Source organism: Streptomyces sp. NPDC001068 (assembly GCF_042897315.1).
Lineage (GTDB): Bacteria > Actinomycetota > Actinomycetes > Streptomycetales > Streptomycetaceae > Streptomyces.
Map to the genome: position 1 here is coordinate 226105 of NZ_JBIAYD010000012.1, position 55417 is coordinate 281521.

A 55417-nucleotide genomic window follows, 5' to 3' on the forward strand; every position below is an offset into this window, starting at 1 on the left:
GGTTACTTCACGTCGACGTAGTCACCGGTCGCCGTCGAGGCGCCGGTGGTGGCGTTGGTCGCGAAGGAGAAGCGGTAGTACCCGTCGACCGTGGCCGTGGTCGTGGTCTTGAGCGCGCCGCCGGTGCCGGCGGTGATGCCCTTCACGTTGGTGTAGGTGCTGCTGGTCTTCTTACGGAACTGCAGCACCACCTTCTGGCCGGAGTAGCCGCCGTACGTGCCGGTGTCCCAGTTGGCGCGCGTCAGCTTGCCCGTGACGGTGACGGTCTTGCCCTTCTTCACCGGCTCCGGCGCGGCGTCGACGGTCAGCTTGGACGCCTTCTTGATCTTGGCGGTGGTCACGCTGTCGTCGAAGCTGGCGTTCGCGGAGAGGTCGTAACCGCCCAGGGCGAACTTCCAGGTGCCGGCGGCGCCGTTGCCCTTCATGTCGGTGGCCGCGCTGATGTGGAAGACGGCCTTGCAGCTGTAGACGCCGGTCTGGGTCGTCGACTCCGTGCAGACGGGGTCGTCGTCGGTGCCCAGGGCGCCGGTGATGGTGTCCACGCTGGAGGGGTCGGTGCCCTGCCAGAGGAAGGCCTCCGTGAGCGCGACACCGTTCGCACTGGTGGCGGTGTAGGTGGCGGTCACGGACTGCCTGGTGGTGGTCCCGAGGACGATGTCCTTGCCGCCGTTGACGACGCCCTTCGAGAAGGTGATGTCACCCACGGCGTCCATCGGGCGGACGGTCCTGGCGGTGCCCGCCGCGTTCGCGGACTTCGCGGGGCCGGCGGAGTGCGCGGAGAGCGCGCTGAGCTGCGCCCGCGCATCCGGGCCCTCCGCCGCCTGGGCGGCCACCGGAACGACGAGCGCGGACAGCACCGCCGCGCCGGAGATGACGGTGGCCGCGACGCGTATACGCATGTGAATCCCCCTGGGATCGCGAGAGGCCCGCCGGAACGACTCCCGGCCGGGCCCGTTGGCGTACGCAGCGTACGGATCAAGTGGAGAATTCTTGAAGATCCTCTGCGCAATAGCCGTGTAACAGAATCGAACTGACGGCCGTTCACACACCGGGACGCGTCACCGACGGGCCATGTACAGCTCGAACGCCTTGTGGAGCAGCTTGTTGAGCGGGAAGTCCCACTCTCCGAGGTACTCGACGGCCTCTCCGCCCGCGCCGACCTTGAAGCGGAGCAGGCCGAGCAGGTGGTCGGACTCCTCCAGGGTGTCGGTGATGCCCCTGAAGTCGTAGACGGCGGCGCCGAGTTCGTGGGCGTCGCACATCATCCGCCACTGGACGGCGTTGCTCGGCTGGACCTCGCGCCTGCGGCTGGTGGAGGCCCCGTAGGAGTACCAGACGTGGTCGCCGACGGTGAGCATGGTGGCGGCGGCGAGGATCTCGCCCTCGTGGTGGGCGAGGTAGAGGCGCATGCGGTCGGGGTGTTCGGCGGTGAGGGCGGTCCACATGCGCTGGAAGTAGGGAAGGGGACGCGGGATGAAGCGGTCCCGTTCGGCGGTCTCGGCGTACAGCTCGTAGAAGTCGGGCAGGTCCTCGTAGCCGCCGCGGACGACCTTGACCCCGGCCTTGTCGGCCTTCTTCACGTTGCGCCGCCACTGCTGGTTGAGCCCGCCCCGGACGTCGTCCAGCGAACGTCCGGAAAAGGGGACCTGGCACACGAACCGGGGCTGACCGGCCGCGAACCCGTCCTCGGCGCCGGCCGCCGCCTGCCGCCATCCCGACCGGCGCAGCCGTTCGGCGAGTTCGAGGGCGCGGGGTTCCTCCGAGGTCGCGGCCGCGTCCCGCAGCTTCCGGGCGGCGGGGTCGGCGATCGCCTGCTTCACGGCCTCCGGGCTCCACCGTCGTACGACGACGGGCGGCCCCATCTTCACCGTGAACGCCCCGCGTTCCCTCAGGTACGCCAGCAGCGGGTCGAGCCAGCGTTCCAGCGCCGGGTCCTGCCAGTCGATGACCGGCCCCTCCGGCAGATAGGCGAGACACCGCTTCAGCCTGGGCAGCGCCCGCAGCAGCACCAGCGCGGCGCCGACCATCCGTCCCTCCCCGTCGAACCAGCCCAGGCTCTCCGCCCGCCAGTCGGGCTTCACGTCGCCCCAGGACGGCACCTGCATATGGCTCGGGGAGGGGCGGCGGGAGTCGACGAAGGCGAGGTGTTCGGCGCGGGAGACGGGCTGGATTCGGAGGACTGCGGAGGCTGACGTCATGGGCGGAGGCTCCTCGGGTTCTTCCTGGACGGACGGACGCCCGGCGGACCGGCCGGCTTCGGTGCCGCCGGCCAACGGCCACCGGCCGCCGCGTATCAAGCAGAACAGACGCGGACCTGGTCGGAAACGTTTCCGCGCGGGTCGGTGAGGGTGTGTCGGGGACTCGCGGCGGACACGGTCCCGCCCCGGACGCCCACCCCGACACCGTCCCGCCGCGGACGCCCACCCCGACGGCCTACGATGACCTGCCGTCGCCGGGTCCGAACGCCGTCAGGGCCTCCGTGTCGGTCACCCTGGCGGTGAGGTAGCAGTCCGCCCACTCCGCGATGTCCGGGTACGCGCACTCGGCGCGGAGCCGGGCGATCGCCGCCGGGACGTCGTACGAGGTCACCCGCAGGTCGGTGCCGGGACCCAGCAGGCACCAGTGGGCACCCGGCCTGCCGTAGGGCATCCCCACGCTGCCGGGGTTGACGACCAGACGGCCGTGGACCAGCCGGATGTACGGCATGTGGGTGTGGCCGCAGACGACGGTCCGCACGGCGGGGTCGACACCGGCGAGGACCTCCGCCCAGCGCCGTGGCGCGGAGTCCACCAGGACGATCTCCTCGTCGTCGCGGGGTGTCGCGTGACAGAACAGGACCCGGCCCAGGCCGCGCACCGTGAGGGTCGCGGTCCTCGGCAGCGCGGCGAGGAAGTCGACCTGCTCGGCGCTGAGCGCGTTCGCCGCGAACGGGCCGATCGGGTCCGGGATGCCGTCGCGTACGCCCCTGCGGTACTCCACCAGCTCCCGGTCCGCGTTTCCGGACAGCCAAAGCACCCGGTCGCCCAGCCCGCGCAGCGCCTCGACGACCTGGCCCGGCTGCGGGCCCGCCGTGATGTCACCGGTCAGGACGATGCGGTCCGCCGCCACCACGTCAGGTTCCGCTAGGACCGCCTCCAGCGCGGGCAGCACCCCGTGGATGTCGGAGAGGACCGCCACCCGGGCCGATTCGGTCGCGGTCACCGTCATTTCCCGTCCCCCTCCGGTTCCAGCCCCTCGGCGAGCACCTCCGCCAGATGCCTGCCCCGGACCCCCGCCAGCTGTGCCAGCTGGGTCCGGCAGGAGAAGCCGTCCGCCAGGATCACCGTGTCCTCGGGCGCCCCGGCCACCGCCGGCAGCAGGCGCTCCTGTGCGCAGGCCCTCGACACCTCGAAGTGCCCTTTCTCGAAGCCGAAGTTGCCGGCCAGTCCGCAGCAGCCGCCGACCAGCTCGCCGGTGAGGGCGGCGGCCTCGCGCAGACGGCGGTCGGCGGTGTCGCCCAGCACCGCATGCTGGTGGCAGTGGGTCTGCCCGGTGACCCGGCGGTCCAGGCGGGGCGGGGTCCACCCCGGGGCCAGGCGTTCCAGCGCCTCCGCGAAGGTGACCACCGCCCCCGCCAGCCGGGCCGCGCGCGGGTCGTCCGGGAGGAGTTCCGGCAGGTCGGCGCGGAGTGCCGCCGCGCAGCTGGGTTCGAGGACCACGAACACGGGCGCTCCCCGCGCGTCGGCCGGTCCCGGTGGCAGAAGGGGGTCCAGGAGATCCAGCGTGCGGCGCAACACGGCGCGGGCCTCGTCCAGTTGGCCCGTCGAGACGTACGTCAGCCCGCAGCACGCGCGGGAGTCCCGGAACGGCCGCGGCCGCGTCGGCAGCTCCGCCACCACGATCCCCGCCGCCTCCAGTACCCGTACCGCCGCCCGGCCCACGGACGGTGACAGGTACTCCGTGAACGTGTCCGGCCAGAGGTGGACCGCCGGTGCCTGCGGCTCCGGCCGACGGCCCGCTCCCGCACGCTCCGCTCCCCCGGCCTCCATCCGGGCCCGTCGCCCTGCCCGTACCCGGCCCCGCGGGCGCGCGCGTCGCCGCAGCCACCGGCTGAACGGCTCGCGCGCCAGGCGCGGGAACTCCCGCTCGGGCGCGATCCCGCCGAGGCGTCCGGCCAGCGCGGCCAGCGGGCGCACCGCGGCGAGCGCGTTGACCAGCCACGCCGTGCGCGTGCCGGCCACCAGGCGCAGCCAGCGCGGCAGCCGTCCCATGCTGTAGTGCGACAGGGGACGCCGCCGTCCCGCGTAGTGGTGGTGCAGGAACTCCGCCTTGTAGGTGGCCATGTCCACCCCCACCGGGCAGTCCGACCGGCAGCCCTTGCAGGACAGGCACAGGTCCAGGGCGTCCCGGACCTCCGTCGACCGCCAGCCGTCCGTCACCAGCTCGCCCGCCAGCATCTCGTGCAGCAGCCGGGCCCGGCCGCGGGTCGAGTGCTCCTCCTCGCCCGTGGCCCGGAAGGACGGGCACATCACGGACGGGCCGGACGCCTCGGTCGTACGGCACTTCGCCACCCCCACGCAGCGGCGGACGGCCGCCGAGAAGTCACCGTGGTCGGCGGGGTAGGCGAAGGCCACCGGGAGCGGCTCGCGGGGCAAAACGGCGAAGCGCAGGTTCGTGTCCAGCGGGGCGGGGCGCACCAGCATGCCGGGGTTGAGCAGGTCGTCGGGGTCCCAGATGCCCTTCGCGCGCTCGAACAGGGCCACCGTCCGCGCGCCGTACATCCGCGGCAGCAGCTCCGCCCGTGCCTGGCCGTCCCCGTGCTCCCCGGACAGCGAGCCGCCGTGGGCGACGACGAGGTCCGCCAGTTCCTCCGAGAAGCGCCGGAAGCGGGCCACCCCGGCAGCCCCGAGCAGGTCGAAGTCGATGCGGACGTGGATGCAGCCGTCCCCGAAGTGGCCGTAGGGGGTGCCGCGCAGGCCGTGGGCGGCCAGCAGGCGCCGGAAGTCCCGCAGGTACGCGCCCAGTCGGGCGGGCGGTACCGCGCAGTCCTCCCAGCCGGGCCAGGCCTCGCTGCCGTCCGGCATGCGGGTCGCCGTACCGGAGGCGTCCTCGCGGATGCGCCACAGGGCGCGCTGCGCGGCCGGGTCGGTGACGACGAGCGCGTCGAGGGCGTCGGCCGCGCGGACGACGGACCCGGCACGCGCGCGTGCCTGCCCGGGCGCGTCGCCGCCGGTCTCCACGAACAGCCAGGCGCCGCCGCGCGGCAGCCCGGCCGGGGTCCGCACCAGGTCGGCGGCCATGCCCTCCACGGTCAGCGGGGCGGCGGCGAGCAGTCCGGCCGCCGCTTCCGCGGCGGCGCTCTCGTCGGCGTACCCGAGCACCGCGAGGGCACGCGCGCGAGGGGACTCGACGAGGCGGACGGTCGCCTCGGTGAGGATGCCCAGCGTGCCCTCGCTGCCGCAGAAGGAGCGGGCCACGTCGGCGCCCCGCTCGGGGAGGAGGGCGTCCAGCGCGTACCCGGAGATGCGGCGGGGCAGGTCGGGGAAGCCGGTGCGCAGCGGGGCAAGTTCCCCTGCGACCAGCTCGCGCAGGCCCCGCGGTGCCCCGGCCCAGTCCTGTCCCAGCCGCAGCCGGCCGCCCCGCGCGGTGAGCACGTCCAGTTCGAGGACGCTGTCGGCGGTGGTGCCCCAGGCCACGCTGTGCGAGCCGCACGAGTTGTTGCCGATCATGCCGCCGAGGGTGCAGCGGCCGTGTGTGGAGGGGTCCGGGCCGAAGCGCAGGCCGTGCGGGGCGGCCGCCTCCTGCAGTCGGTCCAGGACCAGACCCGGTTGGACGACGGCCGTACGGGTGGCCGCGTCCAGGGACACCAGCCGGTTCATGTGCCGGGTGAAGTCCAGCACCACGCCGGTTCCGGTGGCCTGTCCCGCGATCGAGGTGCCCCCGCCGCGGGCGACCACCGGCACACCGTGCGCCCGGCACACCTCCAGGGCCGCCGCCACGTCGTCCGCGTCCCGGGGGGCCACCACGCCCACCGGGACCCGCCGGTAGTTGGACGCGTCCATGGTGACCAGCGCCCGGGAGGTGACGTCGAATCCGACCTCGCCCCGGACGGCCGCGCGCAGCTCAGCCTCCAGCTCCACCATGCCTCCCAGTCTGCCCGCCGGCACCGGCGGTGACGCGGGACGCGGACCCGCGCCGGACGGCGCACACCCGCCCGTCTCACCCGACGGACTACATTTCGACCGGGTTTCCTCCAGCCACTACGCTCGGCCCCGTGGCTGACATCCAGATCCCCGCTGACATCAAGCCCGCCGACGGACGCTTCGGCGCTGGCCCCTCCAAGGTGCGGACGGAGGCGTTGGAAGCGCTCGCCGCCACCGGCACCTCCCTCATGGGCACCTCCCACCGCCAGGCCCCGGTGAAGAACCTGGTCGGCCGGGTCCGCGAGGGGATCAGCGCCCTGTTCTCCCTCCCCGACGGCTACGAGGTGGTCCTCGGCAACGGCGGCTCCACCGCCTTCTGGGACGTCGCCACCCACGGGCTGATCGACGCCAAGTCGCAGCACCTGAACTTCGGTGAGTTCTCGTCCAAGTTCGCGAAGGCCGCCCAGCTCGCCCCGTGGCTGGCCGACCCCACCGTCATCGCCTCCGACCCGGGCACCCACCCGCGGCCGCGGGCCGAGGCCGGGGTGGACGTGTACGCGTTCACCCACAACGAGACCTCGACCGGTGTCGCCATGCCGATCGAGCGGGTGGCCGGGGCCGACCCGGGCGCGCTGGTCCTCGTGGACGCCACCTCCGGCGCGGGCGGCCTCCCCGTGGACGTCAGCGAGACCGACGTCTACTACTTCGCCCCGCAGAAGTCGTTCGCCTCCGACGGCGGCCTGTGGATCGGCGTGTTCTCCCCGACCGCGATCGAGCGGGCCGAGCGCGTGCACGCGTCCGGCCGCCATGTGCCGGAGTTCTTCAGCCTTCCCACGGCGATCGACAACTCCCGCAAGAACCAGACGTACAACACCCCGGCGCTGGCCACCCTCTTCCTGCTGGACCAGCAGCTGGAGTGGCTGAACGGCCAGGGCGGCCTGGCCTGGTCGACGGCCCGCACGAAGGACTCCTCGACCCGTCTGTACAACTGGGCCGAGGAGAGCAAGTACGCCACCCCGTTCGTCGCCGACCCGGCCCAGCGCTCCCAGGTCATCGGCACGATCGACTTCGCCGACGAGATCGACGCGGCGGCCGTCGCCAAGGTGCTGCGCGCCAACGGTGTCGTCGACACCGAGCCCTACCGCAAGCTCGGCCGCAACCAGTTGCGCGTGGCGATGTTCCCGGCGATCGACCCGGCCGACGTCGAGGCGCTGACGAAGTGCGTCGACTACGTGATCGAGAAGCTCTGAAGCGTTGAACCGAGGCTGTTCTGACGGTTGTTCCGACCGCAGATCCGGCCGCAGTTCCGACCGCCGGCCCGCGGGTCAGTGCCGGCGGTTGGGCGAGCGCCGCAGCAGGCGCAGTCCGAAGAAGGCGAGCGCGGCCACGCCGATGACGGCGGCACCGACCCCGACCTTGCCGTCGGCGGGGCCGCCGTCCTTCCCCGATCCGGCCGAACTCCCGCTGCCGGACGGCGATCCACCGCCCGGGCCACCCGGCACGTCCTCGGCCTGCACCGGGCTCTCGGAGCCCTCGCTGCCGTACATCAGCTTGGTCCCGTCGGTGGAGTAGCTGACCGACTCGCCCTGTTTCTGCAGCGGCACGTCGAGCCGGCCCTCACGCTTGATCTTCCCGCCGTTCCAGTCGTAGTAGATGCCGCCGAAGTAGCCGCGTACGACGAGCTGCTTCCCGTCGGGCGAGAGGGCGGCGTCGGTGGCCCAGAGGTCGACGGTGGCGACGGGCCTGAACACGTTGGTGCCCGAGGAGGACAGGGTCGCCGGGCCCTCGTAGAGGTGCCCGCCGTCCTCCTTCTTGTCGATGATGTACACCCGTCCGGTCTTGGGGTGGACTATCAGCGACTCCGCGTTGCGGGCGCCGTTCGCGTACTTGACGACGTACTGGGTGGCCCTGATCGTCTGGTTCTCCAGGACCTTGGGCTCGGGCAGCCGGTAGATCCAGACGTACGGCCAGCTGCCGTCGAGGTTGTCGCCGATGTCACCGACGTAGATCTGGTTGTCCGGGCCGATGGAGATGGCCTCCACGTCACGGGGCCTGCCGATGCCGCTGAGGGTGACGGTCGCCACCGTCTTTCCGGTCGCGCTGTCGACGGCGTAGATGTAGGGGCCGTCGTCGCTGTCGTTGTGCGTCCAGTAGATGCCGGGGTGCAGGTGGGAGGCGGCGAGACCGCTGGACTCGGTGATACGCGGGTCCGTGATCGTGAACCCCTTGTCCCCGGTGCCGTCGGCGGCGGAGGCGGGTGCGGCGGCGAGGGCTCCGGTGAGCAGGATCCCGGCGAGGAGAGCGAGCGATCGTGGGCGCATGGGCCAAGCCTGCCACCCCGTGCTGTGTCCGGCCGCGGCGGACGTGTCGGTCCTCACACCCCACCGCTCCCGCTGATCGTCCATCATGAGCGGATGCTCAGGTTCATGCCCGTCGGGGACTCGATGACCATCGGCAGCACGGGCGAACACACATGGCGGTACCGCATGTGGCAGCACCTGTGCGCGACCTACGGCGGCCCCTTCAAGCTGGTCGGCCCGCGCGAGACGCTGTACGACAAGCTCGCCGACGCGCCCGTGTCGTACTCCTACGCCGACCCGGACTTCCCCCGCGCCCACCTGGCCGGCTGGGGCGAGGGCTGGCTGCACATGGCCCCGCTGATCGGGGAGGCGGTACGGACCTGCCGCGCCGACGTCCTCCTCGTCTCCCTCGGCCTAATCGACCTGGGTTTCTACACGAACGCCGAGCAGACGGCGGCGAACGCGCGGTCCTTCGTCGCCGCCGCCCGGGAGGCCAACCCGCGCGTCCGCATGGTGGTGCTGCCGGTGATCCCGAACATCCGGGCCGCGTCGGACCCGCAGTTCGCGGAGCAGGTGAGCCTCTTCAACGACCTGCTGGCGAAGACCGTCGCCGACCTGGACGAGCCCCGCTCCCCGCTGCTGCTGGCCGCGCCCCCGCCGTCGTACGACATCGACACGGACACCTACGACGGCACCCACCCCAACGCCAACGGCGAGCACCGCATCGCCGAGGCGTTCGCGGAGGCGATGTGGCAGGGGTGGGACCTGGGCGCGGAGTACGAGGCCGCGGCGGTCTGACCGGATCCCGCCGCAGCCCGGTCACCGTGCGTATCGTTGAACCGCGCGGCCGTACTCGTGCGGAGGGCGGCCGGGGAGGAGCGCCAGGATGACCGTCCTCGAAGACAGGATCGCGATGGCCCAGAGCGACGACGAGATCACGCTCGACGAGCTGTTCGAGCGGATCGAGAAGATGCCCGCCCCCGAGGGATACAAGGTCGAGATCGTCGAGGGGACCGTCTTCACGGCACCGCAGCGGGACACCCACTGGGAGATCATCCTGGACATCGTCGAGCAGTTGCGGACCAAGTACCCCCGCAAGCGGGTCAAGTCCGACGTCCGTGTCGACTACCCGGGGCACCTGAACGGGTTCGCGTCCGACGTGACCGTGACGGCCGAGGAGGCGGTCAGGAACGGGAAGGGGCTATGGCGTCACCAGGACGTCGTGTTCGTCGCCGAGGTCATCTCCCGGGGTACCGCGGCCAACGACTACGGCCTGAAGAAGACCGCCTACGCCCAGGCCGAGGTCCCCGTCTACCTGATCGCCGACCCCTACCAGCGCCGCTGCCACATCTACACCAACCCCAAGGGCGACGACTACGCGACCGAGACGAAGGTCGGCTTCGGCGACGACGTGGACCTCACCGCCACCGTCGTCGGACTCACCCTGAAGACCGCCGAGTTCCCGACCGACTGACCCTCCACGCACCGGAGTTGAGCCGTTGCCGCGGGTCCCTTCGGGCAGGCTCGAGCACGTCGGCCGTGTGCTGCCCGATCTGCCGGCCGAAGGCGACGAGCTCGGCGCCCCGGTGCCGGCGCGCCCCGACCGGACCGGGCACACACCGGCCGCCGGGTGGCCGGTCACCCACCAGATCGCTCGTCTCGGCCCGGACGCCCGGTCGTGGCCGGAGACCGGCCGGGTCCTCCTCCGCCGGACCGGCGGAGTCTCTTTCCCGCGGGTCCTTGCCTAGAGCGCACTCCACGCCGTTGGCTGGGTGACCATGAAGTACACGCAGCTCGGACGTACGGGACTCAAGGTCAGCCGGCTCGTCCTCGGCACCATGAACTTCGGCCCGCAGACCGACGAGGCCGACAGCCACGCGATCATGGACGCGGCGCTGGCTGCCGGCATCAACTTCTTCGACACCGCCAATGTGTACGGGTGGGGTGAGAACAAGGGGCGGACCGAGGAGATCATCGGCAGCTGGTTCGCCAAGAGCCCCGCACACCGCGACAAGGTCGTGCTGGCCACCAAGGTGTACGGCAACATGGCCGCCGACGGCGACGCCTGGCCCAACCACGACAAGCTCTCCGCCGTCAACATCCGGCGGGCCGTCGACGCCAGCCTGAAGCGGCTGCGCACCGACTACATCGACGTCTACCAGTTCCACCACATCGACCGCCGGACGCCCTTCGAGGAGATCTGGCAGGCGATCGACACCCTCATCGCGCAGGGCAAGATCCTTTACGTCGGGTCCTCCAACTTCCCCGGCTACAAGATCGCCCAGGCCAACGAGATCGCCTCCCGCCGTGGCGGCACGATCGGCCTGGTCAGCGAGCAGTGCCTGTACAACCTCGCCGAGCGGCGGGCCGAGATGGAGGTCATCCCGGCCGCGCAGGACTACGGCCTCGGGGTGATCCCCTGGTCGCCGCTGCACGGCGGGCTGCTCGGCGGTGTGATCAAGAAGGAGGTGGCCGGCGGGCGCCGGGCCGGCGGCCGGGCCGTCGACTCCCTCGCCAACACCACGATCCGTGCCCAGATCCAGGCCTACGAGGACCTGCTCGACAAGCACGGGGTGGAGCCCGGCGAGGCCGCGCTGGCCTGGCTGCTCACGCGTCCGGGCGTGACCGGACCGATCGTCGGCCCGCGCACCGGCGAGCAGCTGGAGTCGGCGCTGCGCGCCGTCGAGCTGGAACTGAGCGAGGAGCTGCTGGCCGGCCTGGACGAGGTCTTCCCGGGTCCGGGTCCCTCGCCGGAGGCATTCGCCTGGTAGCCGGTGCCGGGGACGGCGCCCCGTAGGGGGCGCGGGCCCCACCGGCGTGCGGCCCCGCCGCGTGGGCGCGACCGGCCCCGCGCGGCGGAGCGCACCGGGACGGCCCACGGCTCCTCGGCTCTCCCGCTCACCTCGTGCCGGAAGCACTCACCTCATGGCGCGGGCGCTCACCTCATGGCGGAAGCCGCCGCGACCACGACGAACAACAGCACGAGCGCACCGGCCATGATCCGGTTCCTGGTCTTCGGGTCCACGGCATCGAGCCTAACCGCCCGCCCCTAGCTCCCAGGAGGCGACCGCCTCGTACCGGGGCTGCTCCCCCGGCACCCCCGAGGCCGGCAGGTTGCTGCGCACGAGCACCAGATCCCGCACCGTCCAGGTCCGGCTCTCGAAATCGGCGAGGGGCGCCAGGTAGGGGGCCGTGTCCACGGCCTCGCGGCTGCGCGCCACCGTCAGGTGGGGCTGGTAGCGGCGGTGCTCCCCCATCGGCACGCCCGCCTTCCGTGCCGCCGCCTCCGCCCGGTCGGCGAGCAGCCGGAGCGTCTCCAGGTCCCCGCGGGCGCCCGCCCACAGGGCCCGGCCGTGACCGAACTGGCCGCCGCCCGCGACGGCCAGCGGGAAGGGCTGGGTGCGGTGCGCGGTCCGGGCCAGCCGGTCCGACAGGCCGGGTACGAGCCCGTCGTCGACCTCGCCGTAGAACGCGAGGGTGAAGTGCCAGCCGGGGCGGCCGGTCCAGCGCAGCGCCTGAGCGCCCGGCAGGCGCCTCAGCCGGTCCACCTCGCCGGCGAGCACGGCGGCCACCTCGGGCGGGGGCAGTACGGCGGCGAAGAGTCTCATGCGGACCACCCTGCCATCAGGAGGAGACGCGGATCACCCCCGATGGTCCGGCCGCACGGGCGAGGGCGGTACCGGCCCGCAGGCTCCCGCCTCCGGGCCGGTACCGCGGGTGGCCGTCTCAGGCCGCCGGTGCCAGCTGTTCCCGCTGCTCTCTCGGCACGAACCGCACCCGCGGGTGGCCGCGGTGCCAGCCGACCGACAGGCGCAGGTTGCCGACCCGGGCCAGGACCAGTCCGATGACGACCGCCGCCGCGGCGGCGATCGCACCGCCGACCGCGAGGCCCGCCCGGACGCCGTAGGAGTCCGTGATCCAGCCCGCGATGGGTGCGCCGATGGGGGAGCCGCCCATGAACACCATCATGTAGAGGGCCATCACCCGGCCCCGCATGGCCGGGTCGGTGCCCATCTGGACGGTGGTGTTGGCGGTCACGTTGACCGTCATGCCGAACATGCCGATCGGGACCATCAGCAGGGAGAACAGCCACAGGGACGGCGCGGTGGCCGCCACCAGTTCCAGGCCGCCGAAGGCCACCGCGGCCGCGAGCATCACCCGCAGCTTGGCCGTGCCGCGTCTGGCCGCGAGCAGGGCGCCGGCCAGGGAGCCGACCGCCATCAGGGTGTTGAAGAGGCTGTAGGAGCCCGCGCCCGCGTGGAAGACGTCGTCCGCGAAGGCCGAGAGGTACACGGGGAAGTTGAATCCGAAGGTGCCGATGAAGCCGACCAGGATGATCGTCCACATCAGGTCCGGGCGCCCTGCCACGTAGCGCAGCCCCTCCCGCAGCTGGCCCTTGCCTCTGGGCGCCCGCCGGACGGCGTGCAGGTCCCGTCCGCGCATCATCAGCAGTCCGACGATGGGGGCGACGAAGGACAGGCCGTTGAAGAGGAACGCCCAGCCGGTGCCGACGCCGGTGATCATCAGACCGGCGACGGCGGGACCGACCAGGCGGGCCGACTGGAAGTTCGCGGAGTTCAGACTGACCGCGTTCTGCAGTTGGTCCGGGCCGACCATCTCGGAGACGAAGGACTGACGGGCCGGGTTGTCCACGACCGTGGCCAGGCCGACGAAGAAGGCGGCGAGGTAGACGTGCCAGACGTGCACGTGGCCGGAGAGGGTGAGCAGCGCGAGCGCGACGCCGGTGAGGGCCATGGCCGACTGGGTGACGAGGAGGGCGCGCCGCTTGTTCAGCCGGTCGACCAGGACGCCGCCGTAGAGGCCGAAGAGCAGCATCGGCAGGAACTGCAGGGCTGTGGTGACGCCGACGGCGGTCGCGGAGCCCGTGAGGCTGAGAACCAGCCAGTCCTGGGCGATGCGCTGCATCCAGGTGCCTATGTTGGAGACGACCTGGCCGGCGAAGAACAGCCGGTAGTTCCTGACCTTCAGCGAGCCGAACATCGAGGACCTATGGGATGCGGGGGTAGTAGGGGCGGTCGGTGCGGGGGCGGAAGGTGCTCCGGATCCCGTACTCAAAGTGGGTTCGCCTCCTCGTTGCAGGGCTTACAGATGTGCGAGCTTCTCCAGGACGGGGGCGGCGGCGCGGAGCTTGGCCCACTCGTCCTCGTCGAGGCCGTCGACCAGGCCGGCCAGGAACGCGTTGCGCTTGCGACGGCTCTCCTCGAGCATCGCCTCGGCCTGCTCGGTCCTGGTGACGACCTTCTGGCGCCGGTCCTCGGGGTGCGGCTCCAGACGGACCAGGCCCTTGGCCTCCAGCAGCGCCACGATGCGGGTCATCGACGGCGGCTGCACGTGCTCCTTGCGGGCCAGCTCACCGGGGGTGGCCTGGCCGCAGTTGGAGAGGGTGCCCAGCACCGACATCTCGGTGGGGCTCAGTGACTCGTCGACCCGCTGGTGCTTCAACCGTCGCGAGAGTCGCATCACGGCGGAGCGGAGGGCGTTCACGGCGGCAGCGTCGTCGCCATGGGTAAGGTCCGGCATGTCTTTAGAGTAACTCATTACCCATGCTAAGGACCACTCGGGACACGCCAGCATGCCCGTAACCTCGGTCACGGAATCCCACTGTCACCCGTACGAGTGAGCCGAATCCGGAAAGTAACGCATCGGGCGCGCGGATGTGGCGCCCTCGTATGCATGGGGACCAGTGTGCTCAGCCTGCGGATAGACGAGGAGCTGCTCGACCGGCTCCGGATCCACGCGGCGAAAAGGGGAATGAGCGTCCAGGACTATGTGGTCCGGACGCTCATTCGGGACGACTTCGACGAGCGGTTCTCGGCCGCCGTCGAGGAGACGGAGAGGTTCTACGGCGATCAGGTCAAGGTCACGTGAGAACCCGGACCGGCCGGAGCCGGATCAGGTGAGACCCAGCGCCGGCATCAGGTAGTAGAAGGCGAAGACCGCCGCGACCGCGTACATGGCCGCCGGGATCTCCTTGGCCCGGCCGGCGGTCAGCCGCAGCACCACGAAGGTGATGAAGCCCATGCCGATGCCGTTCGTGATCGAGTAGGTGAACGGCATCATCACCATGGTGACGAAGGCCGGGATCGCCACGGTGTAGTCGGCCCAGTCGATCTCCTTGACCGAGCCGGCCAGGATCAGGAAGCCCACCGCGAGCAGCGCCGGGGTGGCGGCCTGGGAGGGGACCATCGTGGCGATCGGCGTGAGGAACAGCGCGACGGCGAACAGCGCGCCGGTGACGACGTTGGCGAAGCCGGTCCGGGCGCCCTCGCCGACACCGGCCGTCGACTCCACGAAGCAGGTGGTGGCCGAGGAGGAGCTGGCACCGCCGGCCGCGACGGCGACACCGTCGATGAAGAGGACCTTGTTGATGCCCGGCATGTAGCCCTGGGCGTCGGTCAGCTTCGCCTCGTCGCTGACGCCCATGATCGTGCCCATGGCGTCGAAGAAGCAGGACAGCAGGACGGTGAAGACGAAGAGGATGCCGGTCAGCACGCCGACCTTGCCGAAACCGCCGAAGAGGCTGACCTTGCCGAGCAGGCCGAAGTCGGGGGTGGAGACGGGGTTGCCGGGCCACTTCGGGACGGTCAGGCCCCAGTTCGTCACGTGCGCGACGGAGTTGATGATCAGCGCCAGCACGGTCATCGCGACGATGGAGATCAGGATCGCCCCGGCGACCTTGCGGACGATCAGCGCGAGGGTCAGCAGCACGCCGAGCACGAAGACCAGGACCGGCCAGCCGTTGAGGTGGCCGTCCATGCCGAGCTGGAGCGGGACGGTGGTCTGCGCGGCGTCCGGGATCCGGGTGACGAAGCCGGAGTCCACCAGGCCGATCAGCATGATGAACAGGCCGATTCCGATCGAGATCGCCTTGCGCAGGCTGTAGGGCACGGCGTTCATCACGCGCTCGCGCAGACCGCTGGCGACCAGCAGCATCACGACGATGCCGGCCAGCACCACCATGCCCATCGCGTCCGGCCAGGACATCCGGGGCGCGAGCTGGAGGGCGACGACGGAGTTCACGCCGAGACCGGCCGCGAGCGCGATCGGGACGTTGCCGATGACGCCCATGAGCAGCGTGGTGAACGCGGCGGTGACGACGGTGGCGGTGACCAGCTGACCGTTGTCGAGGTGGTGGCCGTACATGTCCTTCGCGCTGCCGAGGATGATCGGGTTCAGCACGATGATGTACGCCATCGCGAAGAACGTGGCGAAGCCGCCGCGCACCTCACGGGCGAGAGTGCTGCCCCGCTCGGAGATCTTGAAGTACCGGTCGAGCGCGCCGTACGCGGGGGTCGCACCCGGCTGTTCGGGGGCGGGGGCCTGGGTGGAAGCCGGGGTTGACATTGGATGTTCCTACGATCATAAGTAGCCAGACACAAACGGTTTCAGTATGAACATATGAGTCCTGGATCGCCATCTCCGCGCGTAGACCCCAGGGATGCGTAAGCTGAGCACCATGGCGAAGTGGACCCCCCAGCACGAGGCACCGGAACCCCTGGAGGGTCCCGTCGTACCGACGATCATCGGCGGCACGATCATCTGGTTCGTCCTCTTCCTGGCCCAGCTCCCCTTCTACGGCTGGTACTCCGACCACGGCCACGCCTGGTGGGTGTGGACCTGCCTGGCCGGCGGCGGCCTCGGACTGATCGGCGTCTGGTACGTGAAGAAGCGGGACACGGCCATCAAACGGGCCGAGGCCGCGCGCTCCCTGTAGGGGAGACCCCGAGGCCGCCCTCCACCCAGGGCAGGACCCCCCTCCTCCCCTGGTCGGATCTTCCGGGCACTCGGCAGGTGAACGCGCAAATCCGCACGTACCGTCGAACGTATGACGCACATCGACGCGGGCGCGGAACTCGACCCCGTGCACCCGGTTCCGCTGCCGGCCCCGGCCCGGCCCGGCGGACTGACCGCCGCCGAGGTCGCGCGGCGGATCGCGCGCGGCGAGGTGAACGACGTACCGGTGCGCAGCAGCCGCTCGATCGGCGAGATCGTGCGCGCCAACGTCTTCACCCGGTTCAACGCGATCATCGGTGTGCTCTGGGTGGTCATGCTGGTGGTCGCGCCCATCCAGGACAGCCTGTTCGGCTTCGTCATCCTGGCCAACACCGGCATCGGCATCGTCCAGGAGTGGCGGGCCAAGAAGACCCTGGACTCGCTCGCGGTGATCGGCGAGTCACGGCCCACCGTGCGCCGTGACGGAGCCGCGGTGGAAGTGGCCACCAGCGCGATCGTGCTCGACGACCTCATAGAGATCGGCCCCGGCGACAAGGTCGTGGTCGACGGGGTGTGCGCCGAGGCGGACGGCCTGGAGATCGACGAGTCACTGCTCACCGGTGAGGCCGACCCGGTCGTCAAACGCCGCGGCGACCAGGTGATGTCCGGCAGCTTCGTGGTGGCCGGCGGTGGCGCGTTCTCGGCCACGCGGGTCGGCCGGGAGGCCTACGCGGCCCAGCTCGCCGAGGAGGCCTCGCGCTTCACACTGGTCCACTCCGAGCTGCGCACCGGCATCTCCACCATCCTCAAGTACGTGACCTGGATGATGGTCCCGGCCGCCGTGGGCCTGGTCGCCACCCAGCTCGTGGTCAAGAACAACGGCCTCAAGGACGCCGTCGCCCGCACGGTCGGCGGCATCGTGCCGATGGTCCCCGAGGGGCTGGTGCTGCTCACCTCCGTCGCCTTCGCGATCGGCGTGATCCGGCTGGGCCGCCGGCAGTGCCTGGTCCAGGAGCTCCCCGCGATCGAGGGCCTCGCCCGCGTCGACACCGTCTGCCTGGACAAGACCGGCACGCTCACCGAGGGCGGCATGGACGTCACCGAACTGCGGGCGCTGGACGGGGTGGACGAGGGGTACGTCCGCAGGGTGCTGGGCTCGCTCGGCGAGTCCGACCCGCGCCCGAACGCCTCCCTCAAGGCGATCATCGACGCCTACCCCGACAGCGAGGACTGGCGGTGCGTGGAGTCGCTGCCGTTCTCCTCCGCCCGCAAGTACAGCGGGGCGACGTTCAGCGAGGGCGACGGGGAACTGAGCACCTGGCTGCTGGGGGCACCGGACGTGCTGCTCGGCGCCGACGACCCCGCGCTGGCCGAGACCGTACGCCTCAACGAGGAGGGGCTGCGGGTGCTGCTGCTGGCCCGCGCCACCCGGGACCTCGACGATCCGGGGGTCGCGCACGGCGCCGCCGCCACCGCCCTGGTGGTCCTGGAGCAGCGGCTGCGGCCGGACGCCGCCGACACCCTGCGCTACTTCGCCGACCAGGAGGTCCGGGCGAAGGTGATCTCCGGTGACAACGCCGTGTCGGTCGGCGCGGTGGCCGCGAAGCTCGGACTGAGCGGTACGACCGTGGACGCGCGCCGGCTGCCCGCCGAGCCCGCCGAGATGGCCGAGGCGCTCGACGAGGGCACCGTCTTCGGGCGGGTCACCCCGCAGCAGAAGCGGGACATGGTGGGGGCGTTGCAGTCCCGTGGGCACACGGTCGCGATGACCGGGGACGGCGTGAACGACGTGCTCGCCCTGAAGGACGCGGACATCGGTGTGGCGATGGGCTCGGGTTCCGAGGCCACCCGGGCGGTCGCGCAGATCGTCCTGCTCGACAACAGCTTCGCCACGCTGCCCTCGGTGGTGGCCGAGGGGCGCCGGGTGATCGGCAACATCACCCGGGTGGCGACCCTGTTCCTGGTCAAGACGGTCTACTCGGTCCTGCTCGCGGTGTTCGTGGTCTGCTGGCAGGTCGAATACCCCTTCCTGCCCCGGCACCTGACCCTGCTGTCCACCCTGACCATCGGCATCCCGGCCTTCTTCCTGGCCCTGGCCCCCAACAAGGAGCGGGCCAGACCGCACTTCGTCCGCCGGGTGATGCGCTACTCGATCCCGGGCGGGGTGCTGGCGGGTGCCGCGACCTTCGTGACGTACCTGATCGCCCGCCACTACTACACGGGCGCGGGCTCCCTGGACGCGGAGACCAGCGCGGCGACCGTGACCCTGTTCCTGATCTCCATGTGGATCCTGGCGATCATCGCCCGCCCGTACAACTGGTGGCGGGTGGCGCTGGTGGCCTCGATGGGTGTCGCCTTCGTCTTCGTCCTCGTGGTGCCGGCCCTGCAGAGCTTCTTCGCACTGAAACTGGTCGGCGCCGTGATGCCGTGGACCGCGGTGGGGGTGGCGGTGGTGGCCTCGGTGGTGCTGGAGTTCCTGTGGAAGTGGGTGGAGCGGAGGTACCCGGTGTGAACGGTGAAGCACGCCCGCCCCACCGGTGCGGCACCGGTGGGGCGGGCGTCGGGTCCGGGTCCGGCTACTGCACGTCGACGAAGTCGCCCGTGGCGCTGACCGCCGGGCTCGTGGAGGAGCCGGCGAAGGAGTAGCGGTAGTAGCCGTCGACCGTCGCCGTGGTCGTCGTCTTCAGGGCGCCCGTGGACGAGGCCTTGATGGTCTTCAGCGTGGTGTAGGTGCTGGAGGTCTTCTTGCGGAACTGGAGCTTCACCGACTGGCTGCCGTAGGCGCCGTACTTGTTGGTCTCCCAGTTCGCGCGGGTCAGGGTGCCGGTGACCGTGACCGTCTTGCCCTTCTTGACCGGCTCGGGGGTGGCGTTGACCGTCAGCTTGGTGGCGCGCAGGACCTTGGTGGTGCCCAGGCCGCCCACCCACTTCACGCCGCCCGTGCCGGCGGCGATGCCGCCGACGTTCCAGGAGCCCGCCTCGGAGTTGATGAGGTCGTCGTCCCCGCCGACCGTGAAGTTCAGCGTGGCCTTGCAGTTGAGAACGGTGGTGGAGGCCGCGGTGCAGGTGCCCGGCTCGTCGGAGGCGAACAGGTCGCTCGGCTGGGTGACCGAGGTGCCGCGGTAGATGGCCGGGCCGGTGGCGAAGTCGGTCGCCTTCAGGCTCGACGGGTGGGTCACGGTGTACGTGACCGCGAAGGACGTCTTGGCCGTGCCGACGACCATGCTGCTGCCCTTGTTGATCTTCATGTTGGAGAAGGTGACGTTCGGCGCGCTGCCTGCGGCGTGCGCGGCCGGAGCGACGAACGCGGTGAGCGCCAGGGCGCCGGAGAGGGCGGCCACAGTGGCACGAATACGCATGGATTCCCCAGGTGGAGAAGGGTGGGCGCGGGGCCCAGGTGATCGAGGGAGTCTCTTGACTCGACTGATCAGATCCACGAGAGCTGAGACTGGTTGTACGGGTGGGACGTAACCCGATCAGATTTTGCTTACTTTGCGATCGGATTACGTCTCCATGAGACCGCCGGGAACCGCCCGGGAGGGACCTCCGCTACCGCACGTCGACGTAGTCGCCCGTCGCGTCGACCGCGGGGGTCGTGGTGGTGCCCACGAAGGAGAAGCGGTAGTAGCCGTCGACCGTCGCCGTGGTCGTCGTCCTCAGCGCACCGGTCGAGGACGACCTGATGCCCTTGACGTTCGTGTAGGTGCTGGAGGTCTTCTTGCGGAACTGCAGTCGCACGGACTGGTCGGCGTAGCCGTGGTAGTGGCCGTCGTCCCAGCCGGCGCGGGACAGCTTGCCGGTGACGGTGACGGTCCTGCCCTTCCTCACGGGCTCCGGGGCGGCGTTCACCGTCAGCTTCGACAGCCGCTGGAGTCGGGTGGTGGCCAGCCCGTCCTGCTCGGCGGCACCGATCTTGCTCCAGTCGTCGCCGGACGGGTCCTGCCCGTTGAGGGCGAGCGCGAAGCCGAACGCCTTCCAGGTGGTGGCGTCGGCGTTGTGGAGCTGCGTGTCCGCGTAGACGTCGATGGTGCCCCTGCAGTCGGCGGTGGTCGCCGAAGTGTCCGTGCAGGTCGGCCAGTCCACGCCGAACAGCTCGTTCGCCGGGTCGTCGATGCCGGCACCGCGGTAGATCTCGACGTCCATCAGGAAGTCGTCCGCGTGGATGTCGACGTCGGCGCCGTGCGTCACCTTGTAGGTGACCGGGAAGGTGCCGTGGGTGGTGGTGCCGGCGACGATCGGCCTGCCCTTGTTGATCCGCACGTCGGAGAAGGACAGGTCCAGCGGGTACGGGTCGCCCGCGTCGGCGGCGGTCGCGCCGGTGTACGCCGACCGGCCGGCGGTGCCCTGGTGGGCCCGGACGAGCTCGGCCAGGCCGGCGGGGCTGCGGGAGGAACCGGCGGCGGCCTGCGCGGCCTGCGCGGCCGGCGCCGAGAGGGCGGAAAGGGCGGAGAGGGCCAGGACGCCGGAGAGGGCGAACGTGGTGGCGCGTATGCGCATGGGGTCCCCTGTGTGGAAGTGACCGGTGAGCCTGTCGACTCGCCCGCTCAGATCCACGGAATCAGCGAAAGGTTGTACGAAAAGCTGTGCGAAAAGCCGGGGGTTCTGTGAGAGATTCCTCCCGTCGGCCGCCCCGACCGTCGGCCGCCTGGACGCATCAGCCCGGAAGGTGCCCCCATGAGATACCTCGTCGCCTGCTACCCCAAGGACGAGGACACCCCCGAATCGGTCACCGACGTCTCGTCCGTGGGCGCGGGCGCGCTGTCGAGACTGCTGGCGATCCCCACGCACCACCTCACCGACGTGCACCCGCTGCGGACCGAACACGCGGACGGTATCCACCGCCTGACCGGCATGACGCTCGACCTGGACCGCTTCGAGTACTTCCTGGAAGTGGAACCGCGCTGACCGCGCGAAGCACGGTCAGCGGCACCTGACCCCGGACCGGACCGGGGGCCTGCCCGGTCCGGTCCGGGGTCTTGCCCCAGCCGGACCCTGGGCCCTGCCTCAGTCGAACCAGCGGTCCCGGGCCAGTTCCTCGGTGCGGGACGGGTCCTCCAGCAGCGCTGCCACCTCGAAGCGGCGCGGCCACTGGTCGGCCGCCCAGGCCAGGCCCGCGGCGACGCCCTCCAGGGTGGCGGCGTGCAGGACGCCGTCCCCGGTCAGCCGCCAGTCGATCTCGACGCCGTCGACCACCAGTTCCTCGTGCTCGACGTAGGTCTGCGGGGTGCGCGGGCCGAGCAGGACGTGCACCGACTCGGGAACGGCGTGCTCGGTGCCGTCCGAGTCGACCGACCCGGTCACCGACTCGCTCAGCCGGCGCACCTGGAACAGGTCGGCCAGTTCGGCGGCGCGGGCGGGCCGTACCGGGAGCAGCGGGACGCCGGCCGTGAACGGCAGCAGGTCCGGGGAGTCCACCACCACCGCGTCCGCCGCGTCCACCACCTCCACCCGGCCGTCGACCACCGCCCGCAGCTCGTCGGGAAGGGTCACCTGCTCGGGGTCCAGGTCCGCCAGCGCGCCGTAGAGCGCGTGCAGTTGACCGGAGGTCACCGTGCGCTCCGGATCGGCCAGGCGGTCCAGGAGTTCGGCGGCGCCGCCCGGCTCGTCGAGGAGGGCGGCGACCGAGGTCCGCACGCCGAGCGCCCGCAGCACCTGCTCGTCCTCGAACCCGGTGGCGTCGGCCTCCTCGTACAGTCCGCGCAGCAGCGGGTCGCCGCCGGCGGCGAGCAGCCCGGCGGGGCGGCGGCCGTCGAGGACCGGGTGGCCGCGCAGCCACCAGGCCGTGTACGGCCGTACGACCTCGTGCGTGCCGTCCGGCAGCAGGACGCGGACCGGCTGGGTGAGCGCGTCCCGCAGCGGCGGCCGGGCGAGCAGGGCGAGCGCCTCGGGCCAGTGGTCCTCGTCGACGAGGTCCAGGTCACGGACGGCGATCAGCTCGGTGGCGACCGGGGGCACGGGCGAGTCGGGGAAGCGGTCGAGGATGTCCTCGCACCAGACGTCGACCGCGTCAAGGAGGCCGGCGTCGTCGGGTTCGGCGAAGTCGCCCTCGCGCGGCTCCAGTTCGTCCGGGTCCAGGACGACGTCGGTGGCGCGGACGAGGGCGAAGTCCGCCAGCACCCCGCAGGCGGCCAGCGGCTGTTCACCCCACTTGTCGGCCAGGTCGGCGTCCACGGCGGCGAGTTCACCCTCCCTGATCACCCGGGCGAACGGGCTGCCGGGGAGCACGAGTTCACCGGCGGGGGCCGGCTCGCCGTCCTCGTCGGGCAGGGCGAGGGCGCCCAGCCAGGGCTCGTCGCCCGGTTCCAGGCCGGCGTCCCGGACGAGGGCGAGGACGGTGTCCGCCAGTTCCTCGGCGTCCAGGGTGTCCTCCTCCCAGTTCAGGCCGCCCTCGTCGTCCATCGAGGCGGCCACGGCGGCCCTCACCTGCGGGGTGGTGAGGATCGCCCGGGGGGTCGCGGGCAGCGCGCCGAGCTTCTCCAGGAGGGGGTGGGCGGCGTCCTGGTGGGCGACCTTGAGGCCGAGCCGGGCCAGCACCTCGGGGTCGATGACCGCGTCCGCGGTGGGGAGCAGCACCTGACGGGGTCCGATGGTGGTCCTGCCTCCGCCGGAGCCGAACCCCCGGGAGGTGCCCCCGGCGAGCGGCACCGGCAGCCCCGACAGCCGTTCCGGGTCCACGCCCGCGAGGCTGTCGTAGAGCCGCCACCACCAGTCCGGGTCCTTCTCCAGCCCGGCCAGGCGGTCGACGGCGTCCGCGAGCGGCAGCCGGGTGACGGCCAACGTCCGCAGCTCGACCCGGCGTTCGAGACCGGCGGGCAGCAGCGTGGGCAGCACCTCGGCGAGGACCCGCACGGTCTCCGCGCCCGCGCCCTCCACGATCTCGGCGTCCCGCGGGCGCAGCGCCTCGGGCAGTTCGCTGTCCTCGCCGGCCTCGATGGCCGGCGGCAGGAACGCGGTGCGCGGCAGCCGCTCCAGGATGGCCTGGCGAAGCGCCCCGTCCAGCTCGCCCTTGCCGAGCGGGCCGGGCACCAGGTGGATGATCTCCTCCCCCACCGGCCGCCAGCCGGCGAGGAGTTCGGCGTACGCGTCGGCGGCGCGCTGCACCAGGAAGTCGGTGAGCGGGCCGGGCGCCGCGTGCCGGCGGGTGGTGTCCAGCGGGAAGGAGGCGATGAGCAGGGCGGGGACGCCGAGGGCCTCGTCGCTGGGGGTGGGGGCGTGCAGCACGGCGGCGGTGCGCGGCCGGTCCGGGGCGCCCGCGGCGTCCGTGGGCACGGCCCAGGTCAGCGACCAGTGCGGGCGCAGCCGCTCCTCGACCGGCCGGCCGGCCAGCAGGTCCGGGGTGAGCGGGCCGTGCGCGGAGACGGTGCGCCAGCGGGTGGTGCCCTGCTGGGAGTCGTCCACGACGGTGAGCGCGCCGTCGGTGCGGCGGCGCAGGGTGCGCACGGTGTCGCCGGTCTCGACCACGACCTCGGTCAGACCGGGCAGGGCGAGCAGGAGGGCGTCGTCGACGGCGGCCAGGAGGCGCTCGGCGAGGTCGGTGGCGGCGGTGTCCCGCAGGGGCAGGATCACCACCGTGTCGTAGGGGTCCGGGGCAGTGCCCTCGGCGGCGAACGGAAGCCGGAGCAGCGGCACATGGCCGTCCCGGCGGCGGATCTCGTCGCCGAGCCCGCCGCTCTGCCGGGCGGTCTCCTCGGCCAGTTCCCGGGCCTCGGCGAGCGACCAGCGCACCCCGCCGTGCCGGCCGACCACCGCGGGCTCGTCGGTCACCGCGAGGACGGCGGCGAAGCCGACGCCGAACCGCCCGACGGCGCTCTCGGTGTCCTCCCGCTTGGCGGAGGCACGCAGGGTGGAGAGGGACTCGACGCCGGCCGCGTCCAGCGGGGCGCCGGTGTTGGCGGCGAACAGGACGCCGTCGCGGAGGGTGAGGCGGAACCGGCCGGGGACACCGGCGCGGGCGGCCGCGTCGGCGGCGTTCTGGGCGAGTTCCACGACGAGCCGGTCCCGGTAGCCGCCGAGGACCAGGTCCTCCTCGGCGTTGGCGTCCTCACGGAACCGGGCGGGGCTGGTGGCCCAGGCGTCGAGGACACCGCGGCGCAGGCGGGCGGTGCCGAACGGGTCGGCGCCCTCGGCGGCGGGCCGCACGAACTTGCTCACGTTCACTCTCCTCGTCGACGTGAGGAGAAGGTACCGCGCGCCGGGGACCCGTCCGGCCGCCCGCCCGGCCCGGTCAGCCGAGCAGCCCACGCGGCCGCGGCGGGCCGGTGCCGGCCGGCCGCCGCTCCGCGCGGCCGCGGGGTCAGGAGTGGCCCAGCTCCGCCGAGGTCTCGTCCGCCACCGCCGGTACCGAGCCGGAGTCGGCGGCCGGGCGGAGCGGGAACGGGTCGACGCGGGTCTCGTCGACCACCGGGGGCGCCACCACCGGAGGCTTCGGCATGACCGCGGCCTCCGAGTGGCCGCCGCAGCCGTAGGACAGGGAGACGACCCGGCCGTCGGCCGGGGAGAACTCGTTGGCGCAGACGCCGAAGGCCTGGCCCAGGGAGCCGCCGATGGGGCTGAGGAAGCCGCAGCTGACGCAGGTGGCGGGGGCCGCCTGGGCCATGGGGGTGGTGGCGCCGAAGGCCTCCTCCCAGCGGTCGGCGGCGATGTGCAGGCCGTAGCGGGACAGCACGCGGGCGCGGCGCATGCCCAGTTCCTCGGCGACCGAGGCGATCGTGCCCCGGGAGGGGACGGTGGGGAGGTTCGCGGGGGTGCCCGCGGTGACGTCGGCGTCCTCCGCCTCGGCCAGCTCCTCCATCTCCTCCGAGACCGGGGAGTTCGGTTCCGGTCCGTCCTCGCCGGTGTAGCCGGGTTCCAGACGGAGGTCCTCGGCCTCGGTGGGGAGCAGGTCCCCGGGGCCCATGTCGCCCGGGCGCAGCCGCTCGCTCCAGGGCACCCACTCGGGGGCGAGGAGGGCGTCGGAGCCGGGGAGCAGGACGACCTCGTCCAGCGTGACGAGCTTGGCGCGGGAGGCGCGGGCCACCGTCACCGCCCAGCGCCAGCCGCGGTACCCGAGCTCCTTGCACTCGAAGTAGTGCGTGACGACGCGGTCGCCCTCCGCCACCGCTCCGGCGTGCTCGCCCACCACTCCGGGTGCGGCGGCCTCCTCGGCGGCGGTCCGGGCGAGGTCGACGGCCTCGGCGCACAGACGGTCGGGGGTGCGGCTTCGCGTTGTCGCTGCGCTCACAGGTATCGCTTCTCTCCTACGCCGTCTCACGAGTGCGGCTGCCTCCGGCGGTGGGGCGGACGGAGCGGACCTGTGGGCCGCATCGACGTCCGCGTCCGATCGCTCTCGGGCGCACCTCTGCCATCCATTGTGCTTTATGGCTGAGATACGCACGCTACCCCGTCGCCGGTCGTGGGCGACAGTCCGGCGCGGAGCCTGCGCGGCGGCGGGGGCCCGCGGCGGGGGTACGACCCGGGGTCGTGGGGCCGTGCGGGCGGGTGGGCCGGGCGTGCGGTTCCTCCCCCGGTCCTCGGCCGGGAGTGCCCCCCGCACCCCTCGCGGCGCCCGGCCGTCGGCGGCGCCGTCTCCGACTCGCTCGGTCACAAAGTGCACTAGGAACTGCCGTCTCAGGGCACTATGAACGACGTGGCAACCGCGAAATCCCCCCAACGCACCGTCGGGGCCGGTAGCGGTGCGGGCCGGATGCGCGGTGCCGTCCGCTCCGTCGGGCGTGCCCTGCACCTCCCGGTGACCGGTACCGCCCGGGGCATCCGCAAGGCCACGCACGCGCACGGCGCCGGTGAGTCCGGTCTGGGCAAACTGATCGAGCTGCACGCGGTCAACGGCGCCGGCGACGTCATGATCACCGTCGCGCTGGCCTCCACCGTCTTCTTCTCCGTGCCGACCGACGAGGCCCGGGGGCGGGTCGCGCTCTATCTCGCCATCACCATGGCGCCCTTCACCGTGCTCGCCCCGGTCATCGGCCCCCTCCTGGACCGGCTCCCGCACGGCCGGCGCGCCGCGATGGCGGGCGCGATGCTCGCCCGGGCACTGCTCGCGCTGATCATCTCGGGGGCGGTGGCGAGCGGCAGCCTGGAGCTGTATCCGGCCGCGCTCGGCGTGCTGGTCGCGTCGAAGGCGTACGGCGTGGTGCGCAGTGCCGTCGTGCCGCGGCTGCTGCCGCCCGGGTTCTCCCTCGTGAAGGCCAATTCCCGGGTCACCCTGGCCGGGTTGCTCGCCACCGGTGTGGCCGCGCCGATCGGGGCCGGGCTGCACGCCGTCGGCGACCCGTGGCCGCTCTACGGCGCCTTCGTGATCTTCGTGGCCGGGACGTTCCTCTCCTTCACCCTGCCCGCGAAGGTCGACTCGGCCAAGGGCGAGGACGTGGCGCTGCTCGCCGCCGACGAGGAGCATCTGCACGGCCCGCTGCGCCGGGAGACGAAGCGGCCGGGGCTGCGGACGGTGGGGCCCGCCGTCACGCACGCGCTCGGCGCCAACGCGGCCCTGCGCTGTCTCTCCGGCTTCCTGATCTTCTTCCTGGCGTTCCTGCTCCGCGAGCATCCGCTGACCGGGGAGAGCGCGGCGGTGTCGCTCGGGATCGTGGGCGTGTCGGCGGGCGCGGGCAACGCGCTCGGTACGGCGGTGGGTGCCTGGCTGCGGTCCCGGACGCCGGAGATCATCATCGTGACGGTGGTCGCCGTGGTGCTGGGGACGGCGATCGTGGCGGCCCTGTTCTTCGGCGCCCTCCTGGTGGCCGTGCTGGCCGCGGTGGCCGGATTCGCCCAGGCGCTGGCCAAGCTGTGCCTGGACGCGCTGATCCAGCGGGACGTGCCCGAGCAGGTGCGCACCTCGGCGTTCGCCCGGTCGGAGACGCTGCTCCAGATGGCCTGGGTGTTCGGCGGCGCGGTGGGCATCGTGATGCCGCTGAACGGCACCCTGGGCCTGGTGGTGGCCGCCGCGATCGTGGCGGCCGGCTGGCTGGCCACCCTGCGCGGCCTGATCGACTCCGCCCGGCACGGCCCCCGCGCCCGGCCGAGGGTGGCGTGAGGGACGCAGCTGGCGTAACGAAGCGGGCACGCCGCACCCCACGTGGGGAGCGGGCCGGAAGGTCCCGATAGCCTTCGGCCATGACCACGCTGCACTCCCGCTCGCGACGCCGCCGCGTCGTCGCCGCCGCCGGCGCCGTTTCCGCCGGACTGCTCGTCCTGTCGGCCTGTGACAAGCCGACACCGATCGCCACGATCACCGTCGGTACCTCGTCGGTCAACTCCGAGGCCAGCTGCTACAACGACGGCAAGGCCCTGGACACGGAATCCCTCGCGAAGTGTCTGAAGGACACCGGGATCAAGTCCATCAAGGTGGACCCGGACGACACGGTGCGCCTCGGCGTCGACCCGAAGATCGCGGACAACGGCTGGACGATCCTGCTGAACGGTCAGCCGCTGACCGACTCCAGCAAGAAGACCTACCGGACCATCCCGGGCAGCGTGTTCTTCAACGCCCAGTACGGCGCCTCCGGCGACTCCAGCCTCGTCTCCATCAAGGAGGGCGACAAGTCGGTGCTGGGCCTGTGGTCCTTCAAGCTCAAGAAGGACGCCTGACCACGTCCGCCGTACGCGTCCTCGTGGCCACCGCGGTCCCGGCCGAACGGGACGCGGTGGCGGCGGCGTTCAGGGACGGGACGGCCGGGGTACGGCTGCCCGGCCCGGTCCTGCTGCACCGCGCGCGCGAGGGACGCACGGAGTACGACCTGCTCGCCGCCGGAGTGGGCCCCGCCCTCGCCGCCGCGGGCACCGCGACCGCCCTGACCGCCGCGGCCCTGGAGGGCCGGCCCTACGCCCTGGTCGTGTCCGCCGGGATCGCCGGCGGCTTCCAGCCGGCCGCCCCGGTGGGCTCCCTGGTCGTCGCCGACGAGATCGTGGCGGCGGATCTGGGCGCCGAGACCGCCGAGGGCTTCGTACCGGTCACCGAACTGGGATTCGGGACCGTCAGCCACCGTCCGCCGGATTCACTCGTACGAGCCATCGCCGAGGTGACCGGAGCCCGCCCCGGAGCGGTACTCACCGTGTCCACCGTGACCGGCTCGGCCGCCCGCGCGGACGAGCTGCGCGCCCGGCACCCACGCGCCCTCGCCGAGGCCATGGAGGGCTTCGGCGTCGCCGAGGCGGCCGCCGCGCACGCCGTGCCCGTGCTGGAGATGCGCGCGGTCTCCAACCCCGTCGGTCCCCGTGACCGAGCCGCCTGGCGCATCGCGGACGCCCTGGCCGCCCTGACCGGGGCCTTCGGGAAGCTCGCGCCCGCTCTGGAGAGTTGGAATCCACATGACCACCGCTGACCCGCTGCGCATCGCCTACTCGCCCTGCCCGAACGACACCTTCGTCTTCGACGCCCTCGCCCACCGGCGGGTCCCGGACGCGCCCGCCCTGGACGTGACCTTCGCGGACATCGACATCACCAACGGCATGGCCGAGCGCGGCGAGTCCGACGCGCTGAAGGTGTCGTACGCCGTGCTGCCGTACGTCCTCGACGAGTACGCGCTGCTGCCCTGCGGCGGCGCGCTGGGGCGGGGCTGCGGGCCGCTGGTGCTGACCAGGGAGGCCGGGGCGGACCTGACGGGCCGAACGGTCGCCGTGCCGAGCGAGCGGTCGACGGCCTACCTGCTGTTCCGGCTGTGGGCGGCCGACACGCTCCCCGGCGGGGTCGGCGAGATCGTGGTCATGCCGTTCCACGAGATCATGCCCGCCGTGCGGGACGGGAAGGTGGACGCGGGACTCGTGATCCACGAGGCGCGGTTCACCTACCAGAACTACGGACTGCACAAGCTCGCCGACATGGGCGAGCACTGGGAGACCACGACGGGCCTGCCCATCCCGCTCGGCGCGATCATCGCCAAGCGGTCCCTGGGCACCGAGACGCTCACGCGCCTCGCCGAGTCGATCCGTGCGTCCGTCCACGCGGCCTGGGACGACCCCGAGGCCTCCCGGCCCTACGTCATGGCGCACGCCCAGGAGATGGACCCGGCCGTCGCCGACCAGCACATCGGGCTCTACGTCAACGAGTTCACCTCGGAACTCGGCGAGGACGGCTACGCGGCGGTACGCGGACTGCTCACCCGGGCGGCGGCCGAGGGACTCGTCCCGCCCCTCGGCCCGGGCGCACTCGATTTCCCGTAAAAGCGCTTACGGGACTTGCCCACTCAGGTGACTTGTCCGTCTGTAACGCGCTTACACGTCGAGCTGGTCCGCGACCGCCCGAAGCAGTCCGGCGATCTTCGCGCCGGCGGCCTTGTCGGGGTAACGGCCGCGCTCCAGCATCGGCGTGATGTTTTCGAGCAGGGTCGTCAGGTCCTGCACGATCGAGGCCAGTTCGTCCGGCTTCTTGCGCTGGGCGGCGGCGACCGACGGGGTGGGGTCGAGCAGGACCACCGACAGTGCCTGGTCACCGCGTTGACCGGCGACAACGCCGAACTCCACGCGCTGTCCGGGCTTGAGTACGTCGACCCCGTCGGGGAGAACCGAGGAATGGACGAAGACGTCACCGCCGTCGTCGCGGGAGAGAAAGCCGAAGCCCTTCTCGCTGTTGAACCACTTGACCTTGCCGGTAGGCACGTCTGTCCTCGTCCTCGTATCTCGTCGGAAACCGCTCGGTAAACTTCTGAATGCAACAGCTCTGGAACGGGCCTTGATAGCACTCGGGCGGGTCGACCATGACCCGCCGGTACCAAGGCTAATGGTCTTCGGGCGCGTGACAAGACGTCGCCCGGTTGTTCCTTCGGGCAGGGAACTACCCTGGTCGAGTGCGTGACAAAACCCAAGCGAATTCCACCGGGCCCGGTGACCGACTGATCCGCGCCGGTGCCGTGCTCTTCTTCATCGGTGCGGTGGCCACTCTCGTCACCGTGATACCGCTGTTCCTCGGTGCGAAGCCTTTTCCGACCTACATGTACCTGTTGAGCATGCTCATGGGCGTCGGCTTCCTGGTCGCGGGCGCCGGAGTGCTCCGATCGGCCGCGGCGGGACGCCGTCAGGCCCGGGAGGCCGCCGCGCGGTAGGCCGCCAGCCAGGCCGGGAGCTCGGTGAGGTCCCCGAGGACCACGTCGGCGCCCGCCGCGAGCAGTTCGTCCGCGTCGCACGGCCCGGTGGCCACCGCGACGGAGAGCGCTCCGGCGGTACGTGCCCCGCGCACGTCGCCGACGTGGTCGCCGACGTACACGCTCGCGCCGTGCTCACGCAGCGCGGCGGCCTTCTGCTCGGCCCAGAGGTCGCCGACCACCGCGTCGGGGACCATGCCGAGATGGCTGAGATGCAGCTTCGCGCTGGGCTCGTACTTGGCGGTGACCACGACGGCCCTGCCCCCCGACTCCCGCACCGCCGCGATCGCCTCCCGGGCGCCGGGCATGGCGGGGGTGGCGGCGATCGCTATCTCCGGGTACATCGACCGGTACAGGTCGACCATCTCCGCGATCCGCTCGGCCGGGAACCAGTTGGCCAGTTCCTCGGCGAGCGGCGGCCCCAGCCGGGTGATGGTCAGGTCGGCGTCGATGTAGGTCCCCGTCCGCTCGGCCAGCGCCGTGTAGCAGGCGTGGATCCCGGGGCGGGAGTCGATGAGGGTCATGTCGAGATCGAAACCGACGGTGAGGGCGCGAGAAGTCATATGGACCATTGTGCCGGGGGCGCCGAAAGCGCCGAAGGCGCCGGGGGCCGAGACTCCGGGTGCGGTCGTCGTCCGGCCGCGGGTGCGTGGGGGCTTGTCGCGCAGTTCCCCGCGCCCCTTCAGGTCGGGCAGGTGGACCCACCTTCGTGGGGGCGCGGGGAACTGCGCGAACGGCCCCCACCGGCCCGCAGCCGTGTCGACAACCGCACCCGGCGTCCCCCTCACCGCTTTCGCTGTGACCGCCACACCAGGTACAGCGCCGACGCCACCGCCGCCGCCCGGACCACCCACGGCCACGTCTCGCCCACCGCGTCGCTCATGTGTCCCTGGGCGATCGGGTCGCCCCAGCGGCCCGCGGTGCGGCCCCACAGCCAGACGACCCCGGCCGTGACGGACAGGCCCGGCACCCACAGCACGGCCAGCTTGGTCTCCGCCGGAGTGAGCCGCCGGGAACCGTAGGCGATGAGCCAGCCGAGGATCAGCGCGAACCAGTTGCCGAGGACCGCGCCCACGACCAGCGCGGCGGCGGCGAGCAGGAGCAGGGGGTTGCTCCAGCCGACCGCCGGCCGGGGGACGCCCCGAAACCGGCGACGGGCGGGCGCCACCACCTCCTCGGCCGCCGCCCGCTCCCCGGCGGCGGCCGGCGCGGCGGTGTCCGGACCGGCGGCCTCCACCGCCGGCTCGTCTTCGCGCGGCCGCGGTTTCCGCAGCAGCTCCGGGATCTCCACGCCTCCCACGAACCCGGGCACGCCGTCGCCGTCGCCGTCCCCGAACGGGCTGCGGTCCACCCGCCACCAGTCACGCGGCGCCGACCCGCCCTCCGGCCCGGCGGAACGCGGACGGGGTACGACGCGCCGCAGGTCCTCGGCCTCGGCGGGCGGCCCGGCCTCCCGCTGGACGGGAACCCCGGCCGACGGCGGAGGCGGTGCGGACGGCGCGGTCCCCGTCGTCCCGCCCGCCGCCTCGACGACCTCGTCGGGCGAGCCCAGCCGGTCCAGGATGCGGCGCACGGCGGCCGGACTGTCCACGGTCGCCTTGGCCCGGTGCCGGTCGATCTCGTTGCGCAGCCCCGAGACCAGCCGCATCCGGTCGGCCGACGACAACTGGCGCTGGTGCGCGATGTCCCCGACCCGGCTCAGATACTCGTAGACGACCTGATCGCTCTCGATACCCACGAAGTCCCCTCCGGGGCGGCTGCGTTGGATGACCCGTCGGAACGACGGTAGCGCAGGTCACGGCTCACGTCGGCCCGCGCATCGGGGGTGACGCGTCCGCGGGTGGGGACGGTTGCCCCGCCCGGTGCCCGCGGCCGCCGTCCACGGCCCGGGGCGCGGAGCGCGTGGCGGCGGCCGCCGGAACCGCAGGGCGATCCCGGTCCCCGCCCCGCACCCGCTACCGTGGGTCGGATGAGCAACCCGGCCACCCCGCCGCGTTCCCTCGCGGAGGCGCTTCGCGCCAGGGACGACGCCTCCCTGGCCGTACTGCTGCGCGCCCGCCCCGACCTCATCACCCCCGTCCCCACGGACCTCACCCAGCTGGCCACCCGGGCCGGCACCCGCGCCTCGGTGCTGCGGGCCCTGGAACGCCTGGACCGCTTCGCCCTGCAGACCGCGGAGGCGCTGGCGGTGGCCGGTGACCCGGCGTCGTATCCGGAACTGCTGGGCCTCATGGCCGGCGACGGCGGGGACCCGCTGGTCGCCGCCGCCCTGCCGCGCGCCCTCGGTACCCTGCGCGACCAGGCGCTGGTGTGGGGCGACGAGGACCGGCTGCGACTGGTGCGGACCGCGCGCGAGGTGCTCGCCCCTTCTCCGCAGTACCCCTCGCCGACCGGCCTCGGCCCCACCGTGCGGGAGGCCACCTCGGGCATGTCACCGGGCCGGATCCAGGAGATCGTCAGCACCGCCGGTCTCCCCTCGACGCACGACCCGGTCTCCGCGGCGGACGCGCTCGGCAAGCTGTTCGGCCACCGCAGGAAGATGACCAGGCTGCTGGCCGCCGCGCCCGCCGAGTCCCTGGACGTCCTGTCCCGGCTGGTCTGGGGGCCGCCGTACGGCCAGGTCACCCCGGAACCGGCGGCCCATCTGCGCTGGCTCCTGGACCGCGGGCTGCTGCTGCCGACCGCGCCGGGCACGGTCGTCCTGCCCCGCGAGGTCGCCCTGCACCTGCGCGACGGCCGCGCCCACCGTGACCCGGAGCCGGTGCCGCCCGCGGTCGAGCCGGCGGCGACGCACCGTCCACAGGTTGTGGACGCGACCGCGGCCGGCCAGGCCTACACCGCGCTCGCCACCGTCGAGGAACTGCTCAAGGACTGGGACGAGGGCGGGCCCGCGGTGCTGCGGGCCGGCGGCCTGAGCGTCCGGGACCTCAAGCGCACCGCCGTCGCCCTGGACCTGCCGGAGCCGGTCGCCGCCTTCTGGGTCGAACTGGCCTACGCGGCCGGTCTGCTGGCCTCCGACGGCGAGGCCGACGAACGCTACGCGGCCACCCCCGGCTACGACGAGTGGCTGGAACGCCCCCCGGCCGAACGCTGGGCCCGGCTCGCCCAGGCCTGGCTCACCGCGACCCGCGCCTCCGGCCTGGTCGGCGGCCGGGACGCCAAGGACCGCGCGCTGTCGGCACTCGGCCCGGGCCTGGACCGCTCCGCCGCGCCCGAGGTACGGCACCGGGTGCTGACCCTGCTGGCCGGGCTCCCGGAGGGCACCGCCCCGGACACCGCCTCGCTCCTGGCCCGACTGCGCTGGGAACGCCCGCTGCGCGGCCCGCAGCAGCAGGGCGAGGACCTGCGCGGCCGGCTGGCCCGCTGGACCGTGTCCGAGGCGGAGCTGCTGGGCGTGACGGGACGCGGGGCGCTGTCGGCGCACGGCAGGGCACTCCTCGGCGCGCCGCCGGCCGCGGCCGAGCAGGAACCGGAGCCGCCGCGGTCCGCCGGGCCGGGCGACAAGCTCCCCGTGCACCACCATCGTCCCGCCGCCACCCTCCTCGACCCCCTCTCCCCGCCCGAGCAGGCCGTCGCCGCCGCGTCCGCGGGTGCCCTGCTCGCCCCGCTGCTGCCAGAGCCCCTCGACCACGTCCTGCTCCAGGCGGACCTGACGGCGGTCGCCCCCGGCCCGCTGCGACGCCCGCTCGCCGACGCGCTGGGCGTCCTGGCCGACGTCGAGTCCAAGGGCGGCGCCACCGTCTACCGCTTCACGCCCGCCTCGGTCCGCCGCGCCCTGGACGCCGGCCGCACCGCCACCGATCTGCAGGCCTTCCTCACCACCCACTCCCGCACACCGGTCCCCCAGCCGCTCGCCTACCTGATCGACGACGTGGCCCGCAGACACGGCCATCTGCGGGTGGGGGCCGCCTCGGCGTACGTCCGCTGCGACGACGACAGCGTCCTGAACGAGATCATGGCCGACAAGCGGGCCGCCGCCCTGCGCCTGCGCCGGCTGGCCCCGACCGTGCTGGCCACGCAGGCCGACCCGGCCGGTCTCCTGGAGGGCCTGCGCGCGATGGGGTACGCGCCCGCCGCCGAGTCCGCCGAGGGCGACGTCCTGATCACCCGCGCGCACGCCCACCGCACCCCGCCGCGCTCGGCCCCCGAGCCGGTCCCGGACGGCCCGCCCCCGCCGGACGGCACGCTCCTGACCGCCGCGATCCGCGCGGTCCGGGCCGGCGACCTGGCCGCCACCACCCCGCGCAAGGCGACCGGCGGCACCGCCGTCCAGGGCGGCGAACTGCCGCGCACCACCGCCGCCGAGACCCTCGCCACCATGCAGGCCGCCGTCCTCACCGGCGGCACCCTGTGGATCGGCTACGTCAACGCCGAGGGCACCGCCAGCCAGCGCGTCATCGCCCCGATCCGCGTCGAGGGCGGCTTCGTCACGGCCTACGACCACACGGCCGACGAGGTACGCACCTATCCCCTGCACCGGGTGACGGGGGTGGCGGAACTCGCGGAGGAGTAGGGCGTGTCACGGCCTGGTGCCACGACCGGAAGGGTTCACCGGCTCGGGGCGTCCGGCACGGCACTAGCGGTACGTCCGGCACGGCACTAGCAGTAGTGGACCGGTGCGTCCGCCGGCAGGACGAAGTGGGTGCGGGCCACGGCCTCCAGGCCGGTGGAGTCCATCTCCTCGTCGACGCGGGACTCGGCGCGACGGCTGAAGTGGTCGGCCGTCCAGGCCGCGTCGTCGTCGGGCGGCTCCTCCGCGGAGACGACGCGGTACCCGCCGTGCGCCGGGTCCCGCTCCAGCCGGACGACCTGCGGTGTCTGGGAGCCGCCGCACTCCACCAGGACACCGGCCCGCTCGCCGTACTCCACGCACAGGGTGTTGACCCCGGCCCGTACCCGGCCCTCGGTCTCCGCCAGGTCCAGGGCGTCCGCCCGGCAGAACCACGTCGAGCGGAGGCCGGGTTCGCTCTCTCCGGCCCCGGTGCCGGCGGCCTGTTCCACGAGCCGGGCCTCTATCGCCGGGCGGACCTCGGCCCACAGGCCGGCGTCCACGTCGCTCGACCCGCGCGCCCACGCACCGGCCGCCACCAGCACCACCACGGCTCCCGCGCCGGGCCCCCAGATACGTACGGACTTCACACCCCACCCCTCCTCCGGGAGCCGCACGCACTGTGGCTCCCCCGGACATGACACTCGAATCGGGCTCAAGGTTGCGCCGCGGGTCGCATCGGGTGGTCCCGCTCCTCGGGAGGGCACACGTTCTGCCCGACGGCTCCGGTGATCGGCCGCCCATGAGGCACACTGGAACTTTGGCCCGTGAGGATGGCCGCCACTGCGATGGCCACAGGGGCCGAAAGGGAAAGGGTGCCGCGCGTGAATGGTCCGTTGATCGTCCAGTCCGACAAGACGCTGCTCCTGGAAGTCGACCACGAGCGGGCCGACGACTGCCGTCGGGCGATCGCTCCCTTCGCGGAGCTGGAGCGGGCCCCGGAGCACATCCACACCTACCGGGTGACCCCGCTGGGCCTGTGGAACGCGCGGGCGGCCGGTCACGACGCCGAGCAGGTCGTGGACGCGCTCGTCGAGTACAGCCGCTACCCGGTGCCGCACGCGCTGCTGGTCGACATCGCCGAGACGATGGACCGCTACGGGCGGCTGACGCTCTCCAAACACCCGGCGCACGGGCTGGTCCTCACCACCACCGACCGGCCGGTCCTGGAGGAGATCCTGCGCTCCAAGCGGATCATCCCGCTGGTCGGCGCCCGGATCGACCCCGACACCGTGGCCGTGCACCCCTCCGAGCGCGGGCAGATCAAGCAGACGCTGCTGAAGCTCGGCTGGCCCGCGGAGGACCTCGCCGGCTACGTGGACGGCGAGGCCCACCCGATCGAGCTCGCCGAGGACGGCTGGGCGCTGCGGCCCTACCAGAAGCAGGCCGTGGAGAACTTCTGGCACGGCGGGAGCGGCGTGGTCGTCCTGCCCTGCGGGGCGGGCAAGACACTGGTCGGCGCCGGGTCCATGGCCCAGGCCAAGTCGACGACCCTGATCCTCGTCACCAACACCGTCTCCGCGCGCCAGTGGAAGCACGAGCTGGTGAAGCGGACGAGCCTCACCGAGGACGAGATCGGGGAGTACAGCGGGACGCGGAAGGAGATCCGGCCCGTCACGATCGCCACCTACCAGGTGCTCACCACCAGGCGGAAGGGCGTCTACCCGCACCTGGAACTCTTCGACTCCCGCGACTGGGGTCTGATCGTCTACGACGAGGTCCACCTGCTGCCGGCTCCTGTCTTCAAGTTCACCGCCGATCTGCAGGCGCGCCGGCGGCTGGGGCTGACGGCCACCCTCGTGCGCGAGGACGGCCGCGAGTCGGACGTGTTCTCCCTGATCGGGCCCAAGCGCTTCGACGCCCCGTGGAAGGAGATCGAGGCGCAGGGCTACATCGCGCCCGCCGACTGCGTCGAGGTGCGGGTCAACCTCACGGACTCCGAGCGGCTCGCCTACGCCACCGCCGAGGCCGAGGAGAAGTACCGCTTCTGTGCGACCACCGCGACCAAGCGGAAGGTCACCGAGGCGATCGTGAAGCGTTTCGCGGGCCAGCAGATCCTGGTCATCGGGCAGTACATCGACCAGCTGGACGAGTTGGGCGAGCACCTGAACGCCCCCGTGATCAAGGGCGAGACCTCCAACGCCCAGCGCGAGAAGCTCTTCGACGCCTTCCGTGAGGGCGAGATCAGCGTGCTGGTGGTGTCCAAGGTCGCCAACTTCTCCATCGACCTGCCGGAGGCGACGGTCGCCATCCAGGTGTCGGGCACCTTCGGCTCCCGCCAGGAGGAGGCCCAGCGCCTCGGCCGGGTGCTGCGCCCCAAGGCCGACGGCCACAAGGCCCACTTCTACTCCGTCGTCGCCCGCGACACGATCGACCAGGACTTCGCCGCCCACCGGCAGCGGTTCCTGGCGGAGCAGGGCTACGCCTACCGCATCGTGGACGCGGACGAGATGCTCGCCGGGGGCGCGGAAGGGGCGGAGGGCGCCGCGGGCACCGAGGGCTGAGTGTCCGGCCGGGTCCGGCCGTGCCGTCGCAGGGTCACGGCCGCGCCCGCCAGCAGCGCCAGCCCCAGGAGCGGGTAGGGCGCCGCGAACGGCTGCTGCCACCACGGGAGATGCAGGTCCCGGTCGCCCTGGTGCGGCAGCAGCCACATCGTGCGGGCGGTGAAGACGAGGGCCGTGCCGGCCGCGACGAGCGTGCGGCCCTCCGCCTGGAGCACCGCCAGCAGCGGGACGCACCACACCCAGTGGTGGGACCAGCTGATCGGGCTGACCAGCAGTGCCGTGAACGCGGTGAGGAGAATGCCCCAGCGGTCGCCCCGGTCCGCGTGGTCGCGCTCGGCACGGTGACCGCCGTGTGCGCGGTGACCGCCGTGTGCGCGGTGGACGCGGGCCGCCAGCCACAGGCCCGCCGCCGCGAGCAGGGCCGCCGGGAGAGCCCAGGCCGGGCCCGGTGCCTCCGAGCCCGTCACCCTGGCGAGCAGGCCCTGGAGCGACTGGTTGTCGACGATCCACGCCTTGCCGACCCTGTCGGTCTCGAACAGGCGCCGCGTCCAGAAGTCCACGGTCGCCGTGGGCAGGACCAGCGCGCCGAGCAGGGCCGTGGCCGCGAAGGACGCCGTCGCGACGCCCGCCTCCTTTCTGCGTGCGGTGAGGAACAGGTAGGCGATGAAGATCGCCGGGGTGAGTTTGACGCCCGCCGCGACACCCAGGGCCAGCCCCTTGGCGCGGGCGCCGGGCGGGCGGGTGAGGTCCCAGAGGACCAGACAGGCGATCGCCAGGTTGACCTGGCCGAAGAGCAGGGTCTGGAAGACGGGCTCCAGCCAGAGGGCGGCGGCGGTGGCCGCGCACAGCACGGGGAGGGGTGCCGTGCGCCCGGCGAGGCGGGCGGAGCGGGTGACGAGGCAGGCGAGCAGGAGCGCGTTGCCGGCGAGGAAGGCCGCCTTCAGGACCGGGACGGTGAGCCAGGTGGTCGGCACGAACAGGGCCGCCGCGAAGGGCGGGTAGGTCGCGGGCAGCCGCCACTCGGTGACCGTGAAGCCGTACAGGTCGCCGCCGTGGACCACGGCCTCGCCCTCGGCCCGGTAGACCAGCAGGTCGGCCATCGGGGCGTGCAGCAGGACGCACAGGGCGACGAGGCAGGAGAGGGAGACCGTCAGAAGCGAGAGGGCCAGGGGGAGGGCGAAGGGATGGACGCGGGTGCGGGTGGGCAGGGGAGACGGCGTCACCGTCCGGTTCGGCACGGAGGTGACACTATGCCGTCACCTGCGGTGTATGCCCGCTTCCTCGCCGTATTCGCCGAGTACGACGACGCTGAACGCCGCGCCGACGAAGACCTTGACGGCGCGCAGGGCGTCGCCCAGACGGTGCTGGGAGTGCGGGACGCCGTCCAGGGCGGTGGCGCCCGGCGGACGGCTGGGGGCTGGGTGGATGGTTGCTGCGCTCATGTCTCCATGGTGGAACTTCGGACCCGAAGACGGCATCGGTCCACGGGTCCAATTTCCGGCCGCCGCCGGTCCACCCGCCGATGGACCCCGCCCCGCACCCCGACCCCACCCCACGAGGGACCCTTCCCCTAGGGGACACCCCCCTCCCCGGCGCCCGGCCCGGCCGCCCGGGCGGGTCGGCGCGCCGGAGGAAAATCCATTGGCCTCCGCGGCCTCCACCTCACTAGAATCTCCGCTCTTGCCCGCCTCCCTCCCCGGAGTGCCGCCGCCCGGACGGAAACCGGTCGGCTGACCGCCACCTGTGCGCCACTCACACCTGGGCGCCACCCACCCGCAGGCTTCCGGAGGCACCCCCTTGTCCACGCCCGCCCACGACCCCCTCACGGGCCCGCCCGCGCAACCCGCCGCCGACCCCCTCTCCCGTGAGCGGTCCCATCTGGCCGGCTCGCGGTCCGCGCTGCGGGCCATGCGGGAGGACGTCGAGTCGCTGGACATCAGCGACGTCACCGCGAACTGGGTCAACGCCGAGGTGCTCGCCCGCCAGATCGACGAACGCATCAAGGCGCTGGCGGACCTCAGTGACACGCCTCTCTTCTTCGGCCGCCTCGACTACCTGCACGCCCCCGGCGCCGACCGGGCGGAGGGCGCGGACGGTGAGCGCTTCTACATCGGGCGCCGGCACGTGCACGACCACGACGGCGACCCGATGGTCATCGACTGGCGGGCGCCGGTCTCGCAGCCGTTCTACCGCGCCTCGAAGAAGGACCCGATGGACGTGGCGCTGCGCCGCCGCTTCGGGTACACCCGCGGCGACATCACGGCGTACGAGGACGAGCACCTGTCCGACCCGGCCGAGGCGGCCCGGACCAGCAAGCTGCTCCAGCGGGAGATCGAGCGCCCGCGCGTCGGCCCGATGCGGGACATCGTCGCGACCATCCAGCCCGAGCAGGACGAGATCGTGCGCAGCGGGCTCGGCGGCACCGTGTGCGTGCAGGGCGGGCCCGGGACCGGCAAGACCGCCGTGGGTCTGCACCGGGTCGCCTATCTGCTCTACGCCCACCGGGAGCGCCTGGCCCGTACCGGCACCCTGGTCATCGGCCCGAACCGCTCCTTCCTCCACTACATCGAGCAGGTGCTCCCGGCCCTCGGCGAGCTGACGGTGCGGCAGGCCACGGTGGACGACCTGGTGGCGAACGGCGTCGAGGTGCGCGGCACCGACCCCGCGCCCGCCGCGGTCGTCAAGGGCGACGCCCGGATGGCGGAGGTGCTGCGCCGGGCGGTGTACGCGCACGTCACGATGCCCGGCGAGCCGGTCGTGGTGGTCCGCGGCTCCCGGCGCTGGCGCGTTCCGGCGTACGAGCTGGAGGAGATCGTCAAGGAGCTGCTGGACCGCGGCATCCGGTACGGCGCCGCGCGCGAGGCCCTGCCGCAGCGCATCGCGCACGCCGTGCTGGTCCAGATGGAACGCTCGGGCGAGGCACCCGACGACCGCGTGCAGGACGCGGTGGCACGCAACGCGGCGGTGAAGGCGGCCGTCAAGCAGGTCTGGCCGCCGGTCGACCCGGCGAAGCTCGTGCTGCGCCTGCTCACGGACGCGGACTTCCTCGCCGTGCACGCGCGGGGGATCCTCACCGAGGACGAGCAGAAGACGATCGTCTGGGCGAAGCCGGTGCGCAGCGTCAAGGCGGCCAGGTGGTCGGCCGCGGACGCCGTGCTGATCGACGAGACGACGGACCTGGTCCAGCGGACGCACTCCCTCGGCCATGTGGTGCTGGACGAGGCGCAGGACCTGTCCCCCATGCAGTACCGCGCGGTCGGCCGCCGCTGCACCACGGGATCGGCGACCGTCCTGGGCGACCTGGCGCAGGGCACCACGCCCTGGGCGACCCGGAGCTGGGACGAGGCCCTGTCCCACCTCGGCAAGTCGGACGGGGTGATCGAGGAGCTGACGGCGGGTTTCCGCGTGCCGACGGACGTCATCGCCTACGCCTCCCGGCTGCTGCCGCACATCGCGCCCGGCCTCACCCCGGTGGCGTCGGTCCGTGAGAATCCCGGCTTCTTCGCGGTGCGCACGGTCTCCGGCACCGCCGAAACCGTGGCGGCGTGCGAGGAGTTGCTGCGCAACGAGGGGTCGACGGGTCTGATCGTGGCGGACGCGCGGGTCGCAGCGCTGGCGGAAGCCCTGGCGGCGGCGGGCGTCGGGTATCTCGCGCCCGGTGAGGAGACGACGGCCGAGACCCGTCTCACGCTGGTCCCGGCGTCCCTGGCGAAGGGCCTGGAGTACGACTACGTGGTCCTGGACGAGCCGCGGGCGGTGGTCGACGGCGAACCCGACGAACGCACGGGCCTGCGCCGCCTCTACGTCGCCCTCACCCGGGCCGTCTCCGGCCTGATCGTGACACACACGGCCGCGCTCCCGGCCCAGCTGACCTGACGCCCGCCCCGGCCGGGCGTCCCCTCAGTCCTCGTCCAGCACCCGTCGCCACTCCCTGACGGACGGTGTCGAGACCGGGCGGTTCCAGCCGCCCGGCCGGGCCGCGCCGCCGATGTGGAAGGCGTCGATCCCCGCCGCGCGCAGCCCCGGCACGTGGTCGAGGCGCAGTCCGCCCCCGACCAGGAGCGTCTGCCCGTACCCCGGCTCGCCGCGGCGCCGGGCCTCGGCCAGCAGGGTGGGCAGACCCTCGTCCACGCCCGTCGCCGCGCCCGCGGTGAGGTACGTGTCCAGGCCCGGCAGGTCGGCGAGCTGTTTGCGCAGCGCGTCGCGGTCGGCGGCGCGGTCGATGGCCCGGTGGAAGGTCCAGCGGCAGCCGGGCAGCTCCGCCACCACGCGTTCGACGGCCGCCAGGTCCACGTCCCCGTCCGCGCCGAGGAACCCGAGCACGAACTGGTCGGCGCCCGCCGCCCGCATGTCACCGGCCACGCCGACCAGGCGGTCGACGTCCCCCGCCGCGAACCCGTCCGTCAGCCTCAGCATCACGCGCAGGTCGATGTCGACGGCGGCCCGGACGGCGGTGAAGGTCCGGGACGGCGGGGTAAGCCCGTCGGCCGCCATGTCGGTGACCAGTTCGAGGCGGTCCGCGCCTCCGGCCTGGGCGGCGACCGCGTCCTCGGCGTCGAGGGCGATCACCTCCAGGACTGCACGCGTGCTCATAGGGCCCCTTCCGTGGTGTTCCCCGTGTACCCGTGGCAAAGCCCGCCGATCAGCCGGCCGACCGGACCGACCTCATGAGGTCTAGTCCAATCCAAGTTTACGTGGGCACCACACGCGGCCGCGAGACCGCCCCCGGCCGGTCATCCGTACAGGTTCAGCTCCCCCGCCTCCGCCCCGGTCAGCTCGTAGGACACCCCGTCGACCGCCCGCCCCGTGTACAGCCGTACGAGCGTCGCCGTGTCCCCGATGAAACGGGCCGGGGTCCGTGTCCCGCTCGGCACGCCCAGGTGCAGCGGGTCGTCCACGTCGTCCAGGTCCGCCTGCAGGCGCGGCCGCCCCCGGTCCCGGGTGACCCGGGACAGCAGCGTGAGCGCGTACGGCCGGCCCTCGCCGGTGTAGGCGCCGGGCTCGCCGAGGCAGTCGCGGACGTCGCCGGCGTGCACCCACTCCCCGAAGGCGATCCCGTCCCAGGCGCCGTCGGCCCGCCCCGCGAGCACCGCGCCGGCCTCGGTCATCCCGTGTTCCAGCTCGTCGAGGATCCGGGCGTTCGTCCACTCGGCGCGCTCCGCGATGTCCCGCTCGTTGGACTCGGGCGAGAACACGCCTTTCTCGAACCGGCTCTCCACCACCCGGGCCAGCGCGGCCGAGCAGTGGGCGAGCACGTCACGCACCGTCCAGCCCGGGCACGCGGCGGTCGGCAGGGCGAAGTCGGCGTCCGGCAGGGAGCGCAGCAGCGGGAGCAGCGCGTCCCGCTCGGCGGCGAGGAGACGGCCGGGCAGCGAGGGATCACGTACGTCGTCAGCAGCAGCAGCAGCAGCAGTCATGTGTCCCACGCTAGGGGCATCCCGGTGCAGCGCGGGAGAATGGGCGCATGGCCGATCTCGACGCCCTGCGCGCCCGCTGGCTGACCGCCTTCCTCAGGTCGCGGGACGACGACTCCTGCGTGCCCTCCCCGCACCGGTACGCCGACGAACTGCTCCGCCGCTGGCAGGAACCCCAGCGGCGGTACCACACGGTCGCGCACCTGGCGGCGGTCCTCGACCACGTCGACGTGCTGGAGGAGTACGCGGACGAGCCGGACCTGGTCCGGCTCGCCGCCTGGTTCCACGACGCGGTGTACCTGCCGGACCGGTCGACGAACGAGGAGCGTTCGGCCCGTCTGGCCGAGCGCGCCCTGCCGGAGGCCGGGCTCCCGGCGAGGCAGACCGCCGAGGTCGCCCGCCTGGTCCGGCTCACCGTCGGCCACGACCCTGCCCCCGGCGACCGCAACGGCGAGGTCCTGTGCGACGCCGACCTCGCGATCCTGGCCGCCCCGCCCGCCGCGTACGCCGCCTACACCGCCGAGGTCCGCGAGGAGTACCACTTCGTCCCGAACGACGCCTTCCGCGAGGGCCGTTCGGCGATCCTGCGTCAACTGCTCGGCCTGCCCACGCTCTTCAGGACCCCGTACGGCCGGACGGAGTGGGAGCCGACCGCCCGCTACAACCTCGCCGCCGAGCTGGAAATGCTGTCGACCGCGCAGGATCCGACGCCCTAGGGTGCGGCCCATGCGGGAAACGGGCGGGGATCAGGTGGAAGAGGCCGTCGCGGGCTGTGTCGCGGCACTACGGCCCGCGGTGGCCAGGAACTGGGCGGAGGTGCGCGCAGGGGGCCTGGACTGGAGCTGTCACGAGACCGCGGTCCATGTCGCCGACGATCTCGTCGCCTACGCCGCGAACCTGGCCGGACGCGCCCGGGACGCGTACGTGCCCTTCGAGCTCAGACTCGACGACGGCACCGACAACTCCGGCCTGCTGCACGTCGTCGAGACGACCGGCGCGCTGCTCGCCGCCACGGTCCGGACCACCGCGCGCGGGGTCCGCGCCTTCCACCCCTACCCCTTCCGCAGCGCGGACCGGGCGGGCTTCGCCGCGATGGGCATCGCCGAAGTGCTGCTGCACACACACGACATGGCGACGGGCCTCGGGCTCCCCTACCGGCCGTCCGACGAACTGGCCGACTCCGTGCTGGCGTTGCTGTTCCCGCACGTCCAGCCCGGTCCCACCCCCTGGGCGACCCTGCTGTGGGCCACCGGCCGCGGCGAGCTGCCCGGCCGCGCCCCGGTCACCGGCTGGCGCTGGCACAACAACCTCGTCATCGCCGCCGACCGCCTCGACCTGGTCGGCATCCGCCCCGCCGAGGCCCGCGACCTGCGCCTCGGCGGCGACGGCGGCTTCGAGTGGGCGGAGGGCGGCCCCTACGAGGGCACCCGGGACGCCGCCGGTTTCCTGCTGAAGGCGTACGAAGGGGGCACGCACCGGCCGGAGTTCGGCGTCTTCGCCCTGGTCCGGCGGGCGGACGGCCGGGCGGTGGGCGGCCTCGGCTTCCACTCCGCGCCGGACGAGGACGGCCGCGTGGAGGTCGGCTACGACCTGACCGAGTCCGCGCGCGGCCAGGGCTACGCCACCGAAGCACTGCGCGCGCTGGCCGACTGGGCCCTGCCCCGCCCCGACGTCTCCTCCCTGTTCGCCACGATCGAGCCGGCCAACACACCGTCCCAGGCGGTCGTGACCCGTGCCGGCTTCACGAAGGTGAGCGAGGACGAGGAGGGGCTGGCGTTCGAACTACGGGCGCCCCGGTAGCCGCCGGTCCGGGGGCACCCGGCCCTTGCGCCGGCGCAGTCCCGCGCCGTGCAGCAGGCGGACCACCTCGCGGCTGCTGACCTCGACCGCGCCCGCCCGTACCGCGTCCGGGTAGCGGTGCGACGGGACGTCGTAGTGATCCCGCTCGAAGGCGCGGCGGGGTACGCCCAGACCCTCGGCGAAGTCGTGCAGTTCGGCATAGGAGACGTCGCTGACCAGGTGGGACCACATGCGGCCGTGGCCCGGCCAGGTCGGCGGGTCGATGTACACCGTCATCGCGGCACCGCCCCGGCAGCCGTCGTCACGAGGACGCCATCCCGCCCGTGGCCCGGCCCAGGGAGCCGACGGAGGCGACCTTCACGCCCGCCTTGTGGCACACCCAGTGCGGGTCGGGGCCGAGTTCCGGTTCGACGTCGAGGGCGTGCGGGTCGCCGGTGCCGCACACCGGACACAGCGGCCAGCGGCCGTACCGTTCGAGGAGCGCGTCCTGTACGTCCTGGGCGACCAGCCCCGCCACGTACGCCGCCCCGTCCGGCCACTGCTCGACCCACCAGCGCCGCTGTACCACGGAGTCCTCGACCAGCGAGACGACGTCGGCCTCGGCGACCTCGCCCGCGACCAGATCGGCGAGCACCAGGGCGCGGGCGGCGTGCAGCGACTGTTCCAGGGGGCTCACGGGGTCCATGGGTCCTATTGTGCGCGGTCTTGACCGGGCACCCGAAACGAAAATATCTTTCAGAGGTGAGCGAGATCGTGAAGGAAATTTTCGGCAACCGTCCGGACCGGCCCCGGACCCCGGCGAGCGCGCCCCCGGCTCCCGCCGCGCTCGCCGCCAAGGTCCGCACCCTCGCCCCCTCCATGACCCGCTCCATGCAGCGGGTCGCCGAAGCCGTCGCCGGCGATCCCGCCGGCTGTGCGGCCCTCACGGTCACCGGACTCGCGGAGCGCACCGGCACCAGCGAGGCGACCGTCGTCCGCACCGCCCGCCTGCTCGGCTACCCCGGCTACCGGGACCTGCGGCTCGCCCTCGCCGGGCTCGCCGCGCACCAGCAGTCGGGGCGGGCCCCCGCGATCACCACCGACATAGCCGTCGACGACCCGATCGCCGACGTCGTCGCGAAACTCGCCTACGACGAGCAGCAGACCCTCGCGGACACCGCAGCCGGCCTGGACACCGCGCAGCTGGGAGCCGCGGTGGCCGCGCTCGCCGGGGCGCGCCGGACCGACGTCTACGGCATCGGGGCGTCGGGGCTGGTCGCCCAGGACCTGGCGCAGAAGCTGCTGCGGATAGGGCTGATCGCGCAGGCGCACAGCGATCCGCATCTCGCGGTCACCAACGCGGTGCAGCTGCGGGCGGGCGACGTGGCCGTCGCGATCACGCACTCCGGGGCCACCGGGGATGTCATAGAGCCCTTGCGGGTCGCCTTCGAACGGGGTGCCACGACGGTCGCCGTCACCGGGCGGCCGGACTCCTCGGTCGCGCAGTACGCCGACCACGTGCTGACGACCTCGACCTCGCGGGAGAGCGAGCTGCGGCCGGCCGCGATGTCCTCGCGGACCAGTCAGCTCCTTGTGGTGGACTGTCTCTTCGTGGGGGTCGCGCAGCGGACGTACGAGACGGCGGCTCCGGCGTTGGCGGCGACCTACGAGGCGCTGGCCCACCGGCACCGGAACGTTCCTCGATAGATCGTGGGCATGCGGGTATTTCTGCGGCTGCGGCTGCATCATGGCTGGTCGCGCAGTTCCTCCCCCAGCCTTCGGCCGGGGGTACCCCCAGCGCCCCTGAGTTGCTTGATCCAGCGCTGATTGAGAAGAGCCGTCGTCATGACCACCGAACACCGTGCCCTCCGCTCCCAGCTGGAGGGGCTCACCACCGAGGCGTTCCGGCCGGAGCTCTCCGAGATCGACACGCTTCCCACCCTGGACATCGCGCGGCTCATGAACGGCGAGGACGCCGGGGTCGCGGCCGCCGTCGCACTTCGCCTGCCCGAGATCGCCGCTGCCATCGACGCGGTCTCGGCCCGAATGGCCGAGGGCGGACGGCTCGTCTACGCCGGAGCCGGCACCGCCGGGCGGCTCGGGGTGCTCGACGCCTCCGAATGCCCGCCCACCTTCGACACCGCCCCCGGGCAGGTCGTCGGCGTGATCGCGGGCGGCCCCGAGGCCCTGGTCACGTCGGTGGAGGGCGCGGAGGACTCGGCGGAGCTGGCCCGGCGGGACCTCGACGCGCTCGGGGTCGGCGCCGTCGACTGCGTCGTCGGTGTCTCGGCCTCCGGCCGCACCCCGTACGCCGTGGGCGCCGTCGAACACGCCCGGTCCCTCGGCGCCCTGACCGTCGGCCTCTCCTGCAACGCGGGCAGCGCGCTGGCGGTCGCCGCCGAGCACGGCATCGAGGTGGTCGTCGGCCCCGAACTGCTCGCCGGCTCCACCCGCCTGAAGGCCGGCACCGCCCAGAAGCTCGTCCTCAACATGCTGTCGACGATCACGATGATCCGGCTGGGCAAGACCTACGGGAACCTGATGGTCGACGTCCGGGCCTCGAACGAGAAGCTGCGCGCCCGGTCCAGACGGATCGTGGCCCTGGCGACCGGAGCCGGGGAGGAGGAGATCGAGCAGGCCCTCACCGCGACCCATGGCGAGGTGAAGAACGCGGTCCTGGTGATCCTGGCCGGTGTCGACGGACCCACCGCCGCCCGCCTTCTGGAGGAGTCCGGCGGCCGTCTGCGCGCCGCGCTCGCCACGGCGGCCGGCTGACCCGCCCCCGCCGGCCGCGGTTCCGCGTTTCGCTCGCCTCGCTTCCGTCCTTCTCCAGGCGGCCCGTGCGGCACGAGCGCATCAGCGGCTGCCTGTGACCCATGCGCTCAGCACGGCATCCTGCGCGCCTGGTTGACCCGCCGAACCTGCGCCCGCAGCACCTCGTCCGGCGGTGCCGGCTCCAGCGACTCCGCCGGGCAGTCCCACTCCCGGCCACCGGCCACGGGCCGCAGCCGTACCGTGCCGCCGACGTGCCCCGCGACCTCACCGACCCGCCCGTCCCGGACGTCCGCCGCATACGCCCCCACGGGCGGCCGTTCACCCCGCACCACCGAGGCAAGCCGCTCCGCCACCCGGACATTGCAGCGCCCCAGCTCGACCAGGGCGAAGGGCTCCTCACTCGCACCGGTCACCGGATCCACGCACAACGACGGCAGCACGACCCCGGCCCCCTTCAGCGCCGCCCGCAACGACTCCACCACTTCCTCGGTCGGCCGCACCGTTCCCACCTCCACGTTGAGTTCCACGATCGCCACACAGCGTGTCGACCACGGCTCTAACCTGGCTAGACACGACATCCCAACAACCCGGGCTGTTCGACAGGGGGTCGCCCATGGCCGGGCCGAAGGATCTGGACCCGTCCTCGTCACCGCGCGCGCTGCTGGGAGCGGAGTTGCGGCACGTGCGCGAGAAGGCCGGCCTCAGCCAGACGGAACTGGGGCAACGGCTCTTCGTGAGCGGGTCGTTCGTCGGCCAGTTGGAGGCGGGCACACGGCGGATGCTGCCGGACATCGCACGAATGCTGGACGAAGTCCTTTCCACGAACGGCTTCTTCGGCCGGAACTGTGCGGCGGCGGCCAAGTCGAGATATCAAGACCACTTCGCGGAGGCGGCGGAATCGGAAGCCCAGGCGACGGCCATCAGACAGTACGCCCCGCTTCTGATCCCCGGCCTGCTGCAGACTCCCGCCTACGCGCGAGCGGTGAACCGCGCCTACGACCCGACCACACCGGAGGAGACCGTCGAGGAATGGGTGGACAACCGGATGGCACGGGTCCGCCTGCTCGACGATCCAACAAAGCCGATGTTGTGGGTGGTACTCGACGAGGCGGCGTTGCACCGGGGGGCGGGGGGCCGCGCAGTGATGGTGGAAGCCCTGAACCACATCGCCGGTCTCGCTCGCAGAGGCCGGATCGTCGCGCAGGTGCTGCCACTCAGCGCAGGTGCGCACACCGCGATGGAAGGTGCGCTGAAGCTGATGGAATTCGAGGACGCTCCTCCCCTGGCCTACCTGGAAGGAGTCCGCACCGGACGGCTGGAGGACGACCCGGCCACCGTCACCCAGCTGAGGTTCGTGTTCGACCTCCTCGTCGCGTCCGCGCTCTCGCAGGAGAAGTCCCTGGCCCTGATCGAGGCGTTGGCGCAGGATTACGCGCATGAGGAACACCCCTGAACACGACCGGAGCGCGGGCACATGGATCAAGTCGAGCTACAGCGGTAACGCCGACAACTGCCTCGAAATCACCCACGACCTCGCCCCCCTCATCCCCGTCCGTGACTCCAAAACCGCCCCCCACGGCCCGAAGCTCGTGTTCCGGTCGGAGGCCTGGGCGGCCTTCGTGGCGGCTGCCGGGCAGTGACCGCCGGCCTCCGCCCGACCGACGCCCGCGCGGTCCTCGGGCCACCGGACCACTGGGTCGAACTGCCCGAGCGCGACTACTGGGCGATGTGAGAAAGGTTGCCCGGACTCGGGCCGCCGGCTCCGAGCCCTCTTCTCTCCTTCGCTCCGACGGAGCGTTGTCAGCGTCGTGTGCCACGCTGGGGTGCATGAATCACGCGCAGCTCACCGCCCTGGGCCGGGCCCTTCGTCTGCTCGGTGAGCACGGGGAGGCGCTGACCGCCACCACGTCCGACGCCAAGCTGCACGAGGTCAAGGACGACCTCCGGCGCGCTCTCGACCTGCTGGAGGAGAGCGTCGTCGCGTCCGCGCCCGCCACGCGGTGCGCCGAGCACCCGCAGGGGCCCGTGGACAAGAGCGCCCCGGATCTGTGTCTGCTCTGCGAGACGCGGCGGCGGGCCGCCCGGCGGTCGGAGTTCGCGGGCGGGTCCCGGCCGGCGCAGGGCGAGGCGGCCGCGGGGCCCTCGATGTCCCGGTACGGGGTGCGTGCGGACCGGCCGCAGGCCCAGCAGCGGTGGCTGCCGGAGGCGTGGAACGGACGGGAGTGGGAGCTGTGCGGCACCCCCCGCCGGGACCGGCGCGAGGCCGAGCTGTACCTCAGTGCCCAGCGCCACGGTTCCCGGCCGGCCATGGCCTACCGGCTCGTCCACGAGTTCACCGACTACGAGGTGCTGCGGGTCTGGGGCACCCCCGTCCACAGGGACATCGAGCCCCTCGGCAACCTCTGATCCGGACCCGTACCGGCCGGCCCGTCAGCCGTGCCGGGCGACGAACTCCCTGGCCTGCGCCTCGTCGATCTCGTACACGGTCTCGTGGGCCCGCGGATCGCGCGCGTGGAAGGTGTGGCACAGCGGACCGGACGGGCCGCCCAGCTCCACCAGCGACGCCGACGCGCCGCGCACCGCCCGCTCACCGGGGGCCACGCTCAGGTCGATCCGGTTGACGACCCCCGGCGTCACCCACACCGGCACCGACTCCAGCAGGCCGAAGAGCTGGAGGTGGTAGTGCCCGTTGAGGATCATCCGCACGTCACCGCCCCGGATCGCCGCCGCCAGTTCGCCCGGGTCGCGCAGCCCGAAGGCCGGCTGGGTCACCGAGAGGTCCAGGGCGAAGGGCGGGTGGTGGAAGGCGAGGACCGTGCCGTGCTCGGCCGGGGTGCGCAGCACCTCGCGCAGCCACTCCAGCTGGGGCGCGCCGAGCCGGCCGTACACCTTGCCCGGCACCAGCGAGTCCAGGGTGATGAAGCGCCGGCCGCCGACCGTGCTGACGGCGGCCACCTCCTCGCCGCCGAACACCTGCTCCGCGCGGTCGGTGCCGTCGGCGGCCAGATGCCCGCTGCCCAGCACCTTGGCGAAGGCCTCGCGCTCGTCGTGGTTGCCGGTGGTGCAGAAAAGGGGGATGTTCCGCTCCCGCGCGTAGCCGCCGATCAGGGTGCGCAGGGCGGTGTACGCCTCGACCGCGCCCTCGTCGGCCAGGTCGCCGGTGACGACGACCGCGTCGAAGCAGGTCAGACCGCCGAGCTCGGCGAGCATGAGCCGCAGGGAGGCGGTGGCGTTGACGCCGCGCCGGTTGGGGGTGTCGGTGCGTTCCAGGTGCGTGTCCGAGAGATGCAGTATCCGCATGCTCGCGAAGGTACCGGCGCATCCCCCGGCCATCACCGGCCCGAGGCGCCCCGGATGCCCGGCACGGTCCGCGCGCCGTCCCCGACGTACGCGTGCGCCCCCGCTCCGCGGTCGGCCGCCGCCGGGCCGGGGGCGCACGGGGTGGGTCAGCTCAGGGTCTTCAGTGCCTCCGCGTCGTACGACTTCAGGTCCTGGGTACGGCCGCCCAGCACCTTCGCCGCCCACTCCGGGTCCTGGAGGAGGGCGCGGCCGACGGCGACCATGTCGTACTCGTCGCGTTCCAGGCTGTCGAGGAGGTCCTCGATGCCCCGGGTCGGGGAGCCCTCGCCCGCGAAGGCCTTGATGAAGTCGCCGTCCAGGCCGACCGAGCCGACGGTGATGGCCGGCTTCCCGGTCAGCTTCTTGGTCCAGCCCGCCAGGTTGAGGTCGGAGCCGTCGAACTCGGGGAGCCAGTAGCGGCGGGTGGAGGCGTGGAAGACGTCGACACCGGCCGCCGCCAGCGGGCTGAGGATCGCCTCCAGCTCCTCCGGGGTCTCGGCGAGGCGGGCGTCGTAGTTGTCCGACTTCCACTGCGAGTAGCGGAAGATCACCGGGAACTCCGGGGAGACCGACGCGCGCACGGCGGCCACGATCTCCGCCGCGAACCTGGTACGGGCGACCGGGTCGCCGCCGTAGCCGTCGGTACGGCGGTTGGTGCCCGCCCACAGGAACTGGTCGAGGAGGTAGCCGTGGGCGCCGTGCAGCTCGACCCCGTCGAAGCCGATGCGCTCGGCGGCGGCCGCGGCCTCGGCGAACGCGCGGATGACGTCGTCCAGGTCCTCGCGGGTCATCGCCCTGCCCTCGCCCTCGGTGCCGTCCAGGCGGATGCCGGAGGGCCCGACCGCGGGGGCGTCCGCGACCGGCGGCTGGCCCTGCTTGCGGACCATGCCGACGTGCCACAGCTGCGGGACGATGGTGCCGCCGGCCGCGTGCACGCCCTCGGCGACCTTCGCCCAGCCCGCCAGCTGCTCCTCGCCGTGGAACCGCGGGACGCGGGTGCTCTGCCCGGCCGAGTCGTGACCGACGTACGTGCCCTCGGTGACGATCAGGCCGACACCGGCGGCGGCCCGGCGCGCGTAGTACGAGACCACGTCCTCGCCGGGGACGCCGCCCGGGCTGAACTGGCGGGTCATCGGCGCCATCACGATCCGGTTGGGGACCGTGAGCCCGTTCAGGGTGATCGGACGGGACAGGATCTCGGCCGCGCGGGAGGCGGGGGGCTGGGTGACGGTCACGTGGGGGGCTCCTCGTGGGTGGGTCGTGTCGTATACCAGGCGGTATGTGCACACGCATCGAGTGCACACGTGTGCTCAACGGCCCGCTCGGAGGCACGCATTCCCGTCACCGCCGGAAAGCCGTGTGACCCCGGCCACGATCCACCGCGCCGGCCGGACGGCGGACGGCGAAAACGCCCGAGGGCGGTACCCCCTGCGATCAGGGGGTACCGCCCTCGGTCAGGACGAGCGATCGACCAGGGTCGATCAGAAGTCCATGTCACCGCCCGGCATGCCGCCCGGAGCGGCCGCGGCGGCCTTCTCCGGCTTGTCGGCGATGACGGCCTCGGTGGTCAGGAACAGCGCGGCGATGGAGGCGGCGTTCTGCAGCGCGGAACGGGTCACCTTCGCCGGGTCGATGATGCCCTCGGCGATCATGTCGACGTACTCGCCGGTCGCGGCGTTCAGGCCGTGGCCGACCTGGAGGTTGCGGACCTTCTCGACGACGACGCCACCCTCGAGACCACCGTTGACGGCGATCTGCTTGAGCGGGGCCTCCAGGGCGAGCTTCACGGCGTTGGCGCCGGTCGCCTCGTCACCCTCGAGCTCCAGCTTCTCGAACACCTGGGAGGCCTGGAGCAGGGCCACGCCACCACCGGCGACGATGCCCTCCTCGACGGCCGCCTTCGCGTTGCGAACGGCGTCCTCGATGCGGTGCTTGCGCTCCTTGAGCTCGACCTCGGTCGCGGCACCGGCCTTGATGACGGCGACGCCACCGGCGAGCTTGGCCAGGCGCTCCTGGAGCTTCTCGCGGTCGTAGTCCGAGTCGGACTGCTCGATCTCGGCGCGGATCTGGTTGACCCGGCCCTGGACCTGCTCGGTGGAGCCGGCACCGTCGACGATGGTGGTCTCGTCCTTGGTGATGACCACCTTGCGGGCGCGGCCCAGCAGGTCGAGGGTCGTGTTCTCGAGCTTGAGACCGACCTCCTCGGAGATGACCTCGCCGCCGGTGAGGATGGCGATGTCGTTCAGCATCGCCTTGCGGCGGTCGCCGAAGCCCGGGGCCTTGACCGCGACGGACTTGAAGGTGCCGCGGATCTTGTTGACGACCAGGGTCGACAGGGCCTCGCCCTCGACGTCCTCGGCGATGATCAGCAGCGGCTTGCCCGACTGCATGACCTTCTCCAGCAGCGGGAGCAGGTCCTTGACGGAGCCGATCTTCGAGTTGGCGATCAGGATGTACGGGTCGTCGAGGGACGCCTCCATACGCTCCATGTCGGTGGCGAAGTACGCCGAGATGTAGCCCTTGTCGAAGCGCATACCCTCGGTGAGCTCCAGCTCCAGACCGAAGGTCTGGGACTCCTCGACGGTGATGACGCCTTCCTTGCCGACCTTGTCCATGGCCTCGGCGATGAGCTCGCCGATCTGGGTGTCGGCGGCGGAGATGGAGGCCGTGGAGGCGATCTGCTCCTTGGTCTCGACGTCCTTCGCCTGCTCCAGGAGGGCACCGGAGACGGCCTCGACGGCCTTCTCGATACCGCGCTTCAGGGCCATCGGGTTGGCGCCGGCGGCGACGTTGCGCAGGCCTTCCTTGACCAGGGCCTGGGCGAGAACGGTCGCGGTGGTCGTACCGTCACCGGCGACGTCGTCCGTCTTCTTGGCGACTTCCTTGACCAGCTCGGCGCCGATCTTCTCGTACGGGTCCTCCAGCTCGATCTCCTTGGCGATGGAGACACCATCGTTGGTGATCGTGGGGGCGCCCCACTTCTTCTCAAGGACGACGTTGCGGCCCTTGGGGCCGAGGGTGACCTTGACGGCGTCGGCGAGCTGGTTCATACCGCGCTCAAGGCCGCGCCGCGCCTCCTCGTCGAACGCGATGATCTTGGCCATGTGAAGTGGTCCCTCCAGGACTGGGGGTGAGTCTTCGGACCGCGCCCGCGCCCGCGACGGACGGCTCGCCGACCCGTGGGTTCCTTGCCCCACCCGGCCTGCGGGCCTCACCGACCCGGTCCATTTTTGTCACTCTCACCTTCAGAGTGCTAACGCCAATGATTAGCACTCGCCCATGCCGAGTGCAAGCGCCTCCCGGAGACTGGGGCGCGCCCACGCCCGTCGGCGCCCGGCGCGGCGGCCCCACGGCACCCCGTGCCGGGCCGCACCCGCGGCGCCCGGCGCGCCGTTTCGTCCCGGGCATGCCAAAGGGCTCGTAACCCATGACTCCCCATGGGATACGAGCCCTCTGAACAGAGAGAGAAGAACGACGCTGTCAGTCGGCGCGTGCTTCAGCTGGTCGCGAGCCGGACCATGTCCGCCTGCGGCCCCTTCTGGCCCTGCGAGATCTCGAAATCGACCCGCTGGCCTTCCTCCAGGGTGCGGTAGCCGTCCATCTGAATCGCGCTGTAGTGGACGAAAACATCCGCACCACCGTCGACCGCGATGAAGCCGTACCCCTTCTCCGCGTTGAACCACTTGACGGTGCCCTGAGCCATGCCTAACTCCCCTATTACTGGCCCTTGCACAGATCCACACTTCGCGGATCCGGGTCAGACCTCACCCCCCAATGGTTGGGGGCGTGCGCCGGAACGCGTCGACCGCGGCTGAATGTATCTGTCCAACTGCCGTCTGCAACAGGTCAATCGGACGAGAATTCTGGACGGGAAGGGTCCGGAATGTAGTAAGAATTCGGCTGAATTCAGGGCAAGTCGGGCCCCATAAAAGCCGCAAAAGCCGCATACGACCCGCACACTTTGGCTACTTCTTGGCAGGCCGGCGGTGACGAATACAGGGCTCCCGCCCCGGAGATCGGGACCGTGTTCCCCAACTGTACCGCGCTCAACCACACAGAATTGCCCCCTCCGCTTCTCTCACGGAGGGGGCAATCAGATGAACAGTCGGTGATCGGCGTTACCGAAGGTAATGTTCGGTCATCCGATCAGCCTGTCAGCGGGACGGCAGGTCAGCCGCCGGCCACGGCCGGGATGATCGAGACGCCGGCCCCGTGCGGGGTGGCCGTCTCCAGACCCTGCTCGAAGCGCACGTCGTCGTCATTGACGTACACGTTCACGAAGCGGCGCAGTTTGCCGTCGTCGTCGAGAACACGGCCGGCGATGCCGGTGTGGTTCTTCTCCAGGTCGGAGATGACCTCACCGAGAGTCCCGCCTTCGGCGCTGACCTCGGCCCGGCCACCGGTGTAGGTGCGCAGGATGGTGGGGATGCGGACGGTGACGCTCACGTTTGAACCTCCGGTTGGGGGCGACGCCTTTGGTTGTTCACGGCCGACTCAGGCGAGCCCGGCTTCACGGAAGGACTCGAGATTCGGGCGAATGGTCGCCGTGAGCCCGGTCCCCGCCACGGCGTCCAGCGTCTTCAGACCATCACCCGTGTTGAGTACGACGGTCGACTTCGCCGGATCGATCTGCCCGTTCTCGATGAGCTTCCTGGTCACGCCGACGGTCACCCCGCCGGCGGTCTCCGCGAAGATCCCCTCGGTCCGTGCGAGGAGCTTGATCGCGTCGACGACCTGCTCGTCGGTGACGTCCTCCACCGCACCGCCGGTGCGGCGCGCGATGTCCAGGACGTAGGGACCGTCGGCCGGGTTGCCGATGGCCAGGGACTTGG

General features: G+C 72.4%; 53 protein-coding genes (1 of these 53 cut by a window edge). 23 read left to right on the forward strand and 30 right to left on the reverse strand.

Annotation, left to right across the window (positions count from 1 at the left end):
- Positions 1-2 precede the first annotated feature (2 nt).
- The 4 genes from ACFY3I_RS32005 to ACFY3I_RS32020 all read right to left on the reverse strand — a co-directional run bounded on the left by ACFY3I_RS32005 (position 3) and on the right by ACFY3I_RS32020 (position 6122).
- Entirely contained in the window at positions 3-899 is an 897-nt protein-coding gene (locus tag ACFY3I_RS32005; RefSeq protein WP_390864559.1) for a hypothetical protein, read from the reverse strand.
- Between the two features lie 159 nt (positions 900-1058).
- Positions 1059-2198, reverse strand: a complete 1140-nt coding sequence (locus ACFY3I_RS32010) for a lipid II:glycine glycyltransferase FemX (RefSeq protein ID WP_390864560.1) — start codon at positions 2196-2198, stop codon at positions 1059-1061.
- A 235-nt stretch (positions 2199-2433) separates the two neighbouring features.
- The gene (locus ACFY3I_RS32015; RefSeq protein WP_390864561.1) at positions 2434-3207 is read right to left on the reverse strand and encodes a metallophosphoesterase family protein; all 774 of its coding nucleotides are present in this window, start codon (positions 3205-3207) and stop codon (positions 2434-2436) included.
- Entirely contained in the window at positions 3204-6122 is a 2919-nt protein-coding gene (locus ACFY3I_RS32020; RefSeq protein ID WP_390864562.1) for an FAD-binding and (Fe-S)-binding domain-containing protein, read from the reverse strand. The genes ACFY3I_RS32015 and ACFY3I_RS32020 overlap by 4 nt, the downstream gene beginning before the upstream one ends.
- Before the next feature lie 131 nt (positions 6123-6253).
- Between ACFY3I_RS32020 and serC the strand changes: the two genes are divergently transcribed.
- A complete protein-coding gene (serC, locus tag ACFY3I_RS32025; RefSeq protein WP_390864563.1) occupies positions 6254-7372 on the forward strand; it encodes a phosphoserine transaminase in 1119 nt (372 codons plus the stop codon).
- A gap of 75 nt (positions 7373-7447) precedes the next feature.
- Here serC and ACFY3I_RS32030 read toward each other — a convergent pair whose 3' ends face one another.
- Positions 7448-8443, reverse strand: coding sequence for a WD40 repeat domain-containing protein (locus ACFY3I_RS32030; protein WP_390864564.1), 996 nt, complete (start codon positions 8441-8443; stop codon positions 7448-7450).
- 93 nt (positions 8444-8536) lie between these two features.
- On the opposite strand from ACFY3I_RS32030, the gene ACFY3I_RS32035 reads away from it, so the two are divergent.
- From ACFY3I_RS32035 to ACFY3I_RS32045, 3 genes are all read left to right on the forward strand, one after another.
- Positions 8537-9220, forward strand: coding sequence for an SGNH/GDSL hydrolase family protein (locus ACFY3I_RS32035; protein WP_365295424.1), 684 nt, complete (start codon positions 8537-8539; stop codon positions 9218-9220).
- Positions 9221-9308: 88 nt separating this feature from the next.
- Positions 9309-9896 carry a Uma2 family endonuclease gene (locus tag ACFY3I_RS32040; RefSeq protein ID WP_390864565.1) on the forward strand — a complete coding sequence of 196 codons (588 nt, stop codon included), beginning with the start codon at positions 9309-9311 and terminating at the stop codon, positions 9894-9896.
- Between the two features lie 304 nt (positions 9897-10200).
- On the forward strand, positions 10201-11193 hold the full coding sequence (locus ACFY3I_RS32045) for an aldo/keto reductase (RefSeq protein WP_390864566.1): 993 nt from the start codon (positions 10201-10203) through the stop codon (positions 11191-11193).
- A gap of 264 nt (positions 11194-11457) precedes the next feature.
- Here ACFY3I_RS32045 and thpR read toward each other — a convergent pair whose 3' ends face one another.
- From thpR to ACFY3I_RS32060, 3 genes are all read right to left on the reverse strand, one after another.
- Positions 11458-12030, reverse strand: a complete 573-nt coding sequence (gene thpR / locus ACFY3I_RS32050; RefSeq protein WP_390864567.1) for an RNA 2',3'-cyclic phosphodiesterase — start codon at positions 12028-12030, stop codon at positions 11458-11460.
- 118 nt (positions 12031-12148) lie between these two features.
- Positions 12149-13498, reverse strand: coding sequence for an MFS transporter (locus tag ACFY3I_RS32055; protein ID WP_390864569.1), 1350 nt, complete (start codon positions 13496-13498; stop codon positions 12149-12151).
- A gap of 27 nt (positions 13499-13525) precedes the next feature.
- Positions 13526-13963, reverse strand: coding sequence for a MarR family winged helix-turn-helix transcriptional regulator (locus tag ACFY3I_RS32060; protein WP_181804999.1), 438 nt, complete (start codon positions 13961-13963; stop codon positions 13526-13528).
- A gap of 153 nt (positions 13964-14116) precedes the next feature.
- Between ACFY3I_RS32060 and ACFY3I_RS32065 the strand changes: the two genes are divergently transcribed.
- Positions 14117-14311, forward strand: a complete 195-nt coding sequence (locus ACFY3I_RS32065; RefSeq protein WP_365295415.1) for a ribbon-helix-helix protein, CopG family — start codon at positions 14117-14119, stop codon at positions 14309-14311.
- A 24-nt stretch (positions 14312-14335) separates the two neighbouring features.
- Here the strand turns inward: ACFY3I_RS32065 and ACFY3I_RS32070 are convergent, their stop codons facing one another.
- The gene (locus ACFY3I_RS32070) at positions 14336-15787 is read right to left on the reverse strand and encodes an NCS2 family permease (protein ID WP_390864570.1); all 1452 of its coding nucleotides are present in this window, start codon (positions 15785-15787) and stop codon (positions 14336-14338) included.
- Positions 15788-15899: 112 nt separating this feature from the next.
- Between ACFY3I_RS32070 and ACFY3I_RS32075 the strand changes: the two genes are divergently transcribed.
- Both ACFY3I_RS32075 and ACFY3I_RS32080 read left to right on the forward strand, forming a co-directional pair.
- On the forward strand, positions 15900-16157 hold the full coding sequence (locus ACFY3I_RS32075) for a DUF2530 domain-containing protein (RefSeq protein ID WP_390864571.1): 258 nt from the start codon (positions 15900-15902) through the stop codon (positions 16155-16157).
- 111 nt (positions 16158-16268) lie between these two features.
- Entirely contained in the window at positions 16269-18668 is a 2400-nt protein-coding gene (locus ACFY3I_RS32080; protein ID WP_390864572.1) for an HAD-IC family P-type ATPase, read from the forward strand.
- 64 nt (positions 18669-18732) lie between these two features.
- On the opposite strand, the gene ACFY3I_RS32085 is transcribed toward ACFY3I_RS32080, so the two are convergent.
- Positions 18733-19515 (reverse strand): hypothetical protein, encoded by a 783-nt coding sequence (locus ACFY3I_RS32085; protein ID WP_390864573.1) that lies wholly within the window; start codon positions 19513-19515, stop codon positions 18733-18735.
- Positions 19516-19705: 190 nt separating this feature from the next.
- Positions 19706-20653, reverse strand: a complete 948-nt coding sequence (locus tag ACFY3I_RS32090; protein WP_390864574.1) for a hypothetical protein — start codon at positions 20651-20653, stop codon at positions 19706-19708.
- 177 nt (positions 20654-20830) lie between these two features.
- On the opposite strand from ACFY3I_RS32090, the gene ACFY3I_RS32095 reads away from it, so the two are divergent.
- Positions 20831-21061 carry a hypothetical protein gene (locus ACFY3I_RS32095; protein ID WP_365295405.1) on the forward strand — a complete coding sequence of 77 codons (231 nt, stop codon included), beginning with the start codon at positions 20831-20833 and terminating at the stop codon, positions 21059-21061.
- A 99-nt stretch (positions 21062-21160) separates the two neighbouring features.
- On the opposite strand, the gene ACFY3I_RS32100 is transcribed toward ACFY3I_RS32095, so the two are convergent.
- Complete coding sequence (locus ACFY3I_RS32100) at positions 21161-24307, reverse strand: sacsin N-terminal ATP-binding-like domain-containing protein (RefSeq protein ID WP_390864575.1); 3147 nt, start codon at positions 24305-24307, stop codon at positions 21161-21163.
- A 142-nt stretch (positions 24308-24449) separates the two neighbouring features.
- Positions 24450-25376, reverse strand: a complete 927-nt coding sequence (locus ACFY3I_RS32105; RefSeq protein WP_365295402.1) for a DUF3027 domain-containing protein — start codon at positions 25374-25376, stop codon at positions 24450-24452.
- 462 nt (positions 25377-25838) lie between these two features.
- Here ACFY3I_RS32105 and ACFY3I_RS32110 point away from each other — a divergent pair, with 462 nt between their 5' ends.
- From ACFY3I_RS32110 to ACFY3I_RS32125, 4 genes are all read left to right on the forward strand, one after another.
- Positions 25839-27182 carry an MFS transporter gene (locus ACFY3I_RS32110; protein WP_365295481.1) on the forward strand — a complete coding sequence of 448 codons (1344 nt, stop codon included), beginning with the start codon at positions 25839-25841 and terminating at the stop codon, positions 27180-27182.
- A gap of 80 nt (positions 27183-27262) precedes the next feature.
- On the forward strand, positions 27263-27736 hold the full coding sequence (locus ACFY3I_RS32115; RefSeq protein ID WP_365295400.1) for a DUF2771 domain-containing protein: 474 nt from the start codon (positions 27263-27265) through the stop codon (positions 27734-27736).
- Positions 27706-28470: a futalosine hydrolase gene (locus ACFY3I_RS32120; RefSeq protein ID WP_390864576.1), complete on the forward strand. Its 765-nt coding sequence runs from the start codon at positions 27706-27708 to the stop codon at positions 28468-28470. Before ACFY3I_RS32115 ends, ACFY3I_RS32120 begins: the two co-directional genes overlap by 31 nt.
- A complete protein-coding gene (locus tag ACFY3I_RS32125) occupies positions 28457-29308 on the forward strand; it encodes a 1,4-dihydroxy-6-naphthoate synthase (RefSeq protein WP_365295396.1) in 852 nt (283 codons plus the stop codon). The genes ACFY3I_RS32120 and ACFY3I_RS32125 overlap by 14 nt, the downstream gene beginning before the upstream one ends.
- Positions 29309-29359: 51 nt before the next feature.
- On the opposite strand, the gene ACFY3I_RS32130 is transcribed toward ACFY3I_RS32125, so the two are convergent.
- Complete coding sequence (locus tag ACFY3I_RS32130; protein WP_351711400.1) at positions 29360-29743, reverse strand: cold-shock protein; 384 nt, start codon at positions 29741-29743, stop codon at positions 29360-29362.
- 188 nt (positions 29744-29931) lie between these two features.
- On the opposite strand from ACFY3I_RS32130, the gene ACFY3I_RS32135 reads away from it, so the two are divergent.
- On the forward strand, positions 29932-30186 hold the full coding sequence (locus ACFY3I_RS32135; RefSeq protein ID WP_390864578.1) for a hypothetical protein: 255 nt from the start codon (positions 29932-29934) through the stop codon (positions 30184-30186).
- Here ACFY3I_RS32135 and ACFY3I_RS32140 read toward each other — a convergent pair.
- Both ACFY3I_RS32140 and ACFY3I_RS32145 read right to left on the reverse strand, forming a co-directional pair.
- Positions 30159-30788 (reverse strand): HAD family hydrolase, encoded by a 630-nt coding sequence (locus ACFY3I_RS32140; RefSeq protein WP_390864579.1) that lies wholly within the window; start codon positions 30786-30788, stop codon positions 30159-30161. The two genes, ACFY3I_RS32135 and ACFY3I_RS32140, sit on opposite strands and share 28 nt — an antisense overlap.
- Positions 30789-31009: 221 nt before the next feature.
- The gene (locus ACFY3I_RS32145; protein WP_390864580.1) at positions 31010-31963 is read right to left on the reverse strand and encodes a hypothetical protein; all 954 of its coding nucleotides are present in this window, start codon (positions 31961-31963) and stop codon (positions 31010-31012) included.
- 231 nt (positions 31964-32194) lie between these two features.
- Between ACFY3I_RS32145 and ACFY3I_RS32150 the strand changes: the two genes are divergently transcribed.
- Positions 32195-34738: a helicase-associated domain-containing protein gene (locus tag ACFY3I_RS32150; protein WP_390864581.1), complete on the forward strand. Its 2544-nt coding sequence runs from the start codon at positions 32195-32197 to the stop codon at positions 34736-34738.
- 86 nt (positions 34739-34824) lie between these two features.
- Here ACFY3I_RS32150 and ACFY3I_RS32155 read toward each other — a convergent pair whose 3' ends face one another.
- Positions 34825-35364: a hypothetical protein gene (locus ACFY3I_RS32155; RefSeq protein ID WP_390864582.1), complete on the reverse strand. Its 540-nt coding sequence runs from the start codon at positions 35362-35364 to the stop codon at positions 34825-34827.
- 234 nt (positions 35365-35598) lie between these two features.
- Here ACFY3I_RS32155 and ACFY3I_RS32160 point away from each other — a divergent pair, with 234 nt between their 5' ends.
- Positions 35599-37278, forward strand: coding sequence for a DNA repair helicase XPB (locus ACFY3I_RS32160; RefSeq protein ID WP_365289639.1), 1680 nt, complete (start codon positions 35599-35601; stop codon positions 37276-37278).
- Here ACFY3I_RS32160 and ACFY3I_RS32165 read toward each other — a convergent pair.
- Together ACFY3I_RS32165 and ACFY3I_RS32170 are read right to left on the reverse strand one after the other, a co-directional pair.
- Entirely contained in the window at positions 37200-38516 is a 1317-nt protein-coding gene (locus ACFY3I_RS32165) for a glycosyltransferase 87 family protein (protein ID WP_390864583.1), read from the reverse strand. The two genes, ACFY3I_RS32160 and ACFY3I_RS32165, sit on opposite strands and share 79 nt — an antisense overlap.
- Before the next feature lie 18 nt (positions 38517-38534).
- Positions 38535-38720: a hypothetical protein gene (locus ACFY3I_RS32170; protein ID WP_365289640.1), complete on the reverse strand. Its 186-nt coding sequence runs from the start codon at positions 38718-38720 to the stop codon at positions 38535-38537.
- 355 nt (positions 38721-39075) lie between these two features.
- Between ACFY3I_RS32170 and ACFY3I_RS32175 the strand changes: the two genes are divergently transcribed.
- Positions 39076-41154 (forward strand): HelD family protein, encoded by a 2079-nt coding sequence (locus ACFY3I_RS32175; RefSeq protein WP_390864584.1) that lies wholly within the window; start codon positions 39076-39078, stop codon positions 41152-41154.
- Positions 41155-41178: 24 nt separating this feature from the next.
- Here ACFY3I_RS32175 and ACFY3I_RS32180 read toward each other — a convergent pair whose 3' ends face one another.
- Together ACFY3I_RS32180 and ACFY3I_RS32185 are read right to left on the reverse strand one after the other, a co-directional pair.
- Complete coding sequence (locus ACFY3I_RS32180) at positions 41179-41871, reverse strand: copper homeostasis protein CutC (RefSeq protein ID WP_390864585.1); 693 nt, start codon at positions 41869-41871, stop codon at positions 41179-41181.
- A gap of 140 nt (positions 41872-42011) precedes the next feature.
- Positions 42012-42695 (reverse strand): maleylpyruvate isomerase family mycothiol-dependent enzyme, encoded by a 684-nt coding sequence (locus ACFY3I_RS32185; RefSeq protein ID WP_390864586.1) that lies wholly within the window; start codon positions 42693-42695, stop codon positions 42012-42014.
- A gap of 47 nt (positions 42696-42742) precedes the next feature.
- Between ACFY3I_RS32185 and ACFY3I_RS32190 the strand changes: the two genes are divergently transcribed.
- Positions 42743-43408, forward strand: coding sequence for a hypothetical protein (locus ACFY3I_RS32190; protein WP_390864587.1), 666 nt, complete (start codon positions 42743-42745; stop codon positions 43406-43408).
- Positions 43409-43418: 10 nt separating this feature from the next.
- Positions 43419-44492 (forward strand): GNAT family N-acetyltransferase, encoded by a 1074-nt coding sequence (locus ACFY3I_RS32195; protein WP_390864588.1) that lies wholly within the window; start codon positions 43419-43421, stop codon positions 44490-44492.
- Here ACFY3I_RS32195 and ACFY3I_RS32200 read toward each other — a convergent pair.
- Positions 44475-44768 (reverse strand): DUF4031 domain-containing protein, encoded by a 294-nt coding sequence (locus ACFY3I_RS32200; RefSeq protein WP_365289645.1) that lies wholly within the window; start codon positions 44766-44768, stop codon positions 44475-44477. The two genes, ACFY3I_RS32195 and ACFY3I_RS32200, sit on opposite strands and share 18 nt — an antisense overlap.
- 25 nt (positions 44769-44793) lie before the next feature.
- The gene (locus ACFY3I_RS32205) at positions 44794-45177 is read right to left on the reverse strand and encodes a hypothetical protein (RefSeq protein WP_365289646.1); all 384 of its coding nucleotides are present in this window, start codon (positions 45175-45177) and stop codon (positions 44794-44796) included.
- A 56-nt stretch (positions 45178-45233) separates the two neighbouring features.
- On the opposite strand from ACFY3I_RS32205, the gene ACFY3I_RS32210 reads away from it, so the two are divergent.
- Together ACFY3I_RS32210 and murQ are read left to right on the forward strand one after the other, a co-directional pair.
- Complete coding sequence (locus ACFY3I_RS32210) at positions 45234-46178, forward strand: MurR/RpiR family transcriptional regulator (protein ID WP_390864589.1); 945 nt, start codon at positions 45234-45236, stop codon at positions 46176-46178.
- Positions 46179-46316: 138 nt separating this feature from the next.
- Positions 46317-47246 (forward strand): N-acetylmuramic acid 6-phosphate etherase, encoded by a 930-nt coding sequence (gene murQ, locus ACFY3I_RS32215; protein ID WP_390864590.1) that lies wholly within the window; start codon positions 46317-46319, stop codon positions 47244-47246.
- 107 nt (positions 47247-47353) lie between these two features.
- Here the strand turns inward: murQ and ACFY3I_RS32220 are convergent, their stop codons facing one another.
- Complete coding sequence (locus ACFY3I_RS32220) at positions 47354-47746, reverse strand: hypothetical protein (RefSeq protein ID WP_390864675.1); 393 nt, start codon at positions 47744-47746, stop codon at positions 47354-47356.
- Positions 47747-47859: 113 nt separating this feature from the next.
- Here ACFY3I_RS32220 and ACFY3I_RS32225 point away from each other — a divergent pair, with 113 nt between their 5' ends.
- From ACFY3I_RS32225 to ACFY3I_RS32235, 3 genes are all read left to right on the forward strand, one after another.
- Positions 47860-48699: a helix-turn-helix domain-containing protein gene (locus ACFY3I_RS32225; RefSeq protein ID WP_390864591.1), complete on the forward strand. Its 840-nt coding sequence runs from the start codon at positions 47860-47862 to the stop codon at positions 48697-48699.
- A complete protein-coding gene (locus tag ACFY3I_RS32230; RefSeq protein ID WP_390864592.1) occupies positions 48683-48886 on the forward strand; it encodes a DUF397 domain-containing protein in 204 nt (67 codons plus the stop codon). Before ACFY3I_RS32225 ends, ACFY3I_RS32230 begins: the two co-directional genes overlap by 17 nt.
- 187 nt (positions 48887-49073) lie before the next feature.
- Entirely contained in the window at positions 49074-49652 is a 579-nt protein-coding gene (locus tag ACFY3I_RS32235; protein WP_390864593.1) for a hypothetical protein, read from the forward strand.
- A gap of 24 nt (positions 49653-49676) precedes the next feature.
- Here the strand turns inward: ACFY3I_RS32235 and ACFY3I_RS32240 are convergent, their stop codons facing one another.
- The 6 genes from ACFY3I_RS32240 to thrC all read right to left on the reverse strand — a co-directional run.
- The gene (locus tag ACFY3I_RS32240) at positions 49677-50546 is read right to left on the reverse strand and encodes a metallophosphoesterase family protein (protein WP_390864594.1); all 870 of its coding nucleotides are present in this window, start codon (positions 50544-50546) and stop codon (positions 49677-49679) included.
- A 146-nt stretch (positions 50547-50692) separates the two neighbouring features.
- Complete coding sequence (locus tag ACFY3I_RS32245; protein WP_390864595.1) at positions 50693-51820, reverse strand: NADH:flavin oxidoreductase; 1128 nt, start codon at positions 51818-51820, stop codon at positions 50693-50695.
- Positions 51821-52066: 246 nt separating this feature from the next.
- Entirely contained in the window at positions 52067-53689 is a 1623-nt protein-coding gene (groL, locus tag ACFY3I_RS32250; RefSeq protein WP_351711336.1) for a chaperonin GroEL, read from the reverse strand.
- 392 nt (positions 53690-54081) lie between these two features.
- Positions 54082-54288 carry a cold-shock protein gene (locus ACFY3I_RS32255; RefSeq protein ID WP_019057200.1) on the reverse strand — a complete coding sequence of 69 codons (207 nt, stop codon included), beginning with the start codon at positions 54286-54288 and terminating at the stop codon, positions 54082-54084.
- A 467-nt stretch (positions 54289-54755) separates the two neighbouring features.
- A complete protein-coding gene (locus ACFY3I_RS32260) occupies positions 54756-55031 on the reverse strand; it encodes a MoaD/ThiS family protein (RefSeq protein WP_365289654.1) in 276 nt (91 codons plus the stop codon).
- A 48-nt stretch (positions 55032-55079) separates the two neighbouring features.
- A protein-coding gene (thrC, locus tag ACFY3I_RS32265; protein WP_390864596.1) for a threonine synthase crosses the window boundary here: on the reverse strand, positions 55080-55417 show its 3' end. It continues 967 nt past the right edge of the window; 338 of the gene's 1305 nt are visible here — the last part of the coding sequence; its start codon lies beyond the right edge, outside the window; its stop codon occupies positions 55080-55082.

Excerpts from the sequence above, each read along its gene's own strand:
- ACFY3I_RS32085 (WP_390864573.1), bottom strand. The coding sequence starts at position 19,515 with ATGCGTATTCGTGCCACTGTGGCCGCCCTCTCCGGCGCCCTGGCGCTC.
- ACFY3I_RS32200 (WP_365289645.1), bottom strand. The coding sequence starts at position 44,768 with ATGACGGTGTACATCGACCCGCCGACCTGGCCGGGCCACGGCCGCATG.
- ACFY3I_RS32190 (WP_390864587.1), top strand. The coding sequence starts at position 42,743 with ATGGCCGATCTCGACGCCCTGCGCGCCCGCTGGCTGACCGCCTTCCTC.
- ACFY3I_RS32095 (WP_365295405.1), top strand. The coding sequence starts at position 20,831 with ATGAGATACCTCGTCGCCTGCTACCCCAAGGACGAGGACACCCCCGAA.
- ACFY3I_RS32015 (WP_390864561.1), bottom strand. The coding sequence starts at position 3,207 with ATGACGGTGACCGCGACCGAATCGGCCCGGGTGGCGGTCCTCTCCGAC.
- ACFY3I_RS32045 (WP_390864566.1), top strand. The coding sequence starts at position 10,201 with ATGAAGTACACGCAGCTCGGACGTACGGGACTCAAGGTCAGCCGGCTC.
- ACFY3I_RS32065 (WP_365295415.1), top strand. The coding sequence starts at position 14,117 with ATGGGGACCAGTGTGCTCAGCCTGCGGATAGACGAGGAGCTGCTCGAC.
- ACFY3I_RS32020 (WP_390864562.1), bottom strand. The coding sequence starts at position 6,122 with ATGGTGGAGCTGGAGGCTGAGCTGCGCGCGGCCGTCCGGGGCGAGGTC.
- murQ (WP_390864590.1), top strand. The coding sequence starts at position 46,317 with ATGACCACCGAACACCGTGCCCTCCGCTCCCAGCTGGAGGGGCTCACC.
- ACFY3I_RS32075 (WP_390864571.1), top strand. The coding sequence starts at position 15,900 with ATGGCGAAGTGGACCCCCCAGCACGAGGCACCGGAACCCCTGGAGGGT.
- ACFY3I_RS32170 (WP_365289640.1), bottom strand. The coding sequence starts at position 38,720 with ATGAGCGCAGCAACCATCCACCCAGCCCCCAGCCGTCCGCCGGGCGCC.
- ACFY3I_RS32035 (WP_365295424.1), top strand. The coding sequence starts at position 8,537 with ATGCTCAGGTTCATGCCCGTCGGGGACTCGATGACCATCGGCAGCACG.
- ACFY3I_RS32040 (WP_390864565.1), top strand. The coding sequence starts at position 9,309 with ATGACCGTCCTCGAAGACAGGATCGCGATGGCCCAGAGCGACGACGAG.
- ACFY3I_RS32060 (WP_181804999.1), bottom strand. The coding sequence starts at position 13,963 with ATGCCGGACCTTACCCATGGCGACGACGCTGCCGCCGTGAACGCCCTC.
- ACFY3I_RS32140 (WP_390864579.1), bottom strand. The coding sequence starts at position 30,788 with ATGACTTCTCGCGCCCTCACCGTCGGTTTCGATCTCGACATGACCCTC.
- ACFY3I_RS32030 (WP_390864564.1), bottom strand. The coding sequence starts at position 8,443 with ATGCGCCCACGATCGCTCGCTCTCCTCGCCGGGATCCTGCTCACCGGA.
- ACFY3I_RS32255 (WP_019057200.1), bottom strand. The coding sequence starts at position 54,288 with ATGGCTCAGGGCACCGTCAAGTGGTTCAACGCGGAGAAGGGGTACGGC.
- ACFY3I_RS32125 (WP_365295396.1), top strand. The coding sequence starts at position 28,457 with ATGACCACCGCTGACCCGCTGCGCATCGCCTACTCGCCCTGCCCGAAC.
- ACFY3I_RS32235 (WP_390864593.1), top strand. The coding sequence starts at position 49,074 with ATGAATCACGCGCAGCTCACCGCCCTGGGCCGGGCCCTTCGTCTGCTC.
- ACFY3I_RS32150 (WP_390864581.1), top strand. The coding sequence starts at position 32,195 with ATGAGCAACCCGGCCACCCCGCCGCGTTCCCTCGCGGAGGCGCTTCGC.
- ACFY3I_RS32080 (WP_390864572.1), top strand. The coding sequence starts at position 16,269 with ATGACGCACATCGACGCGGGCGCGGAACTCGACCCCGTGCACCCGGTT.
- ACFY3I_RS32195 (WP_390864588.1), top strand. The coding sequence starts at position 43,419 with ATGCGGGAAACGGGCGGGGATCAGGTGGAAGAGGCCGTCGCGGGCTGT.
- ACFY3I_RS32185 (WP_390864586.1), bottom strand. The coding sequence starts at position 42,695 with ATGACTGCTGCTGCTGCTGCTGCTGACGACGTACGTGATCCCTCGCTG.
- ACFY3I_RS32070 (WP_390864570.1), bottom strand. The coding sequence starts at position 15,787 with ATGTCAACCCCGGCTTCCACCCAGGCCCCCGCCCCCGAACAGCCGGGT.
- ACFY3I_RS32115 (WP_365295400.1), top strand. The coding sequence starts at position 27,263 with ATGACCACGCTGCACTCCCGCTCGCGACGCCGCCGCGTCGTCGCCGCC.
- ACFY3I_RS32225 (WP_390864591.1), top strand. The coding sequence starts at position 47,860 with ATGGCCGGGCCGAAGGATCTGGACCCGTCCTCGTCACCGCGCGCGCTG.
- thpR (WP_390864567.1), bottom strand. The coding sequence starts at position 12,030 with ATGAGACTCTTCGCCGCCGTACTGCCCCCGCCCGAGGTGGCCGCCGTG.
- ACFY3I_RS32010 (WP_390864560.1), bottom strand. The coding sequence starts at position 2,198 with ATGACGTCAGCCTCCGCAGTCCTCCGAATCCAGCCCGTCTCCCGCGCC.
- ACFY3I_RS32090 (WP_390864574.1), bottom strand. The coding sequence starts at position 20,653 with ATGCGCATACGCGCCACCACGTTCGCCCTCTCCGGCGTCCTGGCCCTC.
- ACFY3I_RS32240 (WP_390864594.1), bottom strand. The coding sequence starts at position 50,546 with ATGCGGATACTGCATCTCTCGGACACGCACCTGGAACGCACCGACACC.
- ACFY3I_RS32230 (WP_390864592.1), top strand. The coding sequence starts at position 48,683 with ATGAGGAACACCCCTGAACACGACCGGAGCGCGGGCACATGGATCAAG.
- ACFY3I_RS32205 (WP_365289646.1), bottom strand. The coding sequence starts at position 45,177 with ATGGACCCCGTGAGCCCCCTGGAACAGTCGCTGCACGCCGCCCGCGCC.
- ACFY3I_RS32180 (WP_390864585.1), bottom strand. The coding sequence starts at position 41,871 with ATGAGCACGCGTGCAGTCCTGGAGGTGATCGCCCTCGACGCCGAGGAC.
- ACFY3I_RS32005 (WP_390864559.1), bottom strand. The coding sequence starts at position 899 with ATGCGTATACGCGTCGCGGCCACCGTCATCTCCGGCGCGGCGGTGCTG.
- groL (WP_351711336.1), bottom strand. The coding sequence starts at position 53,689 with ATGGCCAAGATCATCGCGTTCGACGAGGAGGCGCGGCGCGGCCTTGAG.
- ACFY3I_RS32110 (WP_365295481.1), top strand. The coding sequence starts at position 25,839 with ATGCGCGGTGCCGTCCGCTCCGTCGGGCGTGCCCTGCACCTCCCGGTG.